Genomic DNA, 57,671 nt, shown 5'->3' with positions numbered 1-57,671 from the left:
AGCCACCAGATACACGACATAGAGCCATCCGTGAATCGGCGAAACGATCTGGCTCATGCTCGGATTATCCGGGGGTCCGTAGCGCACGAACATCGCCACACACAGCACGAGCAGGAACACACCCGTGGCATAGGCCATCACCCGATAGAAAGGAAGCGCGTCTCGCTGCACTCATCGAGCCTAACTCTGCGCATGGCAGGCGCCGGCGCCGGGCCTGTCAGCTCTCGATGTCATCTGGTGGGTCCGCCTCGGACAGATACCGCTCGAACTCGGCACCGATCTCATCCGCTGTAGGCATGGCCTTCAACTCCGCAACGAGGCTGCCCCGCGACTCGCCACCGTCGAACGCGTCGTACTGAGTCTCCAGCGCCTCCACCACTCGCGCCACCTGTTCGTTGCCCGCTACCTGTTCGCTCACCATCTGCTCAGCCTTCTCCGAAGCGTCCACGAGGGCCCCGACGGGCAGCAGGAGGCCGGTGACCGAACTCACCGAGCGAAGCATGCTGACCGATGCCTGGGGATACTCGGATTCGGCGAGATAGTGCGGAACTCTCGCGATCAAGCCGACGGCGTCGTACCCGGCCTCGGCCAAGCGGTACTGGAGGAGCGAACCTGCGCTACCCGGGACCCGGATCTCCATGTCCAGAAGTTGATCTTCCGGCACCAGGCCGTCCCGGCTGGCATAGGCACTGATCCCGATGGGACGCGTATGGGGCGTGGCAGTGGGGATCCCGTGGAACCCGACGGTGAGCCGCACACCGAACCGGTCCACCAGTTCCTTCACGGCAGCCACGAAGGCCTCCCACATCACGTCCGGCTCCGGCCCGGACAGCAGCAGGAACGGGGCGCCGACGTCGTCGTGAAGCAGCCGAAGACTGAGATCCGGCTGCTCGTAGCCGGTGAAGCTGCCGTTGGCGAAGTACATCTCAGGCCGGCGAGCCCGGTAGTCCACCAGCCGATCGGTGTCGAACCGCGCCAGTACCTGGGCTCCGGTGCTGTCCACGAGGTGATCGACGGCGCCGCCGCCAGCACGCCCGGCATCCACGAACCCGCTCAGGTTGTACAGGAGCACCGGAGAGTCCAGTTCCGGCGCATCGTCGGCTAGCACATAAAGCGAATCCGGCATATCGGCCACTTCCTCAATAGGCACAGACACTGTCTTGGCTATGCCTCTACAACACCGTCACGTACTCCGAGCTTCCCGTGAGCGTCCCTCAGGTCCCGGAAACAGGCCGTGGACACTCACCGGAGATCCAGCGGCTCACGGTACGGCAAACCGAGAAGAACGCACACAACCCCGAGGAACGCCTCGGCGTCGCGCATCAGTTCATCGGCTTCCCGTGGTGTTACGGCGCCATGCAGTCCGGCCTGAGCGGCAGCGCGCTTCCCGGCGTTGGCGGCGAAGAATGCCGACCACTCGGTGAGTTCGGGCATGACCGAGGGCAGAAGCTCCCAGACATTGCGAGGCCCGTGTCCACGCCGGCGCCCCGTGACCCCACGCGGGCGCCGCACAGCCGGGTGCGCGCGTGCCGCGAGCACAGCCGCCGCGGCACGCAGCGCCGCCAAATGCGCGGCCGCGAAACGTTCGTTGGCCTCGCTGGCCGAAGCCGCCTCGGCCAGGCACGAGCGCGCATGGTCGATCAGATCGAGCGTCGCGTGCCCCGTGGGCGGACGCACCCTGCGAACAACCTCCGGACGCTCTGCATGTGCCTTGATGACCTGCTCGTATTGTGCCGTCATTGGATCCCTCCCAGACCAGTATCGAACGACTGTTCGACTGCTCTTCAAGGTAGCACCCCGCACCGACAGACCGTCAAGACTGGTCTATGCTCACCCACCGTGGCACGAGTAGTTGTCGTCGGAGCTGGGATCGCGGGCCTGTCGGTCGCCGCTCGGCTGTCCGATTTCGGACACATAGTCACGGTTCTGGAACGTAACACCGAGCCGGGCGGACAGATCGGCACCGAAGTCATCGACGGCGTATCAGTCGATACCGGTCCCACCACGCTGACCCTCCCGGCCGTGTTCCGGGACCTGTTCCGCAAGACTGGCCGGCCACTCGAACGCGAGGTCGAACTCGTTCCGGTCGACCCGGCCGTTCGATACGTGTTCCCTGACGGGGAGTGCCTGGATCTGCCGAATGCGAGCAGGGCGGCCACCACCGCCGTGATCGACGGCGCGTTCGGCCCCGGCGCCGGGCGTCAATGGGATCAGCTGATCCGGGATGCCGAGGCCATGTGGCAGCTGATCCGCCCGCGGCTGCTCGACCGCAGCCCATCGGCCCGCGACCTGATCTGGCTCGCGCTCAACCCGCAAGCGCGTAAGGTCCTGCACCGCGGCAGCAGCCTGCGCGATTTCGGCGCACGCCACCTCGAAGACCCCCGGCTACGGCTGGTGCTGGATTCCTACGCCACCTCGTTGGGCGGCAGCCCGGAACGTACCCCCGCGGCGCTGGCCGTCCTCGCATACCTCGAACAGACCTTCGGCACGTGGACGGTTCGGGGAGGCCTGCACACCCTCGTGAAGGCGCTTGTCCAGCGGATCACCGACCGCGGCGGCGTGCTCCGGCTGGGTGCCTCGGCCACCCGGATCGAATCGGGAAGCAGATCCGTCAAGGGCGTCGTCCTCGACGACGGCGAAGTGCTGAAGGCCGACGTCGTCGTCTCGACAGTTCCGCCTGGTCATCTCGAGCTGGACGAACTGAGGGCGCGGCGCTGGACCACGGCGCCCACGGAGGGGCGTTCCGTGTTCACCGTGCTGCTCTCCCTACGCTCGCAGCCCGCGCTGCCACCCAGAAGCGTCCTGCTCACCGAGGACGGACCCAACGTCACGCTGGCGCACCGGGGCGACAAAGCACCAGGGGATTCCGGGGCCATCGCGTTGCACGCCGACTGCTCCGCCCACGATCCCGGCGCCAAGCTGACGGACTGGACCGAGCGCGGCACGGCCGAGACACACGCTCAGCAGCTCCTCGGCCTGGCCGCCGCCCGCGGTGTGGACCTCAACGAGCACATAAAAAGCACCCGACTGCGCACTCCGTACGATCTCGAGCAGGAAGTCGGCGCTCCCGGCGGCCGGGTGTACGGCACGCCATGGCACGGCGGGAGCTCCATCCGCCGACGCCTGACCAACCGGTCGCCCGTCCACGGGCTCTTCTTCGCCGGTGCCAGTGCGCATCCAGGACCCGGCCTGCCCATGGCGGCGATCTCCGCCGCGCTCGTCGCGGACCTCGTCGGCCGCGCCTAGGGGTCGCTTCGTTGTGAAGGGGTCGGGGAGGGTTCTTCGGGCGTCGCACGCAGTGGGCGGTGAAGCATGCCCACAGCGTGCTCTTAGCGTGCCCGCAGAACCTTCCCCGACCCCTTCTCTGCCTCTGCCGCCGTCGGGCGACGTACTTGGGCCCACGGACGTGGGCGTGCGATGTGCTTCGCGGGTCCGACGAGCTCTTAAAGTGCCGGCAGAACCTACCCGCCAGCCCTCCCGAGCTCGCAACCTTACCGGCCGCGGCGGCGCGTCTTCATGAGGAGATCAGGCGGGGGTGAGGGTGGCGCCCAGGCCGAGGTTCTGGTAGATCTCACGGGTGGCGGTGGAGCGGTTCAACGTGATGAAATGCAAGCCCGGAGCGTCTTCGGCGATCAGCCGCTCGCACATCTCGGTGGCGACCTCCACACCGATGGCCCGCACAGCATCCTTGTCGTCCTCGACGGCACGCAGTCGCTCGGCGAGCGCATCCGGGAACCTCGCGCCAGACAGCTCGGCGAATCGCTCGATCTGCTTCACGTTGGTGACCGGCATGATGCCGGGAATGATCGGTTTCGTTCCACCGGCGGCGTCGACGCGGTCACGAAGCCGCAGGTAGTCGTCGACATCGAAGAACATCTGTGTGATGGCGAAGTCCGCTCCCGCGCGGAACTTGTCCACCAGGAACCGGACGTCGGCGGCTTGGTCAGGCGAACGCGGGTGCTTCTCCGGGAACGCGGCCACGCCGACACAGAAGTCGCCTACAGACTTCACCAGACGCACCAGCTCCTCGGTGAACGTGAACCCCTCAGGGTGCGCCTCCCACTCGCCGAGCGGGTTTCCTGGAGGGTCACCGCGCAGCGCAAGGATGTTACAGATTCCGGCATCCGCGTACTGGCCGATGACGTGCCGCAGCTCCGCTACGGAGTGGTTGACGGCCGTCAAGTGGCCCATCGCGGTCAACGTGGTGTCGAGGGCAAGCTGCCCCGTTACTCTGACGGTCGACTCGCGGGTGGTCCCACCCGCGCCGTACGTCACCGAGACGAAGGTCGGCTGTAGCCGCTCCAGCTCCCGGATAGTCCGCCAGAACAGCACCTCAGCGGCGTCCGTCTTCGGCGCGAAGAACTCGAAAGAGTAGGACCGCTCTCCTGCGGCCAGCAGCTCTCGGATGGTCGTCGGGCGTCCTTGTGTGGTCGTCGGCAATCCTTGAGACATATCGTCACGATAGCGGACCATCCATGATCCGAACACGGCATCTCAGGCTCTAAGACCTGCGCATCCGCGTGCCCGGGGTAGCCTAGCGGGCGTGATGCCGTCCCCGGAAGACCCGGTCTACCCGCTCCATCAGCCGCTTCAAGGCATCCTCGACCGCTTTCTGGAGCAGCAGCGATGCCTACTTGAGCCGATCAGCACAGAACTGCTCCCATTGCTGGATGCGGCGGCGGAGTTCCTGAGCGGTGGCAAACGGCTCCGGCCCGCGTTCTGCTACTGGGGTTGCCACGCCGCCGAGGGTGTGGCTGACCACACGGCCCTCCTCACAGCGGCCGCGTCGCTCGAGCTGTTCCAGGCGGCGGCGCTCGTCCATGACGATCTCATCGACGGCTCGGATACCCGTCGCGGCCGTCCGGCGGTGCACCGCTCGTTCGCCACGCGCCACCAGAAGTCAGGCTGGAAGGGCGAGCCCGACGCGTTCGGTGCGGCCGCGGCCATTCTTCTGGGCGACCTTCTGCTCGGCTGGAGCGACGAGCTGCTGAGCCAGGCGGGCTTGGACGACGCCGCGCTGCACCGGGCCCGGCCCGTCTACGAGCGGATGCGAACCGAGGTGGGTGCCGGTCAGTACCTCGACATGCTCGCGCAGGCAGACACCGAGATCCCGCCATCGGAGCAGATCGTCCGCGCCGGCCGCGTGGTGCTTCACAAGTCCGCCCGCTACTCCGTTCAGCACCCGCTCGTGCTGGGCGGGCACATCGCCGGTGCCGGCCACCACCTGATCGCCGCCTATTCCGGCTACGGCGCAGCGCTGGGCGAAGCCTTCCAGCTCCGAGACGACATTCTCGGCGTGTTCGGCGATCCCGACCTGACTGGCAAGCCTGCCGGCGACGACCTGCGCGAAGGCAAGCGCACGCTCCTCGTCGCGTATGCGCTCAGCACCGCGGACCGCGCGCAGTCCGCCGTCGTCGCGGATCTGCTCGGCGACGCCGACCTGGACGCCTCCGGCGTGGACCGCCTCCGCCAGATCATGGTCGAGACCGGTGCCCGGGCCCGGGTCGAGCGCCGCATCGACGAACTCGTCGGGCAGGCAGAAGGCGCCGTCACCAGCATGAATGTCACTGACGACGGCCGTCAGGCGCTCCGGACGCTGATCACGCTCGCCACGGCCCGTGCCAGCTGAGCCGACGCGTCGATGCACATTGGGTCGACGCCCACGAGTTGGAAACACACGGGGCGGAAACGATCAGACGACATCCGCAGGCTTCAGGGCACGTGTGTGTCATCTGATCGCCCGACGTCCACATACTGAGATCTCATCAGGTGGCGTATCCCCCGGCTCAGGACCGGGTACGGTCACCTGATCCTCTCGGCGCTGACGATCAGGCGACGAAACGACGATCAGGTGACCAACAACGCAGGCTAGGCGCCGACAGCGTGCACACCGCCGTCGACGTGGATGACTTCGCCTGTGGTCTTGGGGAACCAGTCGGACAGCAGCGCGACGACGCCGCGCGCGGCCGGTTCGGGATCACTGAGGTCCCAGCCGAGCGGTGCCCGCTTGTCCCACACGCCCTCGAACTGGTCGAACCCGGGAATGGAGCGCGCCGCCATGGTCTTGACCGGACCTGCCGAGATCAGATTCACACGGACGTTGCGCTCACCGAGATACTTCGCAAGGTAGCGCGACGTCGCCTCGAGGCCCGCCTTGGCGACGCCCATCCAGTCATAGCCGGGCCAGGCCACCTGGGCGTCGAAGTCCATACCGACCACCGATCCGCCGTCCGGCATCAGGGGCAGCGCGGCCATGGTGAGCGACTTGAGGGAGTACGCGGACACGTGTACCGCCGTGGACACGTCGGCGAACTCGGCGTCGAGGAACGAACCGCCCAGTGCGGCCTGCGGGGCGAAGGCGATGGAGTGGACGACGCCGTCCAGCCCGTCGACGTGCTCGCGCAGCCGGTCAGCGAGCGAGTCGAGGTGCTCGTCGTTCTGGACGTCGACCTCAAGCACTCCTGCCGGCTCGGGCAGCCGGCTTGCGATCCGCTCCACCAGGCTCATGCGCCCGAACCCACTGATTACCACAGTGGCGCCCTGCTGCTGAGCGAGCTTGGCCACGTGGAAGGCGAACGACGACTCGGTCAGCACGCCGGTGACCAGTATCCGCTTGCCGTCAAGGATTCCCATGCTGTTCAGTGCCCCATTCCAAGTCCGCCGTCCACCGGAACAACCGCACCGGTGATGTATGCCGCTTCGTCGCTGGCCAGCCATCGCACGACCCGAGCGACTTCCTCCGCCGACGCATAACGGCCCAGCGGTATGCCCTTGAGTATCTCGTCCTTCCGGTCCTCGGACAGCGACGCGGTCATGTCCGACTCGACGAACCCGGGCGCCACGACGTTCGCCGTGATGGAACGGCTTCCGAGCTCCCGCGCGATGGACCTGGCCATGCCGACCATGCCGGCCTTGCTGGCGGCGTAGTTCACCTGGCCGGCGGAACCGAGGAGCCCGACGACGCTGGAGATGAATACGATACGGCCCTTCCTGGCACGAAGCATGCCCTTGGACGCCCGCTTGGCGACTCGGAACGCACCGGACAGGTTCGTGTCGACCACGTCGGTGAAGTCGTCCTCACTCATTCGCAACATCAACGTGTCGCGGGTGATCCCGGCGTTGGCGACCAGCACCTCGACAGGGCCCTGTTCCGCCTCGACCTTCTCGAACGCGGCCTCGACCGACGCGGCGTCTGTGACGTCGCACAGCACCCCGGACAGTCCCTCGGGGGGTTCGCCCGACCGGTGCGTGATGGTCACGGCATCGCCGGCCTCCGCGAAGGCGCGGGCGATGGCGAGCCCGATTCCACGGTTGCCACCGGTGACCAGAACTGACCGACTCACGTTGGGGGTCTCCTCTCACGTTCTCGACCCGCCGACGCTACCGCACGTCAGGCATCCTCGAGCCGGAAGCCCACCTTCATGCCTACCTGCACGTGTTCGACGTCTCCGTCGACGATCTGACCGCGGATCTCGGTCACCTCGAACCAGTCGAGGTGGCGCAAGGTCTGGCCGGCACGGCTGATACCGTTCCGGATGGCTTGGTCCACGCCGTCTGGCGATGTGCCGACTATCTCGGTCACTCGATAGGTCCGGTCCATGGCATCCTCCTCGTAGAGTGATACAGACCTGGCTGGTCTCCTGGTGGTTCTCCCCATACCGTGTCAGGTGTGAACCCGATTCACCACTCCGGCGGCCGGCGAGACGAGCCGGTGCAGTCGGTGACCACGGCCGCTGCAGGCCGTAGCAACGACTTGCGATCACGCCAGACCCGCTACCTGTGGATGATGGGAGTCCGGCTCGCGTGCCTGCCACTGGCCGTCATCACCTCCGGCTGGCTTCGTTGGGTGTTCATCGCTGGGGCCGTGATCCTGCCGTACATCGCCGTGGTCATCGTCAACGCGGCGAGCCGTCCCGCCGCCGGTGTCCTTGAATCGGTTCCCCCGCCGGCGCAGCGTGAACTACCTGCGGGAACCCAGAGCACCGAGCCAAATGATCAAAAACACCGAAGTTAGCTCTTCCGGTGAGCTCACCTGACGTGCAATACTCCCCAGGCGCACGTTCCGCATTCCCCCGTCGGTGCGCTGCGTAACGACGGCGTCGGGCGGCTTCCCCCGTGGCTGCCCGACGCCGCCGTTTTCTCGCCGTTTTCTCGGGGCTCGGCCGAGCTGTGTCTCAGCCGCCGATCGCCGACATCGGGCGGGACGGCTGCAGGAATCCCGGATCGTCGATGCCGTGTCCGGCCGCCTTGCCCGCCATCGCCACCTGCCAGCGCTCGGCCAGCTCCTCGTCGCTGGCGCCGGCGCGCATCGCGCCTCGCAGATCAGACTCGTCGCGCGCGAACAGGCAGGTGCGGATCTGTCCATCCGCGGTGAGCCGGGTGCGGTCACACGTGCCGCAGAAGGGCCTGGTCACCGAGGCGATGATGCCGACACGCGCGGGACCGCCGTTGACCAGCCAGGTCTCCGCCGGCGCACTCCCGCGCTCCTCCGGGTGGGCGGGAGTCAGCTCGAATGCCTCCTGCAGAGACACGAGGATGTCCCCCGCGGTCACCATGTCCGCACGGTTCCAGGCGTGCTGCGCGTCCAACGGCATCTGCTCGATGAAGCGCAGCTCGTAGCCGTGATCCAGGGCCCAGCTCAGCAGGTCCGGTGCCTCGTCGTCGTTCACGTCGCGCATGAGGACGGCGTTCACCTTCACCGGCGCCAAACCGGCTGCGTCGGCTGCCGCGAGGCCCTTCAGGACGTCGTCGAGGCGACGCCGGTGCGTCAGCACTTCGAACCGATCCGCACGCAAGGTGTCCAGCGACCCGTTGACCCGGTCCAGGCCGGCATTCGCCAGTGCTTCAGCCGTACGCGCGAGCCCGACGGCATTGGTGGTCAGGGACAGCTCCGGCCTGGGCGTCAAGGCGGCGCACGCCGCCACGATGTCGACCAGTCCGCGGCGCAGCAGCGGCTCACCACCGGTGAACCGGACCTCGCGGATGCCGAGCCGCTCGACCCCGACGCGAACGAGGCGAACGACCTCGTCGTCGGTGAGCATCTCGGGCTTGGGTAGCCACGACAGTCCCTCTTCCGGCATGCAGTACGTGCACCGCAGGTTGCATCGGTCGGTCAACGACACTCGTAAATCTGTGGCGGTACGCCCATACCGGTCGATAAGCATGTTCTCCAGGCTATGGTCTACGGTCGATTTGTGTACAGGTTCCTCGCGAGCAGGCGGTGGCTGGTCCGTACGGTGGCCGGCATTTTGCTCGTCCTGGTCTGCCTCCGGCTCGGCATGTGGCAGCTCGACCGCGCCGACGGGCGCTCCGAACGCAACGCCGTGATCGAGGCCAACGCCGACGCGCCACCCGTACCGCTGGACGCGATTCTCGCGCCGGGTGAGAGCTTCGACACCGCCGATCAGTGGCGACGCACCGAGGTCAGAGGCCGCTACGATCCCAGCAACGAGCTGTTTCTCCGGCTGCGGCCTCTTGGCGGTCAACGCGGCGTGCACGTCGTTACTCCGCTGGTCACAGCTGACGGCACTGCACTTCTCGTCGACCGCGGGTTCGTCCCGGCCGCCGACGACAACCCGGATGTGCCGCCCCCACCGTCCGGCGAGGTCGACGTCGTCGTGCGCCTCCGGGTCACCGAGGACCATCGGGACGCCGGGGGCACGCTCGGCCAGGGGACGGTCCGCGCGGTCAACGTCGCCGAGATCGCCGAGGCGATGCCGTATCCCGTGTACCCGGCTTGGGCCGAAGCGACGCCTCCGGTCCAGGAAGGCTTCACCGCCATCCCGCCGCCGGAGGCCGACAGTGGTCCGCACCTGTCCTACGCCGTTCAGTGGTTCATCTTCGCCACCGTCGGTGTCGTCGGATTCGTCCTGCTGATCCGAGCCGAGGCGAAAGGACGTCAGGAAACCGGCGCAGGCGGCGATTCGGACGGTGACGCGACAGGTGACGGGGAACGTCACCGGGCCGGCTCTGCTCCGGATGTCCTGCGTTCTCCGTCTCCCAGCGACGAGTCATCCAGCGCCCACCGCTCTCCGACCTGACGTCTCCGCCGGAGTGCGGACGCCCGCAGGACAGTGACGTTGCCGACCGCTATACTCCGGCGAGTCACGGTCCGGCAGTCACGGGAAGGGGGGCCCGTTCGACGATGGCTGACCTCATTGACCACGCCCTGACCTTCCCCGCTGTCGTGTTCAGCTTCATGCTGCTGGTGGTCGTGGCGTACTGGGTGCTCGTTATTGTGGGCGGGCTGGGAATCGACATGCTCGACGGCGAATCCGCCGAAGCCGGCGCAGCCGACTTCGCGGCCGCGGTGGGCCTGCGGGGAGTGCCGGTCACCGTGTCGTTGTCATTGATCATCGCCATCGCCTGGTTCGCAGCGCTCAGCGCCACGGTGGCGCTTGGCGAACTGGACCTTCCCACGCCGGCCACGGTGGCGCTGGGCATCGTCGCCGTCGCGCTCGCGGTGGTGATCGCGTGGGTCATCACCTCGCTCGTCGTGATGTTCATCCGGCGCACCCTCCCCCAGATCCGCGAATCCTCACGTTCCGACTTCGTCGGCAAGATCTGTGTCATCCGCACCGCACCCCTCGGGCACGGGACCGGCCAGGCGGAGGTCACCGCTGACGACGGCTCCACAGCGATCATTCACGTACGCCAGACCGGCGACGACGAGTTCCTCTCCGGAAGCACCGCACTGATCTTCGACTACGACTCTGACGGCGAGTTCTTCTGGGTCTCGCCGTTCGCCGCCGAGCTCGACCCCGGCGGCAGGCTCTGACCCACCCGGCCTCACCATTCGTTCTTGACGTAAGGATTCTCACGAGATGGAAACCCTCGGCACCGGTTTCGGTGTGCTGCTAGCCGTCATACTCATCGTGCTGCTGGGCTTGGTCTTCGTGATCACCCGGCTGTTCCGCAAGGTCGAGCAGGGCCGGGCGTTGATCATCTCGAAGGTGAAGAGAGTCGACGTCACCTTCACCGGCGCGGTGGTCCTGCCGATCATTCACAAGGCCGAGTTCATGGACATCTCGGTCAAGACCATCGACATCGAACGGACCGGTCACGAAGGCCTGATCTGCAAGGACAACATCCGGGCGGACATCAGGATCACCTTCTTCGTCCGGGTCAACAAGACCGTCGAAGACGTCGTGAAGGTCGCCCAGGCCATCGGCACCGCGCGCGCCAGCGATCAGAACACTCTGCAGGAGCTGTTCAACGCCAAGTTCTCCGAGGCGCTGAAGACCGTCGGCAAGCACATGGACTTCGTCGACCTCTACACCAAGCGTGACGAGTTCCGTGACCAGATCATCCGGGTCATCGGCACCGACCTCAACGGTTACAGCCTCGAGGACGCCGCGATCGACTTCCTCGAGCAGACACCGATGTCCCAGCTCGACGGCCAGAACATCCTGGACGCCCAGGGCATCCGGAAGATCACCGAACTCACCGCGCTGGAGCACATCCGCACCAACGACTACGAGCGCAACCGCGAGAAGGAGATCACCCGCCAGAACGTCGACGCGCGTGAGGCGATCCTCGAGCTGGAGCGCCGCCAGGCCGACGCCGAGGCGACCCAGCAGCGTGAGGTCGATACTCTGCGGGCGCGTGAAGAGGCTGAGACGGCACGTGTCCGGGCGGAGGAGCGGTTCAAGGCCGAGGCCGCGAACCTGCGCACCGACGAGCAGATCGGTGTGCAGAACGAGAACAAGGCCCGCGAGATCGCGGTGGCCGAACTGAACCGGCAGCGTGTCGTCGCGGTCGAGACGGAGAAGATCGAGAAGGACCGCATGCTCGAGGTCGTGGCGCGGGACCGGGAAACCGAGCTCGCCACCATCGAGATGGCGAAGGAGGTCGAGACCGAGAAGCGCGCGGTCGCCGAGATCGTGCGGGAACGCGTCGCGGTCGACAAGACCGTCGCCGAGCAGGAAGAGAACATCAAGCGAGTCCGCACGGTCGAGGAAGCGGAGCGGGAGCGCGAGGCCCGAGTCATCACGGCCGAGGCGGAAGCCCAGGAGAACCTGGTCAAGGACATCAAGGCCGCGGAGGCCGCCGAACAGGCCGCCAAGCACAAGGCCCAGGAAGAGCTGGTGCTCGCCGATGCCCGCCAGCAGGCGGCAGAGCTGGACGCGCAAGCCAAGATCCGCCTCGCCGAAGGAACTCAAGCCGAGGCCGCCGCTGCAGGCTTGGCCGACGTCCAGGTCCGCGAGCGCGACGCCGAGGTCATCGAGAAGGTCGGCCGGGCCGAGGCGTCCGCCGCGCGGGAGAAGGCACTCGTCGAGGCCGAGGCGATCCGGGAGAAGCTCAAGGGCGAGGCGGAAGGTCTCACCGAGAAGGCGGCCGCGATGGCGGCGCTGGATGACGCGAGCCGGGAGCACGAGGAGTTCCGGCTGCGGCTGGAGATGGAGAAGGACGTCAGGCTCGCTTCCCTCAACGTCCAGAAGGACGTCGCCGAGGCCCAGGCCAGTGTTCTGGCCACGGGTCTGGAGCAGGCCGACATCAGCATCGTCGGCGGCGAGAGCGTCTTCTTCGACCGGCTGATGAGCTCGATCTCCCTCGGCAAGGGCGTGGACGGGTTCGTCGGCAACTCGGAGGTGGTCAGCACGCTCGCCAAGCCCTGGTTGAACGGCTCGTCGAGCTTCGTCGACGACATCACCGGGCTGCTCGGCTCCTTCGACACCGAGGACCTGAAGAATCTCACCGTCTCCGCGCTGCTCATGCAGCTGATCGGCAAGGGCGGGCCGAACACGGCGAAGCTGCAGGGCCTGCTCGACACGGCGCGCAGTCTGGGCTTCGCCGACCAGCCCGTGGCCGCTCTGACCGGCGCGAAGCAGTAACACCGGCGTGTCCGAGACCACGACCGAAGCCCCGCCGGCCGGCTCCGAGCGCACCGAGAACGACGACCACCCCGGCCTGGAAGCCGGCACCTACGAGGTGCTCCGTTCCCGGCTGCGGGAACAGGCCGGAGAACTCGCTGCCCGGGCCGAGCGGCTCAATGTCCAGCGCCTGGACGTCTTCGGTGGAGCCCAGCTCGAGCTGATCGGCACTGAACGGATCCGCACCGAGCACAATTGCGTGCCGCGGGACATCGTCTCACTCAGCATGGGGTCCCCACAGGAAGTGGACGGAAACGGCAACGCCGGCGCCGGCGGGTTGATGCTCTTCGGCTACAACGTGTTCATCGGCATGAAGCCGGAGACCAAGATCTCCGACGTCTTCTCGCTGCACCGGTTCGCGCGAGCCGCGGGCGACACGGCAGCCGGTGCAGGCGATGAGGCCGCTACGGGCTCCTTCCGCTTCGACGACGCCGATCTGGACGAGCTGCCCGGGCTGCTGGAAGGCGACCGGTTCCAGCGCGAGTTCGCGGACATGTACCGGTACTTCCGGCAGACTCGCCTTCTTCAGCTCCGCCGGACCGAGGACAAGCTCCTCGCGGTCTTCCAGACCGGGCCCAGTATCGACGACACCCGAGTGCTGCGCTGGCGGACCGGACCGGACGGGACGCTCGCCTACCAGGACAACCGCGGCGACCGTGACCACACCTTCCCGCCATCGCACGACTTCGAGTGGATCGAGACCACCCGGGAGAACCACGTCCCGGGACGGTACCCGCACATCTCGATCGAGGACGCCGTCTTCGTGGAGACCACTGGCGGCGAGCTCACCATCAAGGTGGAGAACAACACCGAGTCGGGCGCGGGCATCTACCGTGAGCCGGTGGACGAGGCACTGCAGAGTCTCGCCGACGCCGACGTGCACTACGCCCGTCTGGGCTCGCTCATCCTGCTCCGGATCCGGCCCTACAACGAGACCACGTGGCGCCACCTCGTCTTCAACACCAGGACCACCCAGGTCGTCCGCCTCGACGGCATCGGACAGGCCTGCCTGCAGCTACCCGAGGATCACGGCATCATCTTCCCGGATGGCTACTACCTTGCCACCGGCGAGTACCGGACCTTCGATGCCGACGTCACCGACCTGGAGTTCAAGCGCACGATCCGCTCGCCCAACGGCGAGGACGTTCTGTACGTCTTCCATGCCCGCGAAGAGGGCCGCTCGCTGCTCCTGCCCTACAACGTGATCCGCAAGGACGTGGCCACCCCGATCCCCTGCCACGGATACTCGCTCTTCGACGACGGCACGCTGGTGATCCTGCGCGCCACGTCCGAGGAACCAACGCGGGTCCACCCAGTGCAGGTGTGGCAGACGCCGTTCCAGTCCGACGTCTACGCGGCCGCCCAGCCCGTGGGAACCGGCCCCCTCGAGCGGGTCGGCAACGCCGAGCTCGTCCGGGGTATCTCCGACTGCCTGTCCGTGACCCGGATGATCAGCGAGATGGCACCGTCCACCGCGGTGTTCGAGGCGATCATCGCCGCCTGCGCCCGCGCCTTCGACAGCTATCACTGGCTCGGGGATCGTGACCTCTCAGATCTACGCACGCCACTGGCGGAGATCAGGACCACCGCGGAACAGGTTCTGGACGAGTTCGAGAACGTCCAGGCGCTGATCGCTCAGTCCACGGCGGCCGTGGAAGAAACGGCGCAGAGCATCCAGTCCCTGGTGCGGCGGGTACGTGGCGAGGCTCCGCGCTCCGCTGAGGCGTGGGTGACCCAGCTCGCCGAGCTCCGGCGGTCCAAGGGGCACGTGGTGACGCTGCGCGACATGCGCTACGTCGACGCGGACCGGCTGGACGAGCTGGACCGGACCCTTGAGGACGAGCTCGCCTCCGCGGCCGAGCGGGCCGTGGAGTTCCTGCAACGCGAGGACGCCTTCCTCAGCTATCACGAGGATGTGGACCGGCTCACCGCCGAGGCGGCGGTGATTCCCACGGTCGCCGACGCCACCGAGGTGGCCGACCGGCTGGCCGAGCAGTCCCAGGCGCTGGAGACGGTGACCGACGTCATCGGATCCTTGGACATCGCCGACGCCACCATGCGCACTGCCATTCTCGAGCGGATCGGCGAGGTGCTCGGCGCGCTGAACCGGGCCCGAGCCACACTCGAGGGCCGCCGGCGCGACCTGCTCGCTACCGAGGGACGGGCGGAGTTCGCCGCTGAGTTCGCGCTGCTCGGACAGGCGATCACCGGTGCTCTGGCGGTGGCGAACACCCCCGACGCGTGCGACGATCAGCTCGGCCGGCTGCTGCTGCAGCTGGAGAACCTCGAGGCCCGCTTCACCGAATTCGACGACTTCCTGGCTGAGCTCGAGACCAAGCGGGAAGACGTCTACGAGGCGTTCTCCGCGCGCAAGCAGGCGCTCGTCGACGAGCGCACCCGACGGGCCGACCGTCTCACCGACTCGGCCGAGCGCATCCTCACCAACGTGCAGCGGCGTGTCACCTCTCTCGGCTCGGTCGACGAGGTCAACACGTACTTCGCCTCCGACGCGATGGTCGCGAGGCTCCGGAAAGTCGCCACCGAGCTCCGCGAGCTCGGCGACCAGGTCCGAGCAGAGGAGCTCGACGGCCGGATCAAGGCCGCGCAGCAGGAGGCCGGCCGGGCACTGCGAGACCGCATCGACCTGTACGACGACGGCGGCGAGACGATCCGCTTCGGCCAGCACCGGTTCGCGGTCAACACGCAAGCGATCGACTTGACCCTGGTCCCCCACGACGGCCGGATGACCTTCACCGTCACCGGGACCGACTTCCACGCCCCCGTCGACGATCCCGAGTTCGAGAAGACCCGCCCGTTCTGGGATCAGTTGCTCGTCTCCGAAGCGCCCGACGTGTACCGCGCCGAATACCTCGCGGCGTCGATCCTCGCCGACGCTCAGGAGCGCAACGGCCTCACCCTCGAGCGCCTCCATGAAGCGGCCATCGCCGAGAACGGGCTGCTGCGGCTGGTGCGTGAGGTCGCGGAGAGCCGATACGACGAGGGTTACGAACGCGGCGTGCACGATCACGACGCCGCTGCCATCCTCGACGTGCTCCTGCGGATGTACACGGCCGCCGACTTGCTGCGGTACACACCGGCCGCGCGGAGCGCGGCACAGCTGTTCTGGGCCTTCGGAGCGGACCAACAAGCCAGATCCTCGTGGTCCACGCGGGCCGCGTCGCTGCACAAGGCCCGGTCGGCCTTCAACTTCCACCGGTCCGACGCGGTCGACTCGCTCTGCGACGAGCTCAGGGAGGCTATCGCCGCGTTCCATCACGACGCGGGCCTCTCCGCACAGGTGGCCGGCGACGACGCCTCCCAGGCCGGCGAGTACCTGTTCGAGGAACTCGCTGACGCCTCGGCCGGATTCGTCGCTCACGCCGGCGCGAAGAAGCTTCTCGACTCGTTCCACCGCTCGCTGAGCCGCCGCTCGGGTGCCGGATCGCGCCAGGCGTTCGAAGAGGACCTGCGTGCCCTCGAATCCGATCTGGCCGCCCGGCATCAGCTCGCCACGGCGTGGCTGAGCTCCTTCATGACGGCCACCGCCGACACCGAGCCGGGCGGCGGGGAGCGTCGTTCGCGGGAACCCTCGGCATTCGAGGCCTCCGATCTTCCCGAGGCCGTCGCTATCGAGTTGTGCGGCACCGCGCTCACGCGGTACGACTCCTCGGCGGCACTGACCAGCACAGTCACCGGGCTACTCGGAACCCACCCGCGGATCGCCGAACGCAGTCTGCGCGTCCGGCTGGACGAGGTGCTGTCCCGCACGCGTCGCTTCCGCTTGGAGCGGGTACCGGCCTACCGGGCCTACCAGCGCCAGCGCAGCGAACTCGTCGCCCGCCAGCGCGACGTCCTCCGGCTGGACGAGTACAAGCCGCAGGTGATGAGCGGCTTCGTCCGCAACCGTCTCCTCGACGAGGTCTACCTGCCGCTGATCGGCGACAACCTGGCCAAGCAACTCGGCGCCACGGGCGAGTCCAGGCGCGTCGACCAGAGTGGACTGCTGCTACTGATCTCGCCGCCCGGCTACGGCAAGACGACGTTGATGGAGTACGTCGCCAGCCGCCTGGGGCTGGTATTCGTCAAAGTGAACGGGCCAGCGCTCGGGCACGCGGTCACCTCGGTGGATCCAGCGGAGGCGCCGAACGCGACGGCACGGCAAGAGGTCGAGAAGATCAACTTCGCGCTGGAGATGGGCAACAACGTCCTGCTCTATCTCGACGACATCCAGCACACCAATCCGGAGCTGCTGCAGAAGTTCATCTCCATGTGCGATGCCCAGCGCCGGATGGAGGGCGTGTGGAACGGGCGTACGCGCACCTACGACCTGCGCGGCAAGCGGTTCGCCGTGTGCATGGCCGGCAACCCGTACACCGAGCAAGGGCAGCGTTTCCGGGTGCCGGACATGCTGGCCAACCGCGCCGACGTATGGAACCTCGGTGACGTCCTCTCCGGCCGCGACGAGCTCTTCGCACTGAGCTACATCGAGAACTCCCTCACCGCGAACTCGGTGCTCGCGCCCGTGTCCACGCGTGAGCGCGCCGACGTCGACCTCCTGGTGCGCCTTGCCCGCGGCGACCAGAACGCCCAGCGCGATCAGCTCGTCCATCCCTACTCCTCGGTGGAGCTCGACCAGATCCTCACGGTGCTGCGTAAATTGATCCGGGTTCAGGAGGTGGTGCTGGCGAACAACCAGGCTTACATCGCCTCGGCCGCCCAGACCGACGCATCGCGGACCGAGCCGCCGTTCCAGCTGCAGGGCTCCTACCGCAACATGAACGCCCTGGCCGGCCGGGTGGTGGCGGTGATGAACGACGACGAGCTCGAGGCGCTGGTCGACGACCACTATGTGGGCGAGGCACAGACCTTGACCGCCGGCGCGGAGGCGAATCTACTCAAGCTGGCGGAGCTGCGTGGACGGCTCACCACCGAGCAGGCCGAGCGATGGGCGGAGGTGAAGTCGGCCTATCTGCGGGCCAAAGCCCTGGGCGGGGACGACGAGGACCCGATGAGCCGGGCGGTCGGTGCCGTGGGACTGCTCGCAGATCGCGTGGGCGGCATCGAGGACGCGATCAACTCGATCACCGACAAGGCGTTCGACCAGCCCAGCCGTGGCGCACGGGCGCGCCGGCCGAAGGGCCACCACGCCGACTGATGCGGCCGGTGTGCCGGCGGCCCGGCAGCCTGCCGGGGGGCACGGAGGCCTGCAAGGACCTGTGGCCTGCAAGGACCTGTGGCCTGCAAGGGCCTGTGGCCTCCGAGGGCCGACGACGGTCGCGTTCACCGTGACGTGACGAACTCGATGGCCGCTTCGGCCAGCGCCAGCACGTCACCCTGCTCGACGTCGGCGACCTCAATCGATCCACCTGTGATGTACAGGCCCTCAGCGTGGAACTGGAACATGGTGGCGGTGACCTTGCGCTCGCCCGAGTCCAGGACGTAGCCGTCCACGCCGGCGATCGTCACCGGTTCCGCACCTTCCACATCGGCCAGGTCGGTGCCGTAGATCCGCTGCGAGAAGCTCACTTCGACACTGGCGATGGTGTTGCCCGAGTCCCGCCAGTCGCAGGTGAGAATCGCAAGCTGGTCCCCGGGCGGCATCTCGACGTGCTCGTAGTCCGCGGTGATGCGCTCTCCCACCGCGACCACTTCCTCGGGGCACCTGGCCGGCACCTCGCCGACTACGCCCGGGCTCGGTGTCACGCCGGCTGCCGCACCAGCCTCGCCGGACTCCTCGCCGTCCTGACCACTCTCGTCGCCGCGGCCGTCGTCCGAGGTCTCGTCGTCCGAGGTCTCGTCGTCCGTGCCACCTTCGGCGCTCTCGTCTCCCCCACCGTCGTCGCCTTGGGCGGTCTCGGAGCCGGGAGCACCGGTGTCCGGGGACTGCGGCGCTCCGCCGGCAGAGGTCTCGCTACCTTCGCCCACACCGGGGCCGGCAGGCTCCTCGTCGCCACAGCCCCCGACGAGCAGGACGAGCGTGAAGAATGCTGCCGGCAGAGCGGCGGGCCGACGTCGCGGATGATGCATACCGCCCACGATACAAACCCGGCCTACCGGCGACTCGCCGCTAGCGGCTGAGTGAAACGACGGCGCTGGTTCGAGGCCGACGACACCTCGTGGAGCCGCAGGTGGGCACCTTCAGCCGGCCTGCAAAGCGAACTGAGTCCGATACAGCTCGGCGTAGGTGCCGCCGGCATGCAGCAGCTCGTCGTGCGTGCCCCGCTCGACGATGCGGCCCGCGACCACGACGAGGATCATGTCGGCATCACGCACGGTGGACAGCCGGTGGGCGATGACCAGCGACGTCCGGCCTACCAGGGCCGTCTTCAGCGCTCGCTGGACGGCTGCCTCCGACTCCGAGTCCAGGTGCGCCGTCGCCTCGTCCAGTACCACCACTCGAGGTGCCTTCAGCAACAGCCTGGCGATGGCCAGGCGCTGCTTCTCCCCGCCGGACAGGCGGTAACCCCGGTCCCCCACCACGGTGTCCAGGCCGTCGGGCAAGGCGGCGATCAGCTCCCCGATCTGTGCCGCGGACACGGCGGCGAGAAGCTCGTCGTCGCTGGCGTCCGGACGGGCGTAGGCAAGGTTATAACGGATGCTGTCGTGGAACATGTGCGCGTCCTGGGTCACGACACCCACGGCGTCGTGCAGCGACTCGAGTGTCACCTGCCGGACGTCGCGGCCCCCGACCCTGACCACACCTCGGTCCGGGTCATACAGGCGGCCCACGAGCTGGGTGATGGTCGTCTTACCGGCTCCGGAAGGACCGACCAGCGCAACCATCTGCCCGGGATCGACCCGGAAGGAGACGTCGTGCAGCACCTCCTCGCCCGTCCCGTTGCTGGCCGGCCGGGCCACGGCTTCCAGAGATGCCAGCGACACCTCGCCGGGCGACGGATACCGGAAGCTCACGTCGTCGAACTCGATCGACAGCGCGGGCGCGGAAGAGTCCAGCGGCGCCGGCTGCCTGGCTACCAGCACAGTCGCACCGGGGAGATCCCTGACCATGGGTTCGAGGTCGAGCACCTCGAACACGCGCTCGAAGCTCACTAGCGCCGTCATGACATCCACCTGCACGTTCGACAATGCCGTCAGCGGGCCGTACAGCCGGGTCAGCAAGGCGGCGAGAGCCACGAGGGTGCCGACCTGCAGCGTGCCGTCGATGGCGAGCCAGCCACCCACTCCGTACACCACCGCCGTGGCGAGCGACGCCAGGAACGTCAGCCCCACAAAGAAGTACCGCGCGTACAACGCCTGGACGATGCCGATATCGCGCACTCGGGCGGCATCCTGGCTGAACGTCTCCGTCTCGCGCTCATAGCGTCCGAAGATCTTCACCAGCAGCGCGCCCGCGACATTGAACCGCTCCGTCATCGTCTGACTCATCGCGGCATTGAGCTGCATCGACTCACGAGAGATGTCGGCAAGCCTCCGGCCGATCAGCTTGGCCGGAAGCAGGAACAGCGGCACCAGCACCAGCACCACCAGAGTTATCTGCCATGACAAAATCAGCATGGCTCCGAGAGCCAGCACGAGCGTCACGGCGTTGCTGACCACCTGGGACAGTGTCCCCGTGAACGCCTGCTGGGCGCCCACCACGTCGGAGTTCAGCCGCGAGACCAGCGATCCCGTCTGGGTGCGGGTGAAGAAGGCGACGGGCTGGCGCTGGACGTGGTCGAAGACCTGGCGGCGTAGATCGAAGATGAGACCTTCCCCCACCCGCGCCGACATCCACCGGCCCAGAAGGTTGAGCCCGGCGTCGAGCAGGGCAAGCCCCGCCACCGCCAAGGCTCCCCAGACGACGATGTCACGGCGTTGCGGGACGACCCCGGAGTCGATGACCAGCTTGAGCAGCAGCGGGACGGCAGCGGCGCTTGCCGCCGAGGCCACCGTCGTCACCAGGAAGACCGCGATCTGCCGCCGGTACGGCCCGGCGAACCGCAGGATGCGCTTGGTGGTTCCACGGGTGAGCCTGCGCTCGGTCACACTCCGGTCCCGTGAAAAGGAACGGGAAGCCATCCACGCGCCACCCATCGACACCCGCACCGACCTCCGTCCGTAGCCTTGCCTCTGCCCTTGACATCAGATGTGTCAGGCCAAGACAACACCAGGACCGGCAGGTTTCTTCCAGCACGCCGTCAGCGCCCGATTCTGCCGTTCCGTTCCTTTAAGAAATGATCTTGGCCTTTCCAGGACTCTCACCGTCAGTGGAACAAGAACCGGAAAGGCCAAGATCATTTTCGGCTACGCGAGCTTCGTGAAAGTGGTCACGACTTCTTCCGGGCTTTGCCGCGGGTAGCGCCGCCGCGCCCGCGCAACGTCACACCTGACTCGGAAAGCAGGCGATGGACGAAGCCGTAGGAACGCCCGGTCTCGGACGCCAGTTCCCGGATACTCCTGCCACTTTCATACTGCTTCTTCAGATCAGTGGAGAGCTGGTCACGCTGTCCTCCGCTGATCCGCGCGCCCTTTACCAACTTGTCGGCCACGCGTCCTCCCCGTTTTCGTAGTCCTCCATGACAGAGGACCATGATCCGTCCCATTACTGTTTTTCGCCACCCGAACGCAAGATCAATCCCACATGATGGCTCGGATATCGCGCTCGAGTGCACCTTTAGGCTAACGCGACAAGGTCCGAATACTCTGCATTCCAGAGATCTTCGACGCCGTCCGGAAGCAATAGGACTCGTTCAGGAGACAGCGCGTCGACCGCACCTTCATCATGGGTGACCAGCACAATCGCGCCCGCGAATGACCTCAGCGCGCCCAATACCTCTTCCCGCGACGCCGGATCGAGGTTGTTGGTCGGCTCGTCGAGCAGCAAGACGTTGGCACTGGATACGACCAGTGAGGCCAGAGCCAGTCTGGTCTTCTCCCCGCCGGAGAGCACCGCGGCCGGTTTGTCGACCGCGTCGCCGGAGAACAAGAACGACCCCAGCACGCGCCGCGCCTCCACGTCGGGCAGGTCGGGGGCAGCGGCGCGCATGTTCTCGAGCACGGTGCGCGATGTGTCCAAGGTCTCATGTTCCTGGGCGTAGTAGCCCAGCCGCAGCCCGTGTCCCGGCTCCACAATTCCGGTGTCCGGCTTCTCGGCTCCGCCGAGGATTCGGAGCAGGGTGGTCTTTCCCGCTCCGTTCAGGCCGAGCACCACGACTCTGCTGCCGCGGTCGATGGCGAGGTCGACGTCGGTGAATACCTCAAGCGAGCCGTACGACTTCGACAGCCCGCGCGCCGTCAGCGGTGTCTTGCCGCAGGGTGCCGGATCCGGGAACCGCAATTTGGCGACCTTCTCCGAGCGTCGCTGTTCCTCCAGCCCGGCGAGCAGCCGCTGAGCCCGGCGATCCATGTTCTGCGCCGCAACCGCCTTCGTGGCCTTATACCGCATCCGGTCGGCCTGGGCCTTCAGCACGCTGGCCTTCTTCTCGGCGTTGGTACGCTCCCGGCGTCGTCGCCGCTCGTCGCTCTCGCGCTGCTGAAGATAGGTGGACCAGCCCACGTTGTAGACATCGAGTTCGGCTCGCGTGGCATCGAGGTGGAAGACGCGGTTGACGGTCTTGTCCAGCAACGCGACGTCGTGGCTGATGACCACCAACCCGCCTTTGTATGCACGCAGGAAGTCACGCAGCCACATGATCGAGTCGGCGTCGAGGTGGTTGGTCGGCTCGTCCAGCAACATGGTGCCGGCGTCGGAGAACAAGATCCGGGCAAGCTCGATGCGCCGGCGCTGTCCACCGGAAAGGGTGCGCAAAGGCTGAGTCAGGACGCGTTCGTCCAGGCCGAGACTGGCGGCGATGGTCGCGGCCTCGCTCTCCGACGCGTAACCGCCCAGCGCGAGGAACTCCGACTCAAGCCGGCTGTACCGGCGCATGCCCCGCTCGTGCTCTGCGGTGTTCTCCGAGGCAATCTGCTCCTCGGCGCGACGCAACTGCGCGGTGATCACATCGAGCCCCCGTGCGCCGAGGATCCGGTCCCGGGCCAGCACGTCCGGGTCGCCCGTCCGGGGATCCTGCGGCAGGTACCCCACCTCGCCGGATCGGCTGACGCTGCCACCGAACGGTTGCCCCTCACCCGCGAGAATCCGGGTGAGCGTCGTCTTGCCCGCGCCGTTTCGTCCGACAAGCCCGATCTTGTCCCCGGGCGCGATCCTGAATGTGGCCCCGGCGAGCAGGATCTGCGCCCCGGCACGTACTTCTACCTCATGGGCGGTGAGCATCGTTCAGTGGTCTCCGTCGCGTCGCGATATGGGCATGGCGCCAGGCGACCGTTTAGCCGATCCAGCCTGGGTTCTCTTGCGTATTGATCGTGGACCGTGTTCGTCCGCCATTGAAGACGAGGACGGCGCGGACCGATACCGATTCTCGTCCCTGCTCCGGCACGCGTCCCCGAGTCCGCCGCAGGTGTCAAAACCCCGTTAGTTTACATTTGTCGCCGTGATCGAGGTTCAAGGCGTCTGCCACGCATTCGGGGAGCGGCGCGTCCTTGATCACCTGGATCTCACCCTGACCGAGCGAAGAATCGGCGTCATCGGCGCCAACGGCTCGGGAAAGTCCACGTTCGCCCGGCTGCTCAACGGCCTCGTCATTCCCACGGAGGGTCGCGTCCGGGTAGGCGGGCTGGACACCCGGACCGATGGTGCACGAGTGCGCAGGCGAGTCGGATTCGTCTTCACCGACCCGGACGCCCAGATCGTCATGCCCACCGTCGCCGAGGACGTGGCGTTCAGCCTGCGCCGGCGGAGGCTGGCCAAGCCCGACGCCGCCCGGATCGTCGCCGAGCACCTCGCGGCCTTCGGGCTCGACGGCCACGCCGACCATCCCGCGCATCTGCTGTCCGGTGGCCAGAAGCAGCTGCTGGCCCTGTGCTCGGTGCTCGTCACCGCGCCGGAGATCCTGGTGTGCGACGAGCCCACCACGCTGCTCGACCTGCGCAACGCGCGCCGGATCGCCGATCTGCTGGCGTCCGTGCCCCAGCAGGTGGTGCTCGTCACACATGATTTGGACGCCGTCCTGGGGTCCGACCGCGTGCTCGTGTTCCACGAAGGTGCGATCGCCTTCGACGGCGAACCGGCGGCCGCCGTCGACCACTACCGCACCCTCGCCGGCTAACACCTCTTTCGTCGGTACCGGTGGGCTCAGAGGTCGGCGGGGTCGATCTGGATGCGCACCGGCTCACCGGAACGGCGCGCGGAACGCACTCCGGCTGCGCCCCGCAGCGCTGCGGCCAGGGATGTTCCCGAGGACCGAGGCACCCGCACCAGTGCCTGCGCCGTATCTCCGTCCTGGTCCGGCCCGGCGATCTGCGCACCCGCCGGCAGCTCGGCCAGCCGCAGGAGTTCGTCGATGTCACCCCTCGCTCCCCGCAGCTGGGCCACCCGGGCCGCCGGTGGGAAATGCAGCTGAGCGCGCTCGGCGAGTTCCCTGGCCGCGAAGCCGGCCGGATCCCAGCGCACCAGTGCCTGCACCGCAGGAACGCCAGGATCTGCGACGACGACGATCTCCCCGCCTCCGGGCCGTGACCTCACGAGCGCGGCCGCGCGCAGCCACCGGCGCAGGGCCTCTTCCGCGGCCCGCAGGCTCTGCCGGTTCAGCATCGACGTGCCGTCCAGCAGCAGCGCACTCGCGTAACCTCCGGTGACCTCCGGCTCCGCCCCATGGGTAGCGACCACCAGCCGCGGCTCGGGACCGAGAGTGTCGGTCACCGCCTCGGCGCCCGACTGCCAGACCTGGACACCGGGGAATGCCCGGCCGAGTTCCTCCACCGTGCGGCGCAGCCCGACCACTGCGGCCCGCAGCCGGCCATGCCCGCATTCCGTGCATTGCCAGGACGGTGCGGGCGTCGAGCATCGCTCGCACGTCGGCGCGCCGCCGTGCTCACTGAGCCGCAGACCGCCCGGACACCGCGAGCAGCGCGCGGGCGTCCGGCACCGCGCACACGCCAGAGCCGGCACGTATCCGGCCCGGGCCACCTGAACGAGAACCGGGCCGCGCTGCAATCCGGAGCGGGCGACGCGCCACGCCAGCGACGGCAGCCTGGCGCTGCGTGCCGCTTGATCGCGATGCTGCTCATACTCGTCGCCGACGGTGTGGATCTGGGGCGCACGAGCACGCACCGCGCTGCGCTCCGGTTCCACGGCGCGCGCCCATCCTGTTTCCACGAGCTGCTGCGCCTCGGCGGTCCGCGCATGCGCTCCCACGACCGCCGCCGCACCGGCCAGATGGGCCCGCAGCAGCAGCACCTCGCGGGTGTGGGGGTACGGCGCGCGGGGCTCGGCGAACAGGTCGTCGCCGTCGTCCCAGATCGCCACCAGGCCGAGATTCGCGACCGGCGCGAATGCCGCCGAACGGGTGCCGACAACGGCGCGGACCGATCCACGCAAGGCCCGAAGCCAGCGCCTGTACCGTTCAGCCAGGCCGGCGTCGGCCTCCAAGGCTATGTGCCGCCCCTCCCCCATGACATCCCGTAGGGCCGTGTCCAGACGGGCGACGTCGCGTGCGTCGGGGACCACCACCACCGCCCCGCGGCCACCTGAGACCGTGGTGGCGACGAGCCTGGCGAGCAGGTCCGGCCACGCGGCCGCAGGCCCGGGGTTCCACACCGCTCGCGGGGGTCGCGCGCCAGCTCGGGCATCGGCCAGCGCGTCCAGCAATGCCGTGCCATGGCGGTGGTCCGCCCATCCACCCGGGGCGGGGCGCGACGGAGCCGGGGTGGGCGCCGGGCTCGGCTCCTTCTCGGTCCTCGCGTGCCGGGGAGGCACCGCCAGGCGCAGCACGTCGGCCACGGTACCGGCGTACCGGTCGGCGACGGCTCGCGCCAGCTGCGCCACCTGAGGAGTCAGTACCGGTTCCGGGGACACGAGGCGCCGCAACGGGGACAGCCGCCCCGTGTGCTCGCTGCTGTCCGTGCGTTCCACAATGAAGCCGTCATGATCGGCGCCGGCGAATCTCACCCGTACCCGCGCGCCCGGAACGGCGCCATCGGCCATGGACGCGGGAACCAGGTAGTCGAACGGCCGGTCAAGGTGCGCCAGCCCAATGTCGACCAGCACACGCGCCACCGGAGCGTCCTCCGCCATGGACTGCTTCTTCGGTGCCTTGCGTTTCGGTGCGGGCGCACCCGTCAGCGCCAGCTGGCCGGCGCTGTCGGATTCACGATCATCCTCACCCACAGCGTCGTTTCTATCTCATCCGCCGACGGCATCCTTGAGCGCCTCGGTGCGGTCGGTCCGCTCCCACGTGAACGCCGGCAGCTCTCGGCCGAAATGGCCGTACGCCGCCGTCTGCCGGTAGATGGGCCGCAGCAGATCCAGATCGCGGATGATGGCCGCCGGACGCAAATCGAAGACGTCGGCCACGGCGCGTTCGATCTGCGAGACCGGGAGCGCTTCGGTGCCGAAGCACTCCACGAACAGGCCCACAGGTTCGGCCTTGCCGATCGCGTAGGCGACCTGGATCTCGCACCGGGTGGCCAGTCCCGCGGCTACCACGTTCTTCGCCACGCACCGCATCGCGTAGGCGGCGGAGCGGTCTACCTTGGACGGGTCCTTGCCGCTGAAAGCGCCGCCGCCGTGGCGCGCCATGCCGCCGTACGTGTCGATGATGATCTTCCGTCCGGTGAGTCCGGCGTCGCCCATCGGGCCGCCGATCTCGAAGCGCCCGGTGGGGTTCACCAGGAGCCGATGCCCGTCCGACGGCAGCGAGAACTGCTCCAGGACCGGAGCTACCACGTATGCGATGAGGTCCGGAGTGAGGAGGTTGACCAGATCCACGTTGGAGGCGTGCTGGGTGGATATCACGATCGTGTCGACGCGTGCCGGGCGATCGCCGTCATACTCGATGGTGACCTGGGTCTTGCCGTCCGGGCGCAGATACGGCACGGCACCGCTCTTGCGGGCGTGGCTGAGCTGCTGCGCGAGCCGATGGGCGAGGCTGATGGGCAGCGGCATCAGTTCCGGTGTCTCGTCGCATGCGTAGCCGAACATCAGACCCTGGTCGCCCGCACCCTGCCGGTCGAGCGGATCGTCGTCGCCCTCTACCCGGGACTCGTACGCCGTGTCGACACCTTGCGCGATGTCGGCCGACTGCGCGCCGATGGCGATGTTGACCCCGCACGACGCCCCGTCGAAACCCTTGGCGGAGGAGTCGTAGCCGATGTCGAGGATCGTGTCCCGCACGATGGCGGGAATGTCCGCATACGTGCTGGTGGTGACCTCACCGGCGACGTGTACTTGTCCGGTGGTCACCATCGTCTCCACGGCCACCCGGCTCGCGGGATCGTCGGCCAGCATGGCATCCAGCACGGCGTCGCTGATCTGATCGCAGATCTTGTCCGGATGCCCCTCGGTCACGGACTCGGACGTGAATAGCCGCAGCGTCATCTTTCCTCCCGGCGACGTGGGATCTCAACTATGGCGCGATCCCAGCCGCTGCGCCACCAGATCCACAATGACATGGGCCAGCTCGGATTTGGGCCCGTGGGGCACCTCCGTGGCAGAGCCGTCGCGGTCGAGGATCACCGCCTGGTTCTCTTCGGACTCGAACCCGCGGTCAGCCCCGACCTCGTTGACGACGAGCAGGTCGCAGCCCTTCGCCGCCAGCTTGGCCCGGCCATGATCGAGCACGCCGCCAGAAGCGTCGCCGGTCTCGGCCGCGAACCCCACGACCACCTGATGCTGCGAGCTTCGCTCGGCCGACAGCTCGGCCAGGATGTCGCGGGTGCGCTCCAGCTGAATCGACGGAGCGTCCATGCTCTCCGCCGTCTTCTTGATCTTCGATTCCTGGTACTGCCGAGGCCGGAAATCCGCCACTGCCGCCGCCATCACCACGGCGTCGGCATCGGCCGCGGCCTTGAGCACCACCTCGCGAAGCTGTTCCGCCGATACCACGCGGATCACATCCGCACCGGCGACGTCCGGCAAGGCGACATTGGCTGCGACGACGGTAACCCGTGCCCCGCGACTGACCGCTGCCTGAGCGACCGCGTAGCCCTGTCTCCCGGACGAGCGGTTGCCGATGAATCGCACTGGATCGATGTGCTCACGCGTCCCCCCGGCGGACACCACCAGATGCGTGCCGGCAAGGTCGGCACCCGTACGGTGCGAGCGCAGAACCCCACGCATCACCTCGACGATGGCCGCCGGCTCGGGCAACCGGCCCTTGCCCGAGTCGGCCCCGGTCAACCGGCCGGCGGCAGGCTCGATCACCACGGCACCACGAGCACGCAACGTGGATACATTGGCCGCCGTGGCCGGGTGCTCCCACATCTCTGTATGCATCGCGGGTGCATACACGACCGGGCATCGCGCTGTGAGCAGTGTGGAGGTGAGAAGGTCGTCGGCCCGGCCGCCGGCGGCGCGCGCCAGCAGATCGGCGGTGGCGGGAACGACGAGCACCACATCAGCCGACTGGCCGAGTGCCACGTGCGGCACCTCGTGCACATCCTCGAAGACGCTGGTGGCCACGGGCTGGCCAGACAGCGCCGCCCACGTGGGCGCACCCACGAAACGCAGCGCCGCCTCCGTGGGGATCACACGGACGTCGTGACCGGCCTCGGTCAGCTGCCGCAGCACCTCACAGGCCTTGTACGCGGCGATACCGCCGCTGACCCCTAAGAGCACCCGGAGCCGGCCTCCGCCGGACTCGGGCGCTCCTGGGCTCATTCCTGGTCGGACGGGCCGGCGGCCGCGATGTCAGCTGCCGTCACATCGGCGGCCGTGACCTCACGGACGTCGGACTCCGCCGCCAGCTCTGCCGGGTCGATCTCCTCAGCGGTCAGGAGGCCGGCATCGATCTCGCGCAGCGCGATCGACAGCGGCTTCTCCTGAACGCGGGTCTCGACCAGCGGACCGACATACTCGAGGAGTCCTTCGCCCAGCTGCGAGTAGTAGGCGTTGATCTGGCGTGCCCGCTTGGCAGCGTAGATCACCAGACCGTACTTGGAATCGGTCTTGGAGAGGAGCTCATCGATAGGCGGGTTGGTGATGCCCTCCATGGCTCCATGGGGTCCAGACACGCTAATGCCTCCGGGCAGGATTGGGGGATGAACCCAGTAATGCTACCAATTCCTGGCACACACTGGCCACATCCGTGTTGACGAGCGTCATGTCGAACTCGGCCTCGGCCGCGAGCTCCTCGCGCGCGGTCTGCAGCCGCCGGTTCCGTTCCTCGTCCGACTCGGTGCCCCGGCCGACGAGCCGCCGGACGAGTTCCTCCCAGCTCGGTGGGGCGAGAAAGACGAACAAGGCTTCGGGCATGGTGGCGCGAATCTGGCGGGCCCCTTGGAGATCCACCTCGATCAGCACCGACCGGCCCTCGGACCTGGCCTGCTCGACGGCCGCCCGCGGCGTGCCGTATTTCGCCGCCTTGTGCACGACTGCCCACTCGAGGAACTCGCCCTGCTCGATCTTGCGGTCGAACGTGGCGTCGTCCACGAAGAAGTACGGGGAGCCGTCCACCTCACCAGGCCGCATCGGCCGGGTGGTGACGGTAGGAGCGATGGTCAGCTCGGGATGCTCCGCGCGGAGCCGTCGCATGACCGTTGTCTTGCCAACCGCCGACGGCCCTGAGAGAACGATCACTCTCTTGCCGCCCAGGGCCGCCGAAGGTTGTGGCAAGCCCAGGCTCAACCGCTGAAACGCTCGATGAGCGCAGCCTGCTGGTTGGCACCCAGGCCGCGCACACGACGCGTTTCGGCGATGCCGATCTCTTCCATGATCTGCTTCGCGCGGACCTTGCCCACGCCGGGCAGCGACTCAAGAAGAGCCGACACCTTCATCTTGCCGATAACCTCGTTGGATTCGCCCTCTTTCAGGACATCGCTGAGCTTGGCACCGGCATTCTTGAGCCGGTTCTTGACCTCCGCCCGCTCCCGGCGGGCCTGGGCAGCCTTCTCGAGAGCGGCCGCGCGCTGTTCTGGAGTCAAGTTTGGGAGCGCCACGAGCGGGTCACCTCTGTTGTGTCGAATCGGACGGACTTTGCTGAACAACTGGAACCTAGCGGCTGAACCACCAGGTCAGCAACGTGGTCCACGGTACCCCTACTCACCCCGGCTGCACGCACCGACACACAATTTTCTTGTCACGTGTCGCGTCATAAGACACCCGACTGGCCGACCTACTCGATCAACATCTCGTTGACCTGGGCCTTTAATGCAAACGTGCTGGCCCGCAGCTCGGCACCGTCCGGTCCGGCCCGAAGAACTTCGCGCGACACGGACGGCATCACCAGGGGCAGAGCCGCCCCGAAAATGCGAGGGAGATCGCTCACGGCCGCACCCTGAGCCCCGATTCCCGGCGCCAGCAGGGGGCCGTTGATGAGCAGATCGCCCTGCGCGATACCCAGGGAACCCAGCCCGCCGAGGGTGGCCCCGACGACGCAGCCGACGCTGCCCAGCGGCTCGATGCCGGCGTTCTCGACCGCCGCCTGCGCCAGCATGCTCACGGCCACGTTCCGGCCGTCGGACGTGCGCGCCTCCTGCACAGCACCGCCTTCCGGATTGGAGGTACGGGCGAGGACGAACACGCCGTTGCCGTGTGCGGCCGCCGCGTCGAGCAACGGCCGCAGCGAGCCGAAGCCCAGGTACGGCGATGCCGTCACCGCATCGGAGCACAGCGGCGACGCCGGGTCCACGTAGGCGTCGGCGTAGGCCTGCACGGTCGAGCCGATGTCGCCGCGCTTGGCGTCCATCAGCACCAGTGCACCCTGCTCGCGGGCAGCCGCGACCAGCCGCTCCAGCACGGCGATGCCCGCCGAGCCGTGCCGTTCGAAGAACGCCGACTGTGGCTTGAGCACGGCCACCTCGGAGGCGATGGCCGTGACCACCGTCCGGCAGAACCGCTCCAGGCCGTCCGCCGTGTCGGGCAGGCCCCACGCCGACAGCAGGCTCGGGTGCGGGTCGACACCGACGCACAGCGGCCCCCGCTCCCCCATCAGGTTGTGCAACCGCGCGCCGAACGTCATGATGCCCGCTCCTTCTCCGTTGCGTCCTGCAGTGTGAGGGTCACGGAGCACGCTCTGCAGGACGCAACGTAACGCCGTGCGCGAGAAGACCGGCGAGTTCGCGATGCACACGCGACGGCCACGATGCACCGCCGTAGATGAACGCGGTATACGCCTGGACCAAGTCGGCTCCGGCCTGCAACCGCTCGTACACGTCCCGCGCGTCGGATACCCCGCCCACCGAGATCAGGGCGACGTCCGGCGTGTCACCAGGTCCGCGGGTCTGGTCGTCACCGGAGGTGCCGATGTCGGCGAGCCGGCTGCTCAGCAGCTTCAGCACCTCGAGGGCGCGAGCCGCCAGGGGCGCCCCCGACAGTCCACCCGCGCCTACGCGGTCGATGTCGCCGGGTGCCGAGGACAGACCCGCGCGGGAGACGGTGGTGTTGGTGGCGATGATGCCGTCCAGTCGCAACTCCAGTGCGAGGTCCGCGACCGCGAGCACGTCGTCGTCGCTGAGATCCGGCGCGATCTTCACCACCAGCGGCACACGCCGGTCCGTGACAGCGTCGGCCTGCGCACGAACCGCGGTCAGCAGCGGCCGGAGCTGGCTGACCGCCTGCAGGTCACGCAGGCCGGGTGTGTTCGGGGAGCTGACGTTGACCACGAGGTAATCCGCGTAAGGCGCGACCATCCGGGTGCTCGCCTCGTAGTCGGAGATCGCCTGGGCGTCGGGCACGGCCTTGGTCTTGCCGATGTTCACGCCGACGACGATCGGCAGGGAACCCCGGCGACGGCGCCGCGCGGCCAGCCTCGCGGCCACGGCAGCAGCGCCGTCGTTGTTGAAACCCATCCGGTTCACGATTGCCCGGTCGGCGAGCAGCCGGTGCAGCCGGGGCCGGGGATTTCCGGGCTGCGCGCGTCCGGTGACAGTTCCCACTTCGACGAAGCCAAAGCCGAGGGCGCCGAGGGCGTCGATGGCGATCGCGTTCTTGTCGAAGCCCGCTGCGAGCCCCAGGGGGCCTGGGAAGCGCAGCCCCATCGCCTCGACTGTGAGGGCTGGATCGGCGGGCGCCAGCCGTCGCCATCCGGCCCGCCGGGCACCGGGGAGCCGCGCCGCCACCCGCATCAGGCCGACCGCGAGATGATGCGCGCGTTCGGCGTCCAGGCGGGTCAGGACGCGTTCGAACAGCAGACCGTACGGTGTCACGCCCGGCTCGCCGCCCGGTCCTCAAGAGTGCCCCCGGCGATGAGCTCCGCCCAGGACTGCAGCGAGCGGACATCGATGACCCCGGCTAGCAGCGACTCGATGCCCTGCACCGCGGCCGCGAGCCCCTGCACCGTGGTGATGCAGGGGATGTTGCCCTGGATGGCGGCGGTTCGGATCTCGTAGCCGTCGGCGCGCGGGCTGCCGCCGGTGGTGGTGCCGCTGGGAGTGTTGATGATCAGGTCGACCTGGCCGTCGAGGATGCGCCCGATGATGGTGGGGGTGCCGTCCGGCTCGTGCCCGGCCCAGCGCTTGCGGACGATCTCCGCGTCCACGCCGTTGCGGCGCAGCACCTCCGCGGTGCCCGCGGTGGCGATGATGGTGAAACCGAGGTCCGCGAGGCGCTTGACCGGGAAGATCATGTGCCGTTTGTCCCGGTTGGCCAAGGACACGAAGACCGTGCCGGACGTCGGCAACGGCCCGAAGGCGGCCACCTGGGACTTCGCGAACGCGGTCCCGAAGAGCCGGTCGATCCCCATGACTTCGCCGGTGGAGCGCATCTCCGGGCCGAGCAGCGTGTCCACGGTCCGCCCGTCCGGGGCCCGGAACCGGTTGAACGGCATGACCGCTTCCTTCACCGCTACGGGCGCGTGAGCGGGCAGGTCGACGCAGTCGCCCTCGGCCGGCAGGAGTCCTTCCCCACGCAGATCCGCGATGGTGGCGCCGAGCATGACCCGCGCGGCGGCCTTCGCCATCGGCACGGCCGTGGCTTTGGAAACGAACGGGACCGTGCGCGAGGCACGGGGGTTGGCCTCCAGGACATACAGGACGTCCCCGGCCAGCGCATACTGGACGTTGAGAAGGCCGCGCACTCCGACGCCGTCCGCGATGGCCCGGGTGGACTCCCGGATGCGGATCAGCTCGTCCCGGCCGAGCGTGGTGGGAGGCAGCGCGCAGGCGGAGTCGCCGGAGTGGATGCCGGCCTCCTCGATGTGCTCCATGACGCCGCCCAGGTACAGCTCGTCGCCGTCGTACAGGGCGTCGACGTCGATCTCCACGGCGTCGTCGAGGAACCGGTCCACCAGCACCGGATGCTCCGGACTGGCTTCAGTGGCGCGGGAGATGTAGTCCGACAGCGATGCGTCGTCGTAGACGATCTCCATTCCGCGCCCGCCGAGGACGTACGACGGCCGGACCAGCACCGGGTAGCCGATGTCGGCGGCGATCAGGCGAGCCTCGTCGTAGGACGAGGCCATGCCGTGCTTCGGCGCGGGGAGGCCGGCGGCCTGCAGGACCCGGCCGAATGCGCCGCGCTCCTCTGCCAGGTCGATCGCGGCCGGCGACGTGCCCACGATCGGCACTCCGGTGGCGGCCAGGTCCCGAGCCAGCCCGAGCGGGGTCTGCCCGCCCAGCTGGACGACGACGCCCGCCACGGGGCCGGCCTGCTGCTCGGCGTGCACCACTTCGAGCACGTCTTCCAAGGTCAGCGGTTCGAAGTAGAGCCGGTCCGAGGTGTCGTAGTCCGTGGAGACCGTCTCCGGATTGCAGTTGACCATGACGGTCTCGTAGCCGGCCTCACTGAGCGCCATCGCCGCATGCACGCACGAGTAGTCGAACTCGATGCCTTGCCCGATCCGGTTGGGTCCGCTGCCTAGGATGATCACCGCGGGCTTCTCCCGGGACGCGACCTCGGTCTCCTCGTCGTACGACGAGTAGTGGTAGGGCGTCTTCGCGGCGAACTCGGCCGCGCAGGTGTCCACCGTCTTGAACACCGGCCGGATTCCCAGGGTCTCCCGGACACCGCGGATCACCTCCGGGCTGCTGCCACGCAGGGCCGCGATCTGCGCGTCCGAGAACCCGTGTCGCTTGGCCCGGCGCAGAATCTCCGGGGTGATGTGAGCGGTCGCGCCCACCTCCTCGGCCACCTCGGTGAGCAGCAGAAGCTGGTCCAGGAACCACGGGTCGATCCGGGTCGCCTCGTGTACGTGTTCCACGCTGTTCCCGGCCCGGAGCGCGCGAACCACGTCCCCCAGCCGGCCGTCGTAGGGCCGGGCGATGCGCCGCAGCAGTTCGTCGGGGTCGCCAGGATCGACGACGAAGTCGAAAGCGGCATCCTTCTTCTCCAGCGAGCGCATCGCCTTCTGCAACGCCTCGGTGAAGCTTCGCCCGATCGCCATCGCCTCGCCGACGCTCTTCATGTGCGTGGTAAGGGTCGTGTCCGCGGCCGGAAACTTCTCGAACGCGAACCGCGGAACCTTCACCACCACGTAGTCCAGCGTCGGTTCGAACGAGGCCGGGGTCTCTCCGGTGATGTCGTTCGGGATCTCGTCAAGCGTGTAGCCGAGTGCCACCTTCGCCGCGATCTTCGCGATGGGAAAGCCGGTGGCCTTCGACGCCAGGGCCGAGGAGCGCGACACCCGGGGGTTCATCTCGATGATGATCAACCGGCCGTCGGCGGGGTTCACCGCGAACTGGATGTTGCATCCGCCCGTGTCCACACCCACCGCGCGGATGACCTCGATCGCCTGGTCACGCATGATCTGGTACTCGCGGTCGGTCAGCGTCATCGCCGGCGCCACCGTGATGGAGTCGCCGGTGTGCACGCCCATCGGATCCACGTTCTCGATCGAGCACACGATCACGACGTTGTCCGCCTGATCGCGCATGACCTCCAGCTCATACTCCTTCCAGCCCAGGATCGACTCCTCCAGAAGCACCTCGGTGGTCGGGGACAGGGCCAGCCCGGAGCCGGCGATCCGGTGCAGGTCCTCCTCGTCGAAGGCCATCCCCGAACCGGCGCCACCCATGGTGAACGACGGACGCACGACGACCGGATATCCCAGCTCCTCCACGGCCTTCAGGCACTCGTCCATCGAGTGGCAAATGGCCGAGCGGGCGGTCTCGCCGCCGATCTCGTCGACGATCCGCTTGAACGACTCACGGTTCTCGCCCCGCTGGATCGCATCGATCGACGCACCGATCAGCTCGACCCCGTACCGCTCCAGGACACCCGCCTCGTGCAGCGCCATCGCGGCGTTCAGGGCCGTCTGCCCGCCGAGCGTCGCCAGAAGCGCGTCCGGGCGCTCCAGCGCGATGACCTTCTCCACGAACTCTGCCGTGATGGGCTCCACGTACGTCGCGTCGGCGATGTCGGGATCGGTCATGATCGTCGCGGGGTTGCTGTTCACCAGGATCACCCGCAGGCCCTCGGCCCTGAGCACCCGGCACGCCTGCGTCCCCGAATAGTCGAACTCACACGCCTGGCCGATGACGATCGGCCCGGAACCGATCACCAGAACGCTCGAAATATCAGTTCTGCGCGGCATCAGCCATCCCCCTGCGTCCGCTGGGTCACACTCATCAGTTCTACGAAGCGGTCGAACAGATACGCCGCGTCGTGCGGGCCTGCGGCGGCCTCGGGGTGGTACTGCACCGAGAACGCCTTGAGCTCACCGCCGGCGCCGCGCAGAGCAAGGCCCTCCACGACGTCGTCGTTGAGGCAGACATGGCTGACTTCGGCCCGGCCGTACGGGGTGTCGGTGGCGCGGTCGAGTGGCGCGTCCACCGCGAAGCCGTGATTGTGCGCGGTGACCTCCACCTTCCCGGTACCGCGGTCCTGAACAGGCTGATTGATGCCGCGATGGCCGTAGCCGAGCTTGTAGGTGCCGAACCCAAGAGCCCGCCCGAACACCTGGTTGCCGAAGCAGATGCCGAAGAACGGCAGGTCGTGCTCAAGCGCCGCACGCAGGACGTCCCGAGGGCCATCGGCTGTGGACGGGTCTCCAGGACCGTTCGAGAGGAACAGCCCGTCCGGCCGCACGGCGAGCACGTCGTCGGCGGTCGACGTCGCCGGCAGGACGTGGACCTCGATGCCCCGCTCGGCCATCCGCCGTGGTGTCATCGTCTTGATGCCCAGGTCAAGTGCAGCGACGGTGAACCGCCGCTCGCCCTCTGCCGGCACCACGTACGGCTCGGTGGTGGAGACGGCGGCGGCCAGGTCCGCGCCGAGCATCTGCGGACTGGCGAGCACTCGCTCTCGCAGAGCGTCGGCGTCGGCCTCGACACTGGAGATGCCGACCCGCATGGCGCCACGTTCACGCAGGTGGCGGGTGAGAGCCCGGGTGTCCACCCCGCTGATGCCCACCACGCCCTGTGCCGCGAGCTCCGCTTCGAGGCCGCGAGTGGCACGCCACGACGACGCACGTCGGGCCGGGTCGCGGACCACGTAGCCCGCCACCCAGATCTGCCTGGACTCGGGATCGTCGTCATTCACCCCGGTGTTGCCGATGTGCGGCGCTGTCTGCACCACCACCTGCTGGTAGTACGACGGATCGGTCAGGGTCTCCTGGTAGCCGGTCATGCCGGTGGAGAACACAGCTTCGCCGAACGTCTCCCCCGCTGCGCCGTAGGACTCGCCGCGGAATACACGTCCGTCCTCCAGAACAAGTAGCGCTGGTGTGCGCGTCGTCATCAAAACTCTCCTCCAGCTCGCTTTGCAATGCGCACATCCACGCAACACGCCGCTCTGCGCACATCCACGCAACACGCCGCTCTGCGCACATCCACGCAACACGCCGCTCTGCGCACATCCATGCAACACGCCGCTCTGCGCACATCCATGCAATCCGCTGCTCTGCGCACATCGAGGCGGCGGTGCGTCGGTGTGCGCATTGCAAAGGCACCGACAAATACCTCGACCGCCGGCGTCGGTACAGCGTTCATTCCGTCCACGACGTCACCTCACGCTCCACGAGCGCCTCTACGGCATCGAGGAGCCGCCCGAGATCGTCACGATGATGTGGGCGCAGTGCCGTGTCCAGTGACCGGTTCGCATGCGCCCAGGTGATGATCAGGTATTCCGGGCGGCGTACCGCTCTGCCCGCCGCGGCCCGGTCCAGGCGGATCGCGTGGATGGCGCCGGCGGGTATGGCCAGCGGCGGTTCCGGCGACCGGCCGATCTCCACGCCCGCGTCCGTGACCGTCACCGTGGCCGCGCTACGGCGGTCCAAGCCCTGGGTGCCCACGTGCTCCAGCCAGTCACCCGCCACCGTGGTGCCGAGATAGGTGCCGGTGATCGGCCCGACCCGGCTGGGAGCGGCCGGCAACGTCTCCGGCGGCGCCGGCAGCCGCGCGTCACGGGACGCGCGCCTCCGCCAGCCCCGCCACATCATCAGGTACGACGCAACGAGCAGCATACCCAGTAGCGCGACGGCGATTCCCGTCCTCAGATCCACGTCAGCGCACCGTCCTCCACGGTCGGACGGCCGCGCAAGAACGTCGCCACGACGCCACCCGGCAGCTTCATGCCGTCGTACGGGCTGTTGCGCGACAGCGACGCCGACGTGCGCGCGTCGACCGTGCGGGAGGCGGCCGGATCGATCAGGACGACGTTGGCCGGCTCGCCGACCGCGAGTGGACGTCCCTGGGCGGCGTCGTCGCTGTCGCAGCGGCCGATCCGGGCCGGGGCGAACGACATCCGGTCGGCGACGCCGGACCAGTCGAGCAAGCCGGTGTCGACCATCGTGTGCTGGACGACGGACAGCGCCGTGTCCAGCCCGAGCATGCCGAAGGCAGCGGCATCCCACTCGCATTCCTTGTCCTCCACCGGATGCGGAGCGTGGTCGGTGGCTACGATGTCGATCGTGCCGTCGGCCAGCCCCTCACGCACCGCGGCCACGTCGTCGGCGCTCCGCAACGGCGGATTGACTTTGTACCGGGCGTCGTAGGTGGAGACCAGGTCTTCGGTGAGCAGCAGGTGATGCGGAGTCACCTCGGCGGTGACGGGGAGTCCGCGCTGCTTGGCCAGCCGCACGATCTCCACCGAGCCCCTGGTGGACAAGTGGCAGATGTGCAACCGGGAACCGACGTGTGCGGCCAGGAGAACGTCGCGGGCGATGATCGCCTCCTCGGCCACACTGGGCCAGCCGCGCAGACCGAGCCGGCCCGAGAGCTCGCTCTCGTTCATCTGGGCGCCCTCGGTGAGGCGGGGCTCTTGCGCATGCTGCGCTATCACGCCGTCGAAAGCTTTCACGTACTCCAGCGCACGGCGCATCAGCACGGCGTCGGACACGCAGATCCCGTCGTCGGAGAAGACCCGCACCCGGGCGGCGGAGTCGGCCATCGCGCCGAGTTCGGCCAGCCGCTCCCCGGCCAGCCCGACGGTCACCGCGCCCACCGGACGCACGTCCGCGTGACCGGCTTCGCGGCCCAGCCGCCAGACCTGCTCTACCACGCCCGCGGTGTCTGCCACCGGATCGGTGTTGGCCATCGCGTGCACGGCGGTGAATCCACCGGCCGCGGCGGCCCGGGTTCCGGAGGCCACCGTCTCGGCGTCTTCGCGCCCAGGTTCGCGAAGGTGAGTGTGCAAGTCAACTAGGCCCGGCAGGGCCACAAGGCCGTCCGCGTCGATCGCTCGCGCTCCGGTGCCGTCAACGTCACCACCAAGGGCCGCGATCACCCCGTCTCGTAGCAGCATGTCGCCCTGGGGACCGCCGAGGATCCGCGCCCCTCTGATCAGGATGCTCTCGCCGTTCACGCCCGTTCTCCCCTCGTGTTGGCTCTGCTCGTCGGCGCCGGGATCATGCGGCGTCCTCGCCGCCGGCTGACCCGGTCCCGGATCCGGCGAGCATCAGGTACAGAACCGCCATCCGGACGTAGACACCGTTCGTGACCTGCTCGACGATCACGGACCGCTCATTGTCCGCGACGTCCGCGCTGATCTCCATGCCGCGGTTCATCGGCCCCGGATGCAGCACGATCGCGTCCTCCGGCAATGACGAGAAGCGGCGCGCGTCCAGCCCGTAGCGCCTGCTGTACTCGCGGGCGGACGGGAAGAACGCCGCGTTCATCCGTTCCCGCTGGACGCGCAACATCATGACCGCGTCCGCACCGGGCAGCGCCGCGTCGAGGTCATAGGTGACCTCGCACGGCCAGTTCTCCACGCCCAGCGGCAGGAGGGTCGGCGGGGCCACCAGCGTGACCCGTGCCCCCAGCGTGGCGAGCAGGAGCACGTTACTGCGTGCCACCCTGCCATGGAGCACGTCGCCGACGATCACGACGTCGCGGTCGCGTAGGTCTCCGAGATGCCGACGCAAGGTGAACGCGTCCAGCAGCGCCTGCGTCGGATGCTCGTGGGTGCCGTCGCCGGCGTTCAGCACATTCGCGCTGATCCACCCGGACGTCGCGAGGCGGTACGCGGCGCCGCTCGCAGAATGACGGACGACGACGCCGTCCGCGCCCATGGCGGCGAGCGTCAATGCGGTGTCCTTCAGGCTCTCGCCCTTGGACACGCTGGAACCCTTCGCGGAGAAATTGATCACGTCGGCTGAGAGCCGCTTCGCGGCCAGCTCGAACGAGGTCCGGGTCCGGGTCGAGTCCTCGAAGAACAGGTTCACCACGGTGCGCCCACGCAACGTGGGCAGCTTCTTCACCGCCCGGCCCTCCGTGAGCCGCGCCATCTCGTCCGCGGTGTCGAGGATCAGCGTCGCTTCCTCGTGGGAAAGGTCGGCGGCGGACAACAGATGGCGGATCATCGGGCCTCCTCTTCGCCGGCTGCCAGGTGTGCTTCTGGCGCCGGGTGTGCGTCGGCCGTGGCTCCGACGAGCACCGCGTCCTGGCCGTCGACCTCGTTCAGCAGCACGCGGACGCTCTCGCGCAGCGACGTGGGGAGGTTCTTGCCCACGTGGTCGGCTCGGATGGGCAGTTCGCGGTGGCCGCGATCCACGAGGACCGCGAGCCGTACAGCGCGCGGCCGGCCGACGTCGTCGAGTGCGGTGAGCGCCGCTCGGATGGTGCGTCCTGAGTAGAGAACGTCGTCCACCAGGACCACGGTCTTGCCGTCGACGCCGCCGTCGGGGATGTCGGTGGGCTCCAGTGCACGCGCCGGGCGCAACCGCAGATCGTCGCGGTACATCGTGACATCGAGCGCGCCAACCGGCACGGCGATGTCCTCGACGCTGGAGATGCGAGCGGTGAGTCGCTGGGCCAGTGGCACCCCACGTGAGGGAATGCCGAGGACTACCAGGCCGGAAGCGCCCTTGTTGCGCTCTACGACCTCGTGGGCCATCCGGGCAAGCGCCCGGTTGATCTCGTCCTCGCTGAGGACGGTCCGGAAGCCGGACAGGTGACGAGACATGCGGAAAGGGACCCCCTTCCCCGCCTCACTGGACGGGATTTAAAGGACGCCGGTCTCCGCGAGCCTATCAGCCGGCTCCGCTGCCACGCTGGCGGACTCGATGTGCTCGTCGTCACCACCGCGCGTTCGCCCCTGGATCAGACGACGAAAATCCTCGCAGATGGACCGTTGAGTCACCTGATCCATGTGCGCTGCGCAGGCGCCTAGCGCATCCGCGGGTCGAAGGCCTCCCTGATCGTGTCACCGAGCACGATGAAGCTGAGCACCGTCAGGCTCAGGAAGATCGACGGGTAGATCAGCAGGTGAGGCGACATCTGGAAGTCGGTTTGCGCGTTGGACAGCTGCAGGCCCCACGAGATCGCCGGCGCCTGGAGTCCCACTCCCAGGAAGGTGAGAACCGCTTCGGCCACGATCGCCGTCCCGATGGTGATCGTGGCCATCACCATCACCGGCGCCACCGCGTTGGGAAGGATGTGGCGGCGTACCAAGCGCCAGCCTCCCGCACCGAGGCCCCGGGCGGCCTGCACGTAGTCCATCTGTTTGACGGACAGCACCGACGAGCGCATCAGGCGGGTCATCGTCGGCCACATGAACAGGGCGAGTACCGCGGAAACCGTCCAGATGCTGCGCGTACCCAGGCTGTTCAGCACCACCAGGGCACCGAGGATGAACGGGAAGCCGAAGAACACGTCGGCCATCCTGCTGATCAGTGCGTCGAGCCAGCGTCCCCGGTAGCCGGCGACGCTGCCCAGGGTGATTGCGAGGAGGAGTGAGAAGGTCGTCACCAGCACACCCACACTGATCGAAGCTCGCGCACCGTGGATCACGTTCGCGTAGACGTCGCAGCCCTGCTTGTCGAAGCCGAACGGATGCCCACTCGCCGGCCCGTCCCCGCTGCGGCCGAGGTCGCAGACGCGCGGGTCACCGTTGCCGAACCATCCGGAGAACACGTTGGGGAACGCCGCCATCAGGACCATCACGGCGACGACGAATCCACTCGCCAGGAACAGCGGGTTGTGGCGCAGGTCTCGCCAGGCGTCGCCGAGGAGGGTCGCCTTCGCGGCGGTGTCGTCGACGGCTTGAACCTCGTGCTCACTCATGCCGGATCCTCGGGTCGAGTACGCCGTAGAGCAGGTCGACGACGAGATTGGCGAGCAGGAAGACCAGGACCAGCGCCGTGGCTACGCCCACCACGACGGCGCCCTCCTGGGCCTGCAGGGAACGGAACAGCAGCTGCCCCACCCCGGGCATGTTGAAAATGCCCTCGATCACTATCGATCCGCCGAGCAGGAACCCGAGGTTCACGCCAAGCAGCGTCACCGCCGCGATCAGCGAGTTTCGCAGCACGTGCACCGAGACGACGCGGCGGCGGGAAAGTCCCTTGGCGAACGCTGCCCGCACGTAGTCCGCGCGCAGGTTCTCCAGCACACTCACCCGCACCAACCTGGCCACGGTCGCGATACCAAAGGTGGCCGTGATGACCGCGGGCAGGATGTAGCTGCGCGGCCATCCGTCCGAGATCCCGGACACGGGGAACATGCCCAGGTGCACGCCCAGGACGAGTTGGGCCGTGTATCCGAGGACGAACACCGGGATGGAGATCACCGCGATGCTGAACAGGAGGATGGTGTAGTCCGCCCATTTGCCGCGACGGAGCGCGGCGACTACGCCGAGCGTGATGCCGACCACCACCTCCAGCACCCAGGCGGTGAGGGCCAGGCGCACCGACACCGGCCACCGCTGCGCCATCTGATCCGAGACCGACCGGCCGTTGAAGTCGGTGCCGAAGTCTCCGGTCAACAGGTTGGCCATGTACTTCCCGTACTGGATCAGGACGGGATCGTTGAGGTTGTGCCGCTCACGCATGGCGTGGATCACGCTCTCCGAAAGCGGGCGGTCTCCGGCCATGGCCCGGATCGGATCTCCGGGCAGCGCCCAGACGGCCAGGTAGATCAGCAGCGTCACGCCGATGAAGACAATGATCAACTGGGCTAGCCGGGAGAGGACGTATCGGCCCATCGTCACGCTCCCGCTCAGGCCGGTGGTTCAGCGACGGCGTACACACTGGTCGTCAGGATCGCCGCGTACTGCACGGCGGCAAGGTCGCCCAGGGGGATCAGCGTGGACGTGGTTCCTTCCTCAGCCTCGGACACCCACGCATCGTAGGCCGTGGCCAGCGCGGCGTGCTGGGCACGGATGGCAGGCGTGCCGTTCCCGATGGCCAGTTCCCCGTCGAGAGCACGCAGGAGCATGCCGCCGTAGCGAAGCCGGAAGCAGTGCACCCGGTCGAGGCATCCGAACAGCTCCGCCTTAGTGGCGGGCCGATCCGCGTCCGGCTGGCCGGCGCGGTACCGCTCCTGCTGCGCGCCCCGGCTGAAGGCTGGGATGAAGGCCCGCGAGGCGCGCAGAAATGGCGACTCCACGGACAGGTCGGGCTCCACCGCGCGCAGCGCGTTCTCGAGGACCTCACCAAGATCCGCCAGCCCGTCCGCCCGCCTGCTCAGGGCGTCCGCGTAGCTCGTGCCAGCGGGGGTGTTGTCGTCAGCGTCCGGATGCGACCAGTACGGAACCTCCGTCACCAGAGAGAGTGTCCCGTACTTCTCGGCATACGCGGAGCTCGAGCCGCCGATGTCCACCTCGGACGGGTCGAGTCCGGCGGACTCGGCGAAGTCGTACGCCTCCTCGGTGCGGCTCATCCGGAAGATCGCGTCCGCCAAACGCCGGATATAGGGCATCTCCGGCTCACCGGTGTCGAGTGGAAGGTTCAGCGCCGCGGGAATCGCCTGCAGGTGCTCGTACAGGCCCGGCGTCTCCCTGGACACGTAGTAGTACACCCCGCCGTGCTCGCCGTTGTGCAACGAGCACATGAACGCCGGCTCGGTGTCGTCGATCAGCCGCATCAGGGCGACCGTCTCCGGCATCATGCGATCGAAATAGGCGTTCTTGTAAGCGAAGGGGAAGGTCCATTCCACCTGCTCGCGCCCAGCCGGCCGGTAGAAGTGCCTGGCGTAGTGGCCCCGGGTGAACGGCCCACCGAACCAGCCTTCGTTCAGCCGGGCACCGTCCGGGTCGATGCACGGCACGATGTGCCACGTGTAGCCGAGTGCCTCGCGCAGGCTCGAGTCCTCCACCAGAGTCCGCGCCAGGTGGGTGGCGGTCAGAGCGCCTATCGGCTCGTTCGGATGGACGCCCCCGAACACGACCGCATGGGCCGGCCCGGAGCCGACGGTCAGCGCCCAGAGCGGCTCCCCCAGGCGCGAGGTGCCGATCCGCCGGAGCGCGGTTCCCGCACGTTCGGCGATCTCGGCGAACTCACGGTTGAGCTCGTCGACACCGGGGATGGTGCCGAACTCGGGGATGACCTGCAGCGCTTCCTGGCCGGCCCGGGCCGGAGTCAATAACACGGTGGTGCTCTCCTACTCGTTGACGACGACCTGGGTCAGCTCGATCTGGCTGAAGCCGATGATCACGTTGGACACGTTCTCGCTGTGCGCGAAGTTGTACGTCGCGTAGAACAGCGGGACAGCGGGGAAGTCCTCGAAGACCCGGGCCTCCGCCTCCTGGTAGAGCGCCGCCGCCTCGTCCTCGGACGGCGCCGCGTTGGCCGCCAGGATGAGCTGGTCCACCTCTGGCTCCACGTACCCGCCCGCGCCCGCACGAGCGTCACCCGTCGAGGCCCATACCGCGCTGAGCTGGTTCTGCATGCTCGGGTAGAGCGAGCCCCAGCCGCCACGGAACATCCCGGTGACGGTCTCATCCTCGAGGGCTTCGATGAATGCCGGGAACCCTGGCTGGGTCTTCAGCTCGACCTCATCGATCGCGTCCAGGTTCTGCCGGACCTGATTGGCCAGGGCCTCGAAGGTCTGCTCGTAGCCGACTCCGCCAGGGAACCACAGCTCAAGGGTGGAACCTTCCCAGTCCGACTCGTCGAGCAGTTCGTTGGCGCGTTCCGGGTTGAACTCGCAGAACTCTCCGCAGAGACCTTCGGTGCCGCCACCGATGGCGTTCGGACCGTGGAACGACGACGCGGGGGTGTAGACACCGGCGAAGATCGCGTCGTTGACCTCGTCCCGGTCGATCGCCATCGAGATGGCCTGCCGGACCTTGATGTCCTGGTAACGCTCATCCCACAGGGGGAATCCGAGCCAGTCCAGCCGGACGGCCTGGAACGGGATGAACCGGTCACCGAAGTCCTGCTCGACCTGGCGAAGGCGGGTCTGCGGAACCGAGACGATGTCGACCTGTCCGCCGATGGCGTCGGTGTACGCGGTGTTGGCGTCGCTGTAGATACGGAAGATGACTTCGTCGGCGTTCGGCTGGTCGTCGCCCTGGTAGTCGTCGTATCTCACCATCCGGATCTCGACGTCGTGCTCCCAGGTGCCGTCCATCATGAACGGGCCGTTGCCGATGGGGGCCTCGTCGTAGGCGTCGAGGTCATCGAAGGCGACCTCGGGCAAGGCGACGAAGCCTGGCTGGGACAGCTTGTAGGGGAACTGGCTGTCCGCGGTCTTCAGCGTCACGCGCAGGGTACGCTCGTCGACGACCTCGACGCCGGACAGCTCCTCCGCCGTCGGCTCGCCTTCGGTGGGATTGAGCTCGTCGTATCCTTCGATGTTCGACAGTTGGCCGTTGTTTCCCCAGGCGTTCGGTCCGTACGCGGTGGCGTTCCAGGCGTCGGCGTAATTCTGCGCCGTGACCGGCTCGCCGTTGTGCCAGGTCCAGCCGTCTTTGATGGTGATCGTCCAGGTAGTGGCGTCGTCGCTCTCCACCGACTCCGCCTGGACGTACTGCAGCTCGGCGGTGTCCGCAAACTTGGTGAGCGGCGCGTAAAGCGCCCATACCTCGTCGAACGCTCCGGTCATCCGGTTGGCCGTGAGGTGATCCGGTTCATCGGTGCCGACGGAGAACGTGCCGCCGGTAGATCCCGCGGCGTCCTCCGGTTCGTCTTCTGAACTGCAGGCGCTCACGACGAGCAGGGCACCTGCGGTGATGGCGAACATACTTCGCCACTTGGTCATAGCTGCTCCTTATTCGCGACGGGAAGTCCGCGCCGGTTTCGGCTGACGATCCGACGTACACGTGACTGCGCCGATCTGTTGGAGACCGAACATACTGTAGTAACGTAAGTCTCGGAAGTTTCAGTAGAAATTGAAACCTACTTGTAACGCCACCCACTGGCCTTCGCAATGATCCATGCCCGACCATGTGGGATGTGGACAAGTCCGGCGGCGACGTTCGGGCGCGCGCATTCAGCGGGCGACTGTCGGAGGAGCCGGAGAGCCTCTTGTGCATGTCCCTCTTCTGAATACGGCAGCATGTCTCTACGGACGAGAAGGGAGACCAATGGCGGCCTCGCACAACGACCTCGCCGGCACGTCGTCCACCGACAGCGCCCCCGTCCCGGGTGCGGATCGTCTGGACGACAACCAACGCGCCCGATACGCCGAGGAGATCGGCGTCCTGTTCAACGACCGGGGCTGGCCCCGAATGGAAGGGCGCGTGCTCGGCTACCTGGTGATGAGCAACGCGCCGCACGTCTCAACCGCCGAACTCATCGAGTCGCTACGAGCCAGTGCCGGGTCCATCTCCGCGGCTACCCGGGCGTTGGGCCAGGCCGGCTTCATCAAGCGGGTCACGGTCCCCGGGGATAGGAGCCACTACTACCGGGTCGAGGACGACGTCTTCGGCACGTTCCTCGCCACCGAGCACCAGTACCTCATTCTGCGAGCCCGCGGAGTCGAGGACATCCTGTCCGCGCTCGGAGGCAACGAGGAAGGTCCCCGCAAACGGCTGGAGAACATGCGCGATTACCTTGTGTGGCTACGCGACTATCACCACGGCCAGATGCTGGACGCGTGGGAGAGGCACAAGCGCGAGCGCGACGCCCAGAAACGCCAGTAACAGCCACAACGTCCGCCGGCCGGCTGACGGCTGACGGCACGTCCAGACGACCCCACGACGCCGGAGCCCAGGAAGGACTCGATCTCGCGTGTCCACGACCACGGACCCCTCCTCTGCGCCGCATGCTCCGGCTGCCGGGGACAGCCCATTGCTGGAGGTCGACGGCCTGCATGTCGAATTCCGCACTCGAGACGGCGTCTCCCATGCGGTCAATGGCGTGAGCTATCACGTCGAGCAGGGGGAGACGCTCGCCGTGCTCGGCGAGTCCGGTTCCGGCAAGAGCGTCACCGCCCAGGCGATCATGGGGATCGTCGACAGCCCGCCTGGCTTTGTGACGAACGGCGCTGTGCGATTCCGCGGCAAGGACCTCCTCACCCTGCCGGAACGGGAACGGCAGGCGATCCGGGGGCAGAGCATCGCGATGATCTTCCAGGACGCGCTGTCCGCTCTGAACCCGGTGTTCCCGGTCGGGTGGCAGATCGCCGAGATGTTCCGCGTACACCATGGATCGTCCCGGTCCGATGCCCGCAAACGAGCGATCGAGCTGATGGACCGCGTACACATCCCCGCGGCCAGAGACCGGGTCCGCGACTATCCCCACCAGTTCTCTGGGGGTATGCGCCAGCGGATCATGATCGCGATGGCGATCGCACTCGATCCCGCGGTGCTGATCGCCGACGAGCCGACCACCGCACTCGACGTCACGGTTCAGGCGCAGATCATGAAGCTGCTGCGGGAGCTGCAACAGGACAGCGGGATGGGACTGATCCTCATCACGCACGATCTCGGCGTCGTGGCCGATGTCGCGGATCGGATCGCCGTCATGTACGCGGGCAGGATCGTCGAACAGGCGCCGGTCGATCGCATCTACGCCACGCCAGCCCACCCGTACACACGGGGCCTGCTGCGATCGGTTCCCCGGGTGGACCTCAAGGGACAGGACCTTTCCGCGATCGCCGGGCTTCCGCCGGCCCTGACCAACATCCCGCCGGGGTGCGAGTTCCATCCCCGCTGCCCGGCCGCGGAACAGCTCTGCCGCGAGGATCGCCCGCCCTTGATCACTGTGAATCCCGGTCGGTCGAGCGCTTGCCACTTCTCCGCGGAGGTTCTGAATGGAACACGCTGACGCGTCTCCGTCGTCGTCCGGCGGACCGATCCTGCTCGAGGCCCGGGACCTCGCCAAGCATTTCCCGCTTCGGACGGGTGGGGTCTTCAGGCGCCACACCGGCAGCGTGCAGGCCGTGGACGGGGTTTCGTTCGAGCTGCGCCAAGGTGAGACGCTCGGCGTCGTCGGCGAATCCGGCTGTGGCAAGTCGACCCTCGCCAAGCTCCTCATGCGCCTGGAAGAACCGACCCGGGGCGAGGCGCGGTTCAAGGGCCAGAACATCTACGACCTCAGCGGCAAGGCGATGCGTGCGCTGCGCCGCAACATCCAGATCGTGTTCCAGGACCCCTACTCGTCACTCGATCCCCGGATGACCGTCGGGGACATCGTCGGCGAGCCGTTCGACATTCATCCCGAGGTGGAGCCACGCGGCAGCCGGCGTCGGCGAGTCCAGGAGCTGCTCGACGTCGTCGGGCTGAACCCGGAACACATCAATCGCTACCCGCACCAGTTCTCCGGTGGCCAGCGGCAGCGGATCGGCATCGCCCGCGGACTGGCGCTGCGACCCGAGGTCATCATCTGCGACGAGCCGGTCTCCGCGCTCGACGTGTCCGTCCAGGCACAGGTGATGAACCTCCTGGCCAGCCTGCAGGACGAGTTCGGCCTCTCCTACATCTTCATCGCTCACGACCTCTCCGTCGTGCGGCACATCTCTGACCGGGTGGCCGTGATGTACCTGGGCAAGATCGTCGAGACCGGGACCGACGAGCAGATCTACGAACGCCCGGCTCACCCCTACACCCAGGCGCTGCTCTCGGCGGTTCCCGTCCCGGACCCGGCGGTCCGGGGGCAGCGCCAGGAGATCATCCTCGCGGGCGATCCACCCAGCCCGGCCGATCCACCCAGTGGCTGCCGGTTCCGGACCAGATGCTGGAAAGCGACCGACACGTGCGCCGAGGAGGAACCACTTTTCGTGTCCAGGCCGGGCACCGACCACGACACTGCCTGCCATTATGCCGCGGTCCGGGACGACGTCGTCGTCCATCGCGACTGACGGCGCAGGCCCTGGGCTCAGCGGCCTGGTAACGACCGAGCAAATCACGCAGCCGTCACCGCCGGCCGTGCCACTTACCCCCGGCGCGGCGTGGGAGCTCTCGCCACGCCGGGATGAGGACACTGTCGGCATCTGTGCCTACGATGGCGTCATGCCGACGACGCCTGACCGCACCCGTACACGGTTCCCCGACATCAGCTCCCGCGCCTATGAGCATCCGGCTGACCGCGGTGCGCTCACGGCATTGCGTTCACTGCGCGGCTTCGACACCGTGTTGCGCAAGATGGCCGGCCTTTTCAGCGAACGCTCGTTACGACTGCACTTCCTGGCCGGTGCCGTGCGGGTCGGCGAGACACAGTTCGCCGACGTGCACCAGGACGTCGTCGACGCGGCACACATTCTCGATCTGCCCAGCGTCCCGGATCTGTATGTGGTCCTCGACCCGGTGCCGTCGGCCATGGCCATCGGCAAGGACAGGCCGTTTATCGTGGTCAGCACGGGTTTGTTCGACCTTCTCGACGCCGAGGAACGCCGCTTCGTCATCGGGCACGAGACAGGCCACATCCTCTCCGGTCACGCCGTGTACCGAACGCTGCTGCTCGCACTCACCAACCTGGCTATGCGCATCGCATGGCTTCCCGGCGGTTACCTGGGCCTGCGAGCCATCGTCCTGGCCCTCGAAGAGTGGCATCGCAAGTCCGAGCTCTCGTGTGACCGCGCCGGCCTGCTCACGTTGCAGGACCCCGAGGCCGCCAAGCGCACGCTGATGAAGCTCGCCGGCGGGTCGAGGCTCGCCGAGATGGACATCGAAGCGTTCCTGCAGCAAGCCCGCGAGTACGACGCCGCCGAAGACGCACGAGACGGCCTGCTCAAGCTGCTCAGCCTGATGGGCCGCACCCATCCGCACGCCGTCGTTCGCCTCGCTGAGCTGGACCATTGGGCGAGCTCCGGCGAGTACAGCCGGATTCTCGCCGGAGACTACGCGCGGCGAAGCGACGACGCCAATGCCTCGATCAGCCAGGAAGCCAAGAACGCGGCGAAGTCCTACCAGGAGGCCTGGGCCCGGTCGGCGGACCCGCTCATCAAGATCCTTCGTGACGTCGCCGGCGGCGCGCAAGAAGCAAGCGGGAAGATCTTCGACAACATCTTCAACCGCGGCCGCCCCAACGAGTAACTCAGACAGCCCCAATGAGGTAGGGCGTTCGGTCCGGCCGATCATTCCCGGGTCGTGAAGATCGCCGTCGCAATTCCGGCCGATCACACCCGGGTCGGGAAGATCAAGAGGGCGCGGTCGGGCCAGCTCAGTGGCTCAGGGTCGGCTTGACCGAGATCAGGCGCGCGAGCAGGCCATTGACGAAGGTGGGCGACTCGTCGGTGGAGAGGTCGCGGACCAGATTCACGGCTTCGCTGATCGCGACCGGATCGGGGACGTCGTCGCGGAAGAGGATCTCGTAGGCTCCCATGCGCAACACGTTGCGATCGACGGCCGGCATCCGATCCAGCGTCCAGCCTTCGGAATACGTCGACAGAAGCTCGTCGATCCGCTCTTGATGCACGTTGACGCCCTCCACGAGGGCGATCGTGTATTCGTTCAGCGGCTGCTCGGCCGTCGCCATCCTGCGGGCCAGTGTGGCGCCGAGGGCGAGCCCTTGCTGCTCCGACTCGAAGAGGATGTCAAGGGCCCGCTTCCGGGCACGAGTGCGTGCGGGCATATTCCCTCGGCTCAGGACGCTCGGCCGAGGTAAGAACCGTCCCGAGTGTCCACCTTGACCTTCTCGCCCGTGGTGATGAACAGCGGAACCGCGATCTCGTGGCCGGTCTCCAGCCGCGCGGGCTTGTTGCCGCCGGTCGATCGGTCACCCTGGACGCCGGGCTCGGTGTACTCGATGGTCAGCACCACCGACGCCGGGAGCTCGACGAACAGCGGGTTGCCCTCGTACAGGCCGATCACGGCATCCTGGTTCTCCAGCAGGAAGTTGTCGGCATCCCCAACGGTCTCGGCCGGCACGTGGATCTGCTCGTAGGACTGCGTGTCCATGAAGACGAACGCGTCACCGTCGCGGTAGAGATAGGTCATCTCCCGCTTGTCGACGCTGGCAGTCTCGACCTTGACGCCGGCGTTGAACGTTTTGTCCACTACCTTGCCGGACAGCACGTGCTTGAGCTTGGTCCGCACGAACGCACCGCCCTTGCCGGGCTTCACGTGCTGGAAGTCGATCACGGTCCACAGCTGGCCGTCCAGGTTGAGGACCAGGCCGTTCTTCAGGTCGTTTGTGGTCGCCACGTTTGAAGTGCCTCTTCTTCGTCATCTCGCCCGCACCCGACGCTAGGCGTCGAGGACAAGCAGGTCCTTGGTCGGCGGTGTGAGCAGCTCCGGACCGTCCGCGCCCCGAACCACGAGCGTGTCCTCGATCCGAACGCCGCCACGGCCTGGCAGATAGATGCCGGGCTCGACAGTCACCGTCATGCGATCGGCCAGTGTACCCGTTGCCGAGTATCCCAGCGTAGGCGCCTCATGTACCTCCAGGCCCACTCCGTGCCCGGTACCGTGGCCGAACTGCTCCTTATAACCGGCGTCGTCGATCACCGTGCGTGCGGCGGTGTCCACGCCGAGGCAATCGCCTCCCGCCACGACCGCCTCGGTGCCGGCCCGCTGCGCCGTGGCGACGATCTCGTAAATCTCCCGCTGCCAGTCCGCGGGTGCGGCGCCGACGACGCCCGTCCGCGTGCAGTCCGCGTGGTATCCGCGGTAGGCGGCACCAAAGTCGATCTTCAGGAAGTCGCCGCGCTCGACGACCCGGTCAGTGGGCCGATGATGAGGCACCGCGCTGTTCGGCCCTGCTGCCACGATGGTCTCGAACGCCACGCCGTCGGCACCGGCCTCGAACATCCGCCACTCCAGATCCCGGGCGATCGCCTTCTCCGAGCGCCCAAGGAGCGGCCCGTCCAGCAGCGCCTCCAATGCCGTGCCCGAGATGTGGCATGCCGTGCGCAACGCGTCCACCTCGGCATCGTCCTTGATGGCGCGCAACTCCTCCACCTGGTGCCCGAGTGGGACCATCCGCGAGCCGGGCGCCGCCTGGTCGAGCTCGGTCTGGACTGTCGTGGACAACTCGAGGGTCATGTCGTGAGCCTCGACCGCCAGCTGCGCCGGGCCACCGGAGACAGCGCGTTTGGCCAGCTCGACGGCGACCCCGCGCGCCACCACCAGTTCCACGTCGGGCGCGTCCGCAGCCGCCGCCGTGGCGTACCTGCCATCCGTGGCGAGCGTCGCCGTGCCGTCCGGGGTCACCAGCAATGCCGCGTTGCTGCTCTTGAGACCGGTGAGATAGTGCACGTTGACCAGGCGGGTAATCAGGGCGGCGTCGTACTCCGTCGCGGCAAGGTGGGCCGCGAGACGATCGCGGCGCTTGGCATGGGAATCGGGCATAGCCCGACCCTATGTGCATCAACGTTTTCCCGCGATCGGTCCTCCCCCGGCACGGACATCGGCTACCATTTTGATCATGGTCGAGGCTGGCTTGATCGTCGTCGTCTGTCTGGCAATCGCGGTCAGCGTTGTCATCGTCAAGCGTGGCGCGGACCGCAGCGGCAAGCCGGTGGAGAACACCGAACTGCCCGACATCGAGCTCGACGTGAACCTGCAAGCCCAGATGCGCACCCTCGCGTCGCAGGGCCACACCGAGCAGGCGATCAAGCTACTGCGCAAGCAGGCGAAGCTGTCCCCCCACGAGGCGACACTGGTGGTGCACGCCCTGATGGTGGGCCGCGTGTTCCCGGATCCGTCCGCTGCGGCGAACGCCTCCGAGACCGGCCGCAGTGCCGTTATCGACGACGAACTCCTGGGCCGGCTACACGCGCTGGTGGCCCAGGACCCGGTCAAACGCACCGCCGCCATCCAGCTGCTTCGTGACCGCACCGGCATGAACGTCCGCGATGCCCGCCGGTTCGTCAACGCACTGTGACCATGTCCACGTCCCGCTCGGCGGTGAAGCTCAGTCCGTTCACAGCGCCGGATGCGTAGGCTGAACACGTGAGTTCCACGTCGTCGCACTTCGGTCGTCAATCGGTGGAGCAGTCCATCGGATCCGCGCCGGACAGCCCGCTCTCCTTGCCGGACACCCTCGCGCTGGCCGAGCTGAAGGAGCTACGCGATGAGTTCACGCGGTTCATGATGCGATACAAGTTCGGGATGGATGAGATCACCACGAAGATCTCGATCCTGCGCGAAGAGTTCAGCCACCTGCACGATTACAACCCGATCGAGCACGTCTCCGCCCGCCTGAAATCTCCGGAGAGCATCCTCGACAAGATTGAGCGCAAGGGCACCTACCCGTCGTTCGACGCGATCCGTGAAACCATCACCGATATCGCCGGTGTGCGGGTGACGTGCAGTTTCGTCTCAGACACATTCCGGATCTTCGACATGCTCTCCAGCCAGCAGGACATCAGGGTGGTGCGGGTCAAGGACTACATCACCAAGCCCAAGCCCAACGGATACCGCAGCCTCCACGGCGTCCTGGAAATCCCGGTCTTCTTGTCCGACGGCGTGATCCCCGTCTATGTCGAGGTGCAGATCCGGACCATCGCGATGGATTTCTGGGCGAGCCTGGAGCACAAGATCTATTACAAGTACCGCAAGGAGATCCCGCCGGAGCTCCTCCAGGATCTCGCCGCGGCCGCCGAGACAGCCGCACATCTGGACGACACCATGGAGCGGCTGCACCACGAGGTTCAGCAGCTCGACGCCCCTGCGGAAGAACAGGACCGTGGCCTGAGCACCACCACCGGCCCGGACCTGGTTCCTCGCGACCACGTCCTCCAGCAGTTGAGGAACGTGCGAAGCCGTTTCACCGACGACTGATAGGCCGCCGACCGCACTGATAGCAAATTGGAACTAGCACTGCTATCAACTTGGTGCTAGCATCGTCCCATGCGCCAGCTTCTGGTTCGAATCCCCGACGACCTTCACGCCCGGCTCACCGCCAAGGCCAAGCATGAAGGGGTTTCGGTCAACGCGCTGGCGAACAAGGCCTTGCAAGCGGCCGCTCCGCCACCAGGACCGTCCAACGGCATCACCACGCGGCGGTACCGGCTGCGTGAGAAGGCCCGCGAGCTGGGAGTTCTGGTAGAAACTCCGGCACCACCGGTCGCGGCGGACCGGTTCACGGCAGCACTGAAAGAAACCGAGGGCATCGGACCGGTCGTCGAAGAACTCTGGTCCGACGGACGCTGATCGCGAGTCAGCGTCGAGCGGTGGCAACCGGGGCAAGCCACCGATCCGCGGGACATCCCGCGGCGGCCCGAGCCGCTCGGGCCGGAGTAGCCGGCACGGGGCGTCCGAGAGGGGCAAGGGTGGCAGAGGCAGCACTCGTCTATGTGGATTCGTCGGTCCTGGTTCATTCCTACCTGGCCGACGAGCCGGGCCATCAGCAGGCGCGCGCCCTGATCGAGGGGAACACAGTCCTGATCACCGCCACATTCACCGTGGTGGAGGTCATGTCCACCCTGTTCCGGGCCCGCAAAGCCAAGCGCATGCCGGACATCGACGTGCTGATCGAGAAGCTGTACGAAGAAGTCTCACCCGACGGCCCGCTCAACCTCACCCGCCCGGATCCGACGGCCACGGAGAGCTCGGCCCTCACCATCGTGCGCCACTATGCCGTGCGCACCCTCGAAGCCATGCACCTCGCCGTCGCCGACCTCGCCGCCCGTCCCCTGGCCGAACCGGGCGAGGAGATCGGTTTCGCCACGTTCTGCGACGCCCAGCGGCATGCCGCCCGCGCGCTCGGCTTCGTTCCCTTGCCGGTTCCCCTCCCGAACTGACCGCGCCCCGCCCAGTGCGCAGCGCGCGTCGATGCGCGGCACGCGCACGACCGGTCAGCCCCTGGCCGGCCGGCCGGTCAGGCTACAGCCAGCCCCGCGAGCGCACGCAGGGCGAGATCGTAGGAGCCGAGGCCGAATCCCGCGATGCTGCCGGTCGCCACCGCGGCCACGACGCTCGTGTGACGGAACTCCTCACGAGCAGCCGGGTTGGAGATGTGCACCTCGATCAGGGGCGCCGTGAGCTGAGCGCAGGCATCGCGCAGGGCGTACGAGTAATGGGTGAACGCCGCCGGATTGAGCACCACGGGCGTGCTCTCGTCGGCAGCACGGTGCAGCCACCCCACCAGCTCTGCCTCGTCGTCGGTCTGCCGTACCTCGACCGAGAAGCCCAGCTCCAGGCCTAACAGCTCACAGCGCTTCACCAGCTCGTCGTACGAGGCCGTGCCGTACTTCTCCGGCTCTCGTGAGCCCAGCCTGCCGAGGTTCGGCCCGTTCAGCACGAGGACGCGCCGCGGCGACTCCCCTGCTTTCCGGCCCGGCTCCTGAATATCCGCCATCTCGATTCCCACTCTCTGCCGCAACGATTGAACGGCGACGTTCCCGGCGCTGGACGACAGCATGTGCTGCGGCACACCAAGCCGTCCACCGCCGGATGGAACTACGACGACACTTCCGCGAAAGCGGCGACGAGCAGTTGCGGATCAGGGCCTTCCAGCCGCCCCGGCTTGGCCAGACCGTCGAGGACCACGAATCGCAACCGATCGCCCCGGCTCTTCTTGTCGATCCGCATGGCGTCGAGTAGCCGGGGCCAGGCCTCCGCCTGGTACGCGGTCGGCAGGCCCAGCATCTCCAGCACCGTCCGGTGGCGGTCCGCCGTGTGGTCGTCCAGGCGGCCGGCCACTCGCCCCAGCTCGGCTGCGAACACCATGCCGACGGATACCGCTGCGCCGTGGCGCCATCGATACCGTTCCACCTTCTCGATCGCGTGGCCGAGGGTGTGCCCGTAGTTCAGGATTTCGCGCAGCCCCGCCTCGCGGAGGTCGGCGCCGACCACATCGGCTTTGACCTGGACCGAACGCTCCACCAGCTCGCGCACGTGGGGTCCGTCCGGACGTGAGGCGCCCTCCGGGTCCGCCTCGATGATCTCGAGGATGCGCGGATCGGCGATGAACCCCGCCTTGACCACCTCGGCGAGGCCGGCGACGTACTCGTTTCTGGGCAGCGTGGACAGGGTCGCGAGGTCACACAGCACACCGGCGGGCGGGTGAAAGGCGCCGACCAGGTTCTTCCCCTCGGCCGTGTTGATGCCGGTCTTGCCCCCGACCGCGGCGTCCACCATGCCCAGGACTGTGGTGGGCACGGGAATCCACCGCACGCCGCGCAGCCAGCTGGCGGCCACGAACCCGGCCAGGTCGGTGCTCGCACCGCCGCCGATGCCCACGATCGCGTCGGATCGGGTCATGCCGATACGGCCCAGGACGGACCAGCAGTAGGCCGCGACCTCGGCGGTCTTGGCCTCTTCAGCGTCGGGGACCTCGACGGCGTGCGCCTCGAGACCCTGTGCGGCGAGGTCGTCGCGGACGGCGTCGGCCGTGGTCCGCAGCGCACCCGGATGGATGATCGCCACCCGCTGGGCGTCCGCGCCGATCAGTCCCGGCAGTTCGCCCAGCATTCCGGTGCCGATCACGACGTCGTACGGCGCGTCGCCGCGCACGGTGATCCGGGTCGGTGCGTCAGACATGCAGGATCACCTCCTGCACGACCTCGTCGATACTGCGTCCTGTCGTCACCACGGTGACCGACGCGACCTCCTCGTACAGGGGGCGACGCTCGTCGAGCAGCCGCTTGAGCTGGGCGCGCGGGCTGTCCAGCAACAGCGGACGGTCACGGTTCAAGCCGACCCTGCCGACCGCGTCGGCAAGCCCCACATCCAGGAAGACGACGGTGTGGCCGCGCAGCGCGGCTCGGGTCTCAGCGTGACCGACAGCCCCGCCGCCGAGCGCCAGCACACCTTCGTGTTCGGCGAGCGCGGCCGCGACCGCGGCGCGCTCGAGTTCCCGGAAGGCCGGCTCACCGTCGTCGATGAAGATGTCGGTGATCGATTTGCCGGCGGTGCGCTCGATGTCGGCGTCGGTGTCTCGCAATTCGACGCCGAGATGCCGGGCCAGCCTCCGCCCAACGCTCGACTTGCCCGCTCCCGGCGGGCCGACCAGAACCAGCCGCGGGCTCACCGGACCGCGAGCCTCTCCGGGATCGACGCCAGGTAGGACCGCACGTTGCGGGCGGTCTCGGGCACCGAGTCGCCACCGAACTTCTCCAGCGCGGCCTGCGCGAGTACCAGGGCCACCATCGCCTCGGCGACGACACCTGCCGCCGGCACGGCACACACGTCCGAGCGCTGATGGTGCGCCCGCGCTTCCTCGCCGGTGCTGGTGTCGATGGTCCGCAGCGCTCGCGGCACCGTCGAGATCGGCTTCATCGCTGCTCGGACGCGCATCGTCTCACCCGTCGACATGCCGCCCTCGACGCCACCGGAACGCCCCGACGTGCGCCGGACACCGCCGCCATCGACAGCCTCGATCTCGTCCTGGGCGGCGGAGCCCCGGGTGCGGGCCAGCTCGAACCCGTCGCCGACCTCGACACCCTTGATGGCTTGGATGCCCATGAGCGCACCGGCCAGCCGGGCGTCCAGTCTGCGGTCACCGTGCACGTAGCTGCCGATCCCCGGAGGCAGGCCGTGTGCCACGACCTCGACCACGCCGCCGAGGGTGTCTCCGTCCTTGCGGGCTGCGTCGACCTCCGCCACCATCGCGGCGCTGGTCTCGGAGTGAAGGCACCGCAACGGGTCGGCGTCCAGCGCTTCCACGTCATGCGGCTCTGGTACGGGCGAGCCGGCCGGCACGGCCACGGTGCCGAGTTCGACGGTGTGGCTCACCAGACGCACACCCACGGCTTGCTCCAGGAACGCCGCCGCGACCGATCCGAGGGCAACGCGGGCGGCGGTCTCGCGCGCACTGGCGCGCTCCAATACCGGCCGGGACTCCTCGAAGCCGTACTTCTGCATGCCCGCCAGATCGGCGTGGCCCGGTCGTGGGCGGGTCAGCGGCGCGTTGCGGGCGAGGCCGTCCAGGTCCGCCGGATCGACCGGGTCAGCGCTCATCACCTTCTCCCACTTGGGCCACTCGGTGTTGCCCACCTGGACAGCTACCGGGCCGCCCATGGTGCGACCGTGCCGTACACCACCGAGGAACGTCACCTCGTCGGCCTCGAACGACATCCGGGCGCCGCGGCCGTAGCCGAGGCGCCGCCGGGCCAGAGCCGACGCGACGTCGCTCGTGGTGATCTCCACAGCGGCGGGCAGGCCTTCAAGAGTTGCGACGAGCGCGGGGCCGTGGGACTCCCCCGCGGTGAGCCATCTGAGCATGATGGCCATCTTCCCACGCCACATCCCGCTCCCTGACGCCCACACCCCGGGCGGTTCCAAATGATCATGTAAACCATGTTTTCTCGTGCGACACCAGGCTCGGGTTCATGTGGTGAACGCAACACCCTGTGTTTCGGAGGTGTTGCAGGATGGGGCGTCCGCGGATTCCGGTGCAGGTGCGGCGTGAGTTTTGGCGGTTGATTCGCGGTGGGAGCACG

The 57,671-nt window shown here is 67.8% G+C and carries 53 protein-coding genes (1 of these 53 running past the window's edge); 16 read left to right on the top strand and 37 right to left on the bottom strand.

The genetic code is table 11. The annotated features are described in order from the left end of the window. From G1H11_RS19735 to G1H11_RS19725, 3 genes are all read right to left on the bottom strand, one after another. A protein-coding gene (locus G1H11_RS19735) for a DUF3817 domain-containing protein (protein ID WP_216843947.1) crosses the window boundary here: on the bottom strand, positions 1-171 show its 5' portion. 141 nt of this gene lie to the left of the window's left edge; only the first 171 of its 312 coding nucleotides appear in the window; its start codon is at positions 169-171; its stop codon lies off the left edge, out of view. A gap of 46 nt (positions 172-217) precedes the next feature. Then, positions 218-1,126 carry a proteasome assembly chaperone family protein gene (locus tag G1H11_RS19730; protein WP_163820317.1) on the bottom strand — a complete coding sequence of 303 codons (909 nt, stop codon included), beginning with the start codon at positions 1,124-1,126 and terminating at the stop codon, positions 218-220. Positions 1,127-1,242: 116 nt separating this feature from the next. Continuing rightward, positions 1,243-1,740 (bottom strand): SAV_6107 family HEPN domain-containing protein, encoded by a 498-nt coding sequence (locus G1H11_RS19725; RefSeq protein WP_163820316.1) that lies wholly within the window; start codon positions 1,738-1,740, stop codon positions 1,243-1,245. Between the two features lie 99 nt (positions 1,741-1,839). Here G1H11_RS19725 and G1H11_RS19720 point away from each other — a divergent pair, with 99 nt between their 5' ends. Next, entirely contained in the window at positions 1,840-3,246 is a 1,407-nt protein-coding gene (locus G1H11_RS19720; protein WP_163820315.1) for an FAD-dependent oxidoreductase, read from the top strand. A gap of 279 nt (positions 3,247-3,525) precedes the next feature. On the opposite strand, the gene metF is transcribed toward G1H11_RS19720, so the two are convergent. Then, positions 3,526-4,452 (bottom strand): methylenetetrahydrofolate reductase [NAD(P)H], encoded by a 927-nt coding sequence (metF, locus tag G1H11_RS19715; protein ID WP_163820314.1) that lies wholly within the window; start codon positions 4,450-4,452, stop codon positions 3,526-3,528. 94 nt (positions 4,453-4,546) lie between these two features. Between metF and G1H11_RS19710 the strand changes: the two genes are divergently transcribed. Continuing rightward, complete coding sequence (locus tag G1H11_RS19710) at positions 4,547-5,629, top strand: polyprenyl synthetase family protein (protein ID WP_163820411.1); 1,083 nt, start codon at positions 4,547-4,549, stop codon at positions 5,627-5,629. A 239-nt stretch (positions 5,630-5,868) separates the two neighbouring features. On the opposite strand, the gene fabI is transcribed toward G1H11_RS19710, so the two are convergent. Genes fabI through G1H11_RS19695 form a run of 3 tightly spaced genes read right to left on the bottom strand, consistent with a single transcriptional unit; the run spans position 5,869 to position 7,600 of the window. Next, entirely contained in the window at positions 5,869-6,633 is a 765-nt protein-coding gene (gene fabI, locus G1H11_RS19705) for an enoyl-ACP reductase FabI (protein WP_163820313.1), read from the bottom strand. Positions 6,634-6,638: 5 nt separating this feature from the next. Next, the gene (gene fabG / locus G1H11_RS19700) at positions 6,639-7,343 is read right to left on the bottom strand and encodes a 3-oxoacyl-[acyl-carrier-protein] reductase (protein ID WP_163820312.1); all 705 of its coding nucleotides are present in this window, start codon (positions 7,341-7,343) and stop codon (positions 6,639-6,641) included. Between the two features lie 47 nt (positions 7,344-7,390). Then, positions 7,391-7,600, bottom strand: a complete 210-nt coding sequence (locus tag G1H11_RS19695; protein WP_163820311.1) for a dodecin — start codon at positions 7,598-7,600, stop codon at positions 7,391-7,393. 69 nt (positions 7,601-7,669) lie between these two features. Here G1H11_RS19695 and G1H11_RS19690 point away from each other — a divergent pair, with 69 nt between their 5' ends. After that, complete coding sequence (locus G1H11_RS19690; protein ID WP_163820310.1) at positions 7,670-8,014, top strand: DUF3099 domain-containing protein; 345 nt, start codon at positions 7,670-7,672, stop codon at positions 8,012-8,014. A 160-nt stretch (positions 8,015-8,174) separates the two neighbouring features. Here the strand turns inward: G1H11_RS19690 and moaA are convergent, their stop codons facing one another. Beyond that, entirely contained in the window at positions 8,175-9,164 is a 990-nt protein-coding gene (gene moaA, locus G1H11_RS19685) for a GTP 3',8-cyclase MoaA (protein ID WP_163820309.1), read from the bottom strand. Positions 9,165-9,194: 30 nt separating this feature from the next. Between moaA and G1H11_RS19680 the strand changes: the two genes are divergently transcribed. The 4 genes from G1H11_RS19680 (at position 9,195) to G1H11_RS19665 (ending at position 18,027) form a co-directional block, all read left to right on the top strand. After that, the gene (locus G1H11_RS19680) at positions 9,195-10,040 is read left to right on the top strand and encodes an SURF1 family cytochrome oxidase biogenesis protein (protein WP_163820308.1); all 846 of its coding nucleotides are present in this window, start codon (positions 9,195-9,197) and stop codon (positions 10,038-10,040) included. A 104-nt stretch (positions 10,041-10,144) separates the two neighbouring features. Then, positions 10,145-10,777 (top strand): hypothetical protein, encoded by a 633-nt coding sequence (locus G1H11_RS19675; protein ID WP_163820307.1) that lies wholly within the window; start codon positions 10,145-10,147, stop codon positions 10,775-10,777. Positions 10,778-10,823: 46 nt separating this feature from the next. Beyond that, on the top strand, positions 10,824-12,833 hold the full coding sequence (locus tag G1H11_RS19670) for an SPFH domain-containing protein (RefSeq protein ID WP_163820306.1): 2,010 nt from the start codon (positions 10,824-10,826) through the stop codon (positions 12,831-12,833). A 7-nt stretch (positions 12,834-12,840) separates the two neighbouring features. Next, a complete protein-coding gene (locus G1H11_RS19665) occupies positions 12,841-18,027 on the top strand; it encodes a DNA repair ATPase (protein WP_216843945.1) in 5,187 nt (1,728 codons plus the stop codon). A 125-nt stretch (positions 18,028-18,152) separates the two neighbouring features. Here the strand turns inward: G1H11_RS19665 and G1H11_RS19660 are convergent, their stop codons facing one another. The 4 genes from G1H11_RS19660 to G1H11_RS19645 all read right to left on the bottom strand — a co-directional run bounded on the left by G1H11_RS19660 (position 18,153) and on the right by G1H11_RS19645 (position 23,085). Then, positions 18,153-18,899, bottom strand: coding sequence for an ICP22 family protein (locus G1H11_RS19660; RefSeq protein ID WP_163820305.1), 747 nt, complete (start codon positions 18,897-18,899; stop codon positions 18,153-18,155). A gap of 111 nt (positions 18,900-19,010) precedes the next feature. Continuing rightward, a complete protein-coding gene (locus G1H11_RS19655; RefSeq protein ID WP_163820409.1) occupies positions 19,011-20,906 on the bottom strand; it encodes an ABC transporter transmembrane domain-containing protein in 1,896 nt (631 codons plus the stop codon). Positions 20,907-21,139: 233 nt separating this feature from the next. Continuing rightward, complete coding sequence (locus tag G1H11_RS19650) at positions 21,140-21,361, bottom strand: helix-turn-helix domain-containing protein (RefSeq protein ID WP_343074887.1); 222 nt, start codon at positions 21,359-21,361, stop codon at positions 21,140-21,142. A gap of 125 nt (positions 21,362-21,486) precedes the next feature. Beyond that, entirely contained in the window at positions 21,487-23,085 is a 1,599-nt protein-coding gene (locus G1H11_RS19645) for an ABC-F family ATP-binding cassette domain-containing protein (protein WP_163820303.1), read from the bottom strand. A 217-nt stretch (positions 23,086-23,302) separates the two neighbouring features. On the opposite strand from G1H11_RS19645, the gene G1H11_RS19640 reads away from it, so the two are divergent. Then, on the top strand, positions 23,303-23,977 hold the full coding sequence (locus tag G1H11_RS19640; RefSeq protein WP_163820302.1) for an ATP-binding cassette domain-containing protein: 675 nt from the start codon (positions 23,303-23,305) through the stop codon (positions 23,975-23,977). A 26-nt stretch (positions 23,978-24,003) separates the two neighbouring features. On the opposite strand, the gene G1H11_RS19635 is transcribed toward G1H11_RS19640, so the two are convergent. The 18 genes from G1H11_RS19635 to G1H11_RS19550 form a co-directional block, all read right to left on the bottom strand. Then, entirely contained in the window at positions 24,004-25,944 is a 1,941-nt protein-coding gene (locus tag G1H11_RS19635) for a primosomal protein N' (RefSeq protein ID WP_163820408.1), read from the bottom strand. Positions 25,945-26,052: 108 nt separating this feature from the next. Next, complete coding sequence (metK, locus tag G1H11_RS19630) at positions 26,053-27,246, bottom strand: methionine adenosyltransferase (protein ID WP_163820301.1); 1,194 nt, start codon at positions 27,244-27,246, stop codon at positions 26,053-26,055. 24 nt (positions 27,247-27,270) lie between these two features. Continuing rightward, positions 27,271-28,527, bottom strand: a complete 1,257-nt coding sequence (coaBC, locus tag G1H11_RS19625) for a bifunctional phosphopantothenoylcysteine decarboxylase/phosphopantothenate--cysteine ligase CoaBC (protein ID WP_163820300.1) — start codon at positions 28,525-28,527, stop codon at positions 27,271-27,273. Further along, positions 28,524-28,859 carry a DNA-directed RNA polymerase subunit omega gene (gene rpoZ / locus G1H11_RS19620; RefSeq protein ID WP_163820407.1) on the bottom strand — a complete coding sequence of 112 codons (336 nt, stop codon included), beginning with the start codon at positions 28,857-28,859 and terminating at the stop codon, positions 28,524-28,526. The genes coaBC and rpoZ overlap by 4 nt, the downstream gene beginning before the upstream one ends. A 22-nt stretch (positions 28,860-28,881) precedes the next feature. Beyond that, entirely contained in the window at positions 28,882-29,445 is a 564-nt protein-coding gene (gene gmk / locus G1H11_RS19615; RefSeq protein WP_343074891.1) for a guanylate kinase, read from the bottom strand. Positions 29,446-29,489: 44 nt separating this feature from the next. Beyond that, a complete protein-coding gene (gene mihF / locus G1H11_RS19610; protein ID WP_163820299.1) occupies positions 29,490-29,804 on the bottom strand; it encodes an integration host factor, actinobacterial type in 315 nt (104 codons plus the stop codon). Positions 29,805-29,980: 176 nt separating this feature from the next. Then, positions 29,981-30,826, bottom strand: coding sequence for an orotidine-5'-phosphate decarboxylase (gene pyrF / locus G1H11_RS19605; RefSeq protein ID WP_163820298.1), 846 nt, complete (start codon positions 30,824-30,826; stop codon positions 29,981-29,983). Between the two features lie 40 nt (positions 30,827-30,866). After that, positions 30,867-32,012, bottom strand: a complete 1,146-nt coding sequence (locus G1H11_RS19600; protein ID WP_216843943.1) for a quinone-dependent dihydroorotate dehydrogenase — start codon at positions 32,010-32,012, stop codon at positions 30,867-30,869. Continuing rightward, the gene (gene carB / locus G1H11_RS19595) at positions 32,009-35,335 is read right to left on the bottom strand and encodes a carbamoyl-phosphate synthase large subunit (RefSeq protein WP_163820297.1); all 3,327 of its coding nucleotides are present in this window, start codon (positions 35,333-35,335) and stop codon (positions 32,009-32,011) included. Before carB ends, G1H11_RS19600 begins: the two co-directional genes overlap by 4 nt. Further along, positions 35,335-36,480: a glutamine-hydrolyzing carbamoyl-phosphate synthase small subunit gene (gene carA, locus G1H11_RS19590; RefSeq protein WP_163820296.1), complete on the bottom strand. Its 1,146-nt coding sequence runs from the start codon at positions 36,478-36,480 to the stop codon at positions 35,335-35,337. The genes carB and carA overlap by 1 nt, the downstream gene beginning before the upstream one ends. 247 nt (positions 36,481-36,727) lie before the next feature. Next, positions 36,728-37,243, bottom strand: coding sequence for a PH-like domain-containing protein (locus G1H11_RS19585; RefSeq protein ID WP_163820295.1), 516 nt, complete (start codon positions 37,241-37,243; stop codon positions 36,728-36,730). Beyond that, positions 37,234-38,544: a dihydroorotase gene (locus G1H11_RS19580; protein WP_163820294.1), complete on the bottom strand. Its 1,311-nt coding sequence runs from the start codon at positions 38,542-38,544 to the stop codon at positions 37,234-37,236. Before G1H11_RS19580 ends, G1H11_RS19585 begins: the two co-directional genes overlap by 10 nt. Before the next feature lie 43 nt (positions 38,545-38,587). After that, on the bottom strand, positions 38,588-39,541 hold the full coding sequence (locus G1H11_RS19575; protein ID WP_163820293.1) for an aspartate carbamoyltransferase catalytic subunit: 954 nt from the start codon (positions 39,539-39,541) through the stop codon (positions 38,588-38,590). Next, a complete protein-coding gene (gene pyrR / locus G1H11_RS19570) occupies positions 39,538-40,143 on the bottom strand; it encodes a bifunctional pyr operon transcriptional regulator/uracil phosphoribosyltransferase PyrR (protein ID WP_163820292.1) in 606 nt (201 codons plus the stop codon). Before pyrR ends, G1H11_RS19575 begins: the two co-directional genes overlap by 4 nt. A gap of 203 nt (positions 40,144-40,346) precedes the next feature. After that, positions 40,347-41,243 (bottom strand): ABC transporter permease, encoded by an 897-nt coding sequence (locus tag G1H11_RS19565; protein WP_163820291.1) that lies wholly within the window; start codon positions 41,241-41,243, stop codon positions 40,347-40,349. Beyond that, the gene (locus tag G1H11_RS19560) at positions 41,236-42,162 is read right to left on the bottom strand and encodes an ABC transporter permease (RefSeq protein WP_163820290.1); all 927 of its coding nucleotides are present in this window, start codon (positions 42,160-42,162) and stop codon (positions 41,236-41,238) included. The genes G1H11_RS19565 and G1H11_RS19560 overlap by 8 nt, the downstream gene beginning before the upstream one ends. A 14-nt stretch (positions 42,163-42,176) precedes the next feature. Next, positions 42,177-43,547: a M14 family zinc carboxypeptidase gene (locus G1H11_RS19555; protein WP_163820289.1), complete on the bottom strand. Its 1,371-nt coding sequence runs from the start codon at positions 43,545-43,547 to the stop codon at positions 42,177-42,179. Positions 43,548-43,559: 12 nt separating this feature from the next. Continuing rightward, on the bottom strand, positions 43,560-45,161 hold the full coding sequence (locus tag G1H11_RS19550) for a peptide ABC transporter substrate-binding protein (RefSeq protein ID WP_163820288.1): 1,602 nt from the start codon (positions 45,159-45,161) through the stop codon (positions 43,560-43,562). Positions 45,162-45,486: 325 nt separating this feature from the next. On the opposite strand from G1H11_RS19550, the gene G1H11_RS19545 reads away from it, so the two are divergent. The 4 genes from G1H11_RS19545 to G1H11_RS19530 all read left to right on the top strand — a co-directional run bounded on the left by G1H11_RS19545 (position 45,487) and on the right by G1H11_RS19530 (position 49,377). Then, positions 45,487-46,044 (top strand): GbsR/MarR family transcriptional regulator, encoded by a 558-nt coding sequence (locus G1H11_RS19545; RefSeq protein WP_163820287.1) that lies wholly within the window; start codon positions 45,487-45,489, stop codon positions 46,042-46,044. An 88-nt stretch (positions 46,045-46,132) separates the two neighbouring features. Then, positions 46,133-47,170 (top strand): oligopeptide/dipeptide ABC transporter ATP-binding protein, encoded by a 1,038-nt coding sequence (locus tag G1H11_RS19540; RefSeq protein WP_163820286.1) that lies wholly within the window; start codon positions 46,133-46,135, stop codon positions 47,168-47,170. Next, positions 47,157-48,203 (top strand): ABC transporter ATP-binding protein, encoded by a 1,047-nt coding sequence (locus tag G1H11_RS19535; protein WP_163820285.1) that lies wholly within the window; start codon positions 47,157-47,159, stop codon positions 48,201-48,203. Before G1H11_RS19540 ends, G1H11_RS19535 begins: the two co-directional genes overlap by 14 nt. Before the next feature lie 151 nt (positions 48,204-48,354). Next, complete coding sequence (locus G1H11_RS19530; protein ID WP_163820284.1) at positions 48,355-49,377, top strand: M48 family metallopeptidase; 1,023 nt, start codon at positions 48,355-48,357, stop codon at positions 49,375-49,377. A gap of 127 nt (positions 49,378-49,504) precedes the next feature. Here the strand turns inward: G1H11_RS19530 and nusB are convergent, their stop codons facing one another. From nusB to G1H11_RS19515, 3 genes are read right to left on the bottom strand one after another with little or no spacing between them, the layout of a single operon-like run. Then, entirely contained in the window at positions 49,505-49,915 is a 411-nt protein-coding gene (nusB, locus tag G1H11_RS19525) for a transcription antitermination factor NusB (protein ID WP_163820283.1), read from the bottom strand. Positions 49,916-49,926: 11 nt separating this feature from the next. Further along, complete coding sequence (efp, locus tag G1H11_RS19520) at positions 49,927-50,487, bottom strand: elongation factor P (protein WP_163820282.1); 561 nt, start codon at positions 50,485-50,487, stop codon at positions 49,927-49,929. 42 nt (positions 50,488-50,529) lie between these two features. Next, positions 50,530-51,633: a M24 family metallopeptidase gene (locus tag G1H11_RS19515; protein WP_163820281.1), complete on the bottom strand. Its 1,104-nt coding sequence runs from the start codon at positions 51,631-51,633 to the stop codon at positions 50,530-50,532. A 76-nt stretch (positions 51,634-51,709) separates the two neighbouring features. Between G1H11_RS19515 and G1H11_RS19510 the strand changes: the two genes are divergently transcribed. From G1H11_RS19510 to G1H11_RS19495, 4 genes are all read left to right on the top strand, one after another. Continuing rightward, positions 51,710-52,168, top strand: coding sequence for a hypothetical protein (locus tag G1H11_RS19510; protein WP_163820280.1), 459 nt, complete (start codon positions 51,710-51,712; stop codon positions 52,166-52,168). A gap of 206 nt (positions 52,169-52,374) precedes the next feature. After that, positions 52,375-53,067: a GTP pyrophosphokinase family protein gene (locus tag G1H11_RS19505; RefSeq protein WP_163820404.1), complete on the top strand. Its 693-nt coding sequence runs from the start codon at positions 52,375-52,377 to the stop codon at positions 53,065-53,067. Positions 53,068-53,136: 69 nt separating this feature from the next. Beyond that, complete coding sequence (locus tag G1H11_RS19500) at positions 53,137-53,439, top strand: toxin-antitoxin system HicB family antitoxin (protein ID WP_163820279.1); 303 nt, start codon at positions 53,137-53,139, stop codon at positions 53,437-53,439. Between the two features lie 119 nt (positions 53,440-53,558). Beyond that, positions 53,559-54,029 carry a PIN domain-containing protein gene (locus G1H11_RS19495; RefSeq protein WP_163820278.1) on the top strand — a complete coding sequence of 157 codons (471 nt, stop codon included), beginning with the start codon at positions 53,559-53,561 and terminating at the stop codon, positions 54,027-54,029. A gap of 77 nt (positions 54,030-54,106) precedes the next feature. On the opposite strand, the gene aroQ is transcribed toward G1H11_RS19495, so the two are convergent. From aroQ to aroC, 4 genes are all read right to left on the bottom strand, one after another. Continuing rightward, positions 54,107-54,586, bottom strand: coding sequence for a type II 3-dehydroquinate dehydratase (gene aroQ, locus G1H11_RS19490; protein ID WP_163820403.1), 480 nt, complete (start codon positions 54,584-54,586; stop codon positions 54,107-54,109). A gap of 101 nt (positions 54,587-54,687) precedes the next feature. Then, complete coding sequence (gene aroB / locus G1H11_RS19485) at positions 54,688-55,770, bottom strand: 3-dehydroquinate synthase (protein WP_163820277.1); 1,083 nt, start codon at positions 55,768-55,770, stop codon at positions 54,688-54,690. Then, the gene (locus G1H11_RS19480) at positions 55,763-56,260 is read right to left on the bottom strand and encodes a shikimate kinase (protein WP_163820276.1); all 498 of its coding nucleotides are present in this window, start codon (positions 56,258-56,260) and stop codon (positions 55,763-55,765) included. Before G1H11_RS19480 ends, aroB begins: the two co-directional genes overlap by 8 nt. After that, positions 56,257-57,453, bottom strand: coding sequence for a chorismate synthase (gene aroC / locus G1H11_RS19475; RefSeq protein WP_163820275.1), 1,197 nt, complete (start codon positions 57,451-57,453; stop codon positions 56,257-56,259). Before aroC ends, G1H11_RS19480 begins: the two co-directional genes overlap by 4 nt. Positions 57,454-57,671: the final 218 nt, after the last annotated feature.

It is taken from the genome of Phytoactinopolyspora alkaliphila (genome assembly GCF_010550695.1).
Lineage (GTDB): Bacteria > Actinomycetota > Actinomycetes > Jiangellales > Jiangellaceae > Phytoactinopolyspora > Phytoactinopolyspora alkaliphila.
Note: the sequence above shows the minus strand (reverse complement) of the source record. Positions and strands in the feature narration are given on the sequence as shown.

Bases quoted from the DNA above. Each gene is read 5' to 3' on its own strand.
- G1H11_RS19730 (WP_163820317.1), bottom strand. From the start codon at position 1,126: ATGCCGGATTCGCTTTATGTGCTAGCCGACGATGCGCCGGAACTGGAC.
- G1H11_RS19725 (WP_163820316.1), bottom strand. From the start codon at position 1,740: ATGACGGCACAATACGAGCAGGTCATCAAGGCACATGCAGAGCGTCCG.
- metF (WP_163820314.1), bottom strand. From the start codon at position 4,452: ATGTCTCAAGGATTGCCGACGACCACACAAGGACGCCCGACGACCATC.
- G1H11_RS19710 (WP_163820411.1), top strand. From the start codon at position 4,547: ATGCCGTCCCCGGAAGACCCGGTCTACCCGCTCCATCAGCCGCTTCAA.
- fabI (WP_163820313.1), bottom strand. From the start codon at position 6,633: ATGGGAATCCTTGACGGCAAGCGGATACTGGTCACCGGCGTGCTGACC.
- G1H11_RS19695 (WP_163820311.1), bottom strand. From the start codon at position 7,600: ATGGACCGGACCTATCGAGTGACCGAGATAGTCGGCACATCGCCAGAC.
- moaA (WP_163820309.1), bottom strand. From the start codon at position 9,164: ATGCTTATCGACCGGTATGGGCGTACCGCCACAGATTTACGAGTGTCG.
- G1H11_RS19675 (WP_163820307.1), top strand. From the start codon at position 10,145: ATGGCTGACCTCATTGACCACGCCCTGACCTTCCCCGCTGTCGTGTTC.
- G1H11_RS19670 (WP_163820306.1), top strand. From the start codon at position 10,824: ATGGAAACCCTCGGCACCGGTTTCGGTGTGCTGCTAGCCGTCATACTC.
- G1H11_RS19660 (WP_163820305.1), bottom strand. From the start codon at position 18,899: ATGCATCATCCGCGACGTCGGCCCGCCGCTCTGCCGGCAGCATTCTTC.
- G1H11_RS19655 (WP_163820409.1), bottom strand. From the start codon at position 20,906: ATGGGTGGCGCGTGGATGGCTTCCCGTTCCTTTTCACGGGACCGGAGT.
- G1H11_RS19645 (WP_163820303.1), bottom strand. From the start codon at position 23,085: ATGCTCACCGCCCATGAGGTAGAAGTACGTGCCGGGGCGCAGATCCTG.
- G1H11_RS19635 (WP_163820408.1), bottom strand. From the start codon at position 25,944: ATGGCGGAGGACGCTCCGGTGGCGCGTGTGCTGGTCGACATTGGGCTG.
- metK (WP_163820301.1), bottom strand. From the start codon at position 27,246: ATGACGCTGCGGCTATTCACGTCCGAGTCCGTGACCGAGGGGCATCCG.
- coaBC (WP_163820300.1), bottom strand. From the start codon at position 28,527: ATGAGCCCAGGAGCGCCCGAGTCCGGCGGAGGCCGGCTCCGGGTGCTC.
- rpoZ (WP_163820407.1), bottom strand. From the start codon at position 28,859: ATGGAGGGCATCACCAACCCGCCTATCGATGAGCTCCTCTCCAAGACC.
- pyrF (WP_163820298.1), bottom strand. From the start codon at position 30,826: ATGACGTTCGGCGCGCGGTTGCACAACCTGATGGGGGAGCGGGGGCCG.
- carB (WP_163820297.1), bottom strand. From the start codon at position 35,335: ATGCCGCGCAGAACTGATATTTCGAGCGTTCTGGTGATCGGTTCCGGG.
- carA (WP_163820296.1), bottom strand. From the start codon at position 36,480: ATGACGACGCGCACACCAGCGCTACTTGTTCTGGAGGACGGACGTGTA.
- G1H11_RS19575 (WP_163820293.1), bottom strand. From the start codon at position 39,541: ATGATCCGCCATCTGTTGTCCGCCGCCGACCTTTCCCACGAGGAAGCG.
- pyrR (WP_163820292.1), bottom strand. From the start codon at position 40,143: ATGTCTCGTCACCTGTCCGGCTTCCGGACCGTCCTCAGCGAGGACGAG.
- G1H11_RS19565 (WP_163820291.1), bottom strand. From the start codon at position 41,243: ATGAGTGAGCACGAGGTTCAAGCCGTCGACGACACCGCCGCGAAGGCG.
- G1H11_RS19560 (WP_163820290.1), bottom strand. From the start codon at position 42,162: ATGGGCCGATACGTCCTCTCCCGGCTAGCCCAGTTGATCATTGTCTTC.
- G1H11_RS19550 (WP_163820288.1), bottom strand. From the start codon at position 45,161: ATGACCAAGTGGCGAAGTATGTTCGCCATCACCGCAGGTGCCCTGCTC.
- G1H11_RS19545 (WP_163820287.1), top strand. From the start codon at position 45,487: ATGGCGGCCTCGCACAACGACCTCGCCGGCACGTCGTCCACCGACAGC.
- G1H11_RS19535 (WP_163820285.1), top strand. From the start codon at position 47,157: ATGGAACACGCTGACGCGTCTCCGTCGTCGTCCGGCGGACCGATCCTG.
- G1H11_RS19530 (WP_163820284.1), top strand. From the start codon at position 48,355: ATGCCGACGACGCCTGACCGCACCCGTACACGGTTCCCCGACATCAGC.
- nusB (WP_163820283.1), bottom strand. From the start codon at position 49,915: ATGCCCGCACGCACTCGTGCCCGGAAGCGGGCCCTTGACATCCTCTTC.
- G1H11_RS19515 (WP_163820281.1), bottom strand. From the start codon at position 51,633: ATGCCCGATTCCCATGCCAAGCGCCGCGATCGTCTCGCGGCCCACCTT.
- G1H11_RS19510 (WP_163820280.1), top strand. From the start codon at position 51,710: ATGGTCGAGGCTGGCTTGATCGTCGTCGTCTGTCTGGCAATCGCGGTC.
- G1H11_RS19505 (WP_163820404.1), top strand. From the start codon at position 52,375: ATGATGCGATACAAGTTCGGGATGGATGAGATCACCACGAAGATCTCG.
- G1H11_RS19500 (WP_163820279.1), top strand. From the start codon at position 53,137: ATGCGCCAGCTTCTGGTTCGAATCCCCGACGACCTTCACGCCCGGCTC.
- aroQ (WP_163820403.1), bottom strand. From the start codon at position 54,586: ATGGCGGATATTCAGGAGCCGGGCCGGAAAGCAGGGGAGTCGCCGCGG.
- aroB (WP_163820277.1), bottom strand. From the start codon at position 55,770: ATGTCTGACGCACCGACCCGGATCACCGTGCGCGGCGACGCGCCGTAC.
- aroC (WP_163820275.1), bottom strand. From the start codon at position 57,453: ATGCTCAGATGGCTCACCGCGGGGGAGTCCCACGGCCCCGCGCTCGTC.